At 69.5% G+C, this 57,671-nt stretch carries 50 protein-coding genes (2 of these 50 running past the window's edge); 22 read left to right on the top strand and 28 right to left on the bottom strand.

Annotation, left to right across the window (positions count from 1 at the left end; all coding sequences use genetic code 11):
* Positions 1–911, top strand: the 3' end of a protein-coding gene (locus E0H92_RS38580; RefSeq protein WP_238173786.1) for a heparinase II/III domain-containing protein. Its footprint begins 1,069 nt before the window's first position; only the last 911 of its 1,980 coding nucleotides appear in the window; the start codon falls outside the window, past its left edge; the stop codon is at positions 909–911.
* Between the two features lie 7 nt (positions 912–918).
* On the opposite strand, the gene E0H92_RS38585 is transcribed toward E0H92_RS38580, so the two are convergent.
* From E0H92_RS38585 to E0H92_RS38600, 4 genes are all read right to left on the bottom strand, one after another.
* Positions 919–2,250 (bottom strand): NAD(P)/FAD-dependent oxidoreductase, encoded by a 1,332-nt coding sequence (locus E0H92_RS38585; RefSeq protein WP_131461090.1) that lies wholly within the window; start codon positions 2,248–2,250, stop codon positions 919–921.
* A 62-nt stretch (positions 2,251–2,312) separates the two neighbouring features.
* Positions 2,313–5,042 carry an ATP-binding protein gene (locus E0H92_RS38590; RefSeq protein WP_131499770.1) on the bottom strand — a complete coding sequence of 910 codons (2,730 nt, stop codon included), beginning with the start codon at positions 5,040–5,042 and terminating at the stop codon, positions 2,313–2,315.
* Positions 5,043–5,117: 75 nt separating this feature from the next.
* Entirely contained in the window at positions 5,118–5,606 is a 489-nt protein-coding gene (locus E0H92_RS38595) for a sigma-70 family RNA polymerase sigma factor (protein ID WP_202874041.1), read from the bottom strand.
* Between the two features lie 102 nt (positions 5,607–5,708).
* On the bottom strand, positions 5,709–6,419 hold the full coding sequence (locus E0H92_RS38600; protein WP_131499772.1) for an alpha/beta fold hydrolase: 711 nt from the start codon (positions 6,417–6,419) through the stop codon (positions 5,709–5,711).
* A 133-nt stretch (positions 6,420–6,552) separates the two neighbouring features.
* On the opposite strand from E0H92_RS38600, the gene E0H92_RS38605 reads away from it, so the two are divergent.
* From E0H92_RS38605 to E0H92_RS38645, 9 genes are all read left to right on the top strand, one after another.
* Positions 6,553–8,283 carry an L-aspartate oxidase gene (locus E0H92_RS38605; protein WP_131461086.1) on the top strand — a complete coding sequence of 577 codons (1,731 nt, stop codon included), beginning with the start codon at positions 6,553–6,555 and terminating at the stop codon, positions 8,281–8,283.
* Between the two features lie 153 nt (positions 8,284–8,436).
* The gene (locus E0H92_RS38610) at positions 8,437–9,705 is read left to right on the top strand and encodes a hypothetical protein (protein ID WP_131499773.1); all 1,269 of its coding nucleotides are present in this window, start codon (positions 8,437–8,439) and stop codon (positions 9,703–9,705) included.
* Positions 9,706–9,749: 44 nt separating this feature from the next.
* Positions 9,750–10,574 carry a hypothetical protein gene (locus E0H92_RS38615; RefSeq protein ID WP_131499774.1) on the top strand — a complete coding sequence of 275 codons (825 nt, stop codon included), beginning with the start codon at positions 9,750–9,752 and terminating at the stop codon, positions 10,572–10,574.
* Between the two features lie 29 nt (positions 10,575–10,603).
* Positions 10,604–12,547 carry an N-acetylmuramoyl-L-alanine amidase gene (locus tag E0H92_RS38620; protein ID WP_131499775.1) on the top strand — a complete coding sequence of 648 codons (1,944 nt, stop codon included), beginning with the start codon at positions 10,604–10,606 and terminating at the stop codon, positions 12,545–12,547.
* A 5-nt stretch (positions 12,548–12,552) separates the two neighbouring features.
* Positions 12,553–13,026 (top strand): hypothetical protein, encoded by a 474-nt coding sequence (locus tag E0H92_RS38625; protein ID WP_131461082.1) that lies wholly within the window; start codon positions 12,553–12,555, stop codon positions 13,024–13,026.
* On the top strand, positions 13,023–15,164 hold the full coding sequence (locus tag E0H92_RS38630; RefSeq protein WP_131499776.1) for a hypothetical protein: 2,142 nt from the start codon (positions 13,023–13,025) through the stop codon (positions 15,162–15,164). Before E0H92_RS38625 ends, E0H92_RS38630 begins: the two co-directional genes overlap by 4 nt.
* Before the next feature lies 1 nt (position 15,165).
* A complete protein-coding gene (locus E0H92_RS38635) occupies positions 15,166–16,398 on the top strand; it encodes a hypothetical protein (RefSeq protein WP_131461080.1) in 1,233 nt (410 codons plus the stop codon).
* A 7-nt stretch (positions 16,399–16,405) separates the two neighbouring features.
* Positions 16,406–17,806 (top strand): M20/M25/M40 family metallo-hydrolase, encoded by a 1,401-nt coding sequence (locus tag E0H92_RS38640; protein ID WP_131499777.1) that lies wholly within the window; start codon positions 16,406–16,408, stop codon positions 17,804–17,806.
* Entirely contained in the window at positions 17,803–18,243 is a 441-nt protein-coding gene (locus E0H92_RS38645) for a response regulator transcription factor (RefSeq protein WP_202874042.1), read from the top strand. Before E0H92_RS38640 ends, E0H92_RS38645 begins: the two co-directional genes overlap by 4 nt.
* A gap of 2 nt (positions 18,244–18,245) precedes the next feature.
* Here E0H92_RS38645 and E0H92_RS38650 read toward each other — a convergent pair whose 3' ends face one another.
* Positions 18,246–19,124, bottom strand: coding sequence for a LysR family transcriptional regulator (locus E0H92_RS38650; RefSeq protein WP_131499778.1), 879 nt, complete (start codon positions 19,122–19,124; stop codon positions 18,246–18,248).
* A gap of 72 nt (positions 19,125–19,196) precedes the next feature.
* On the opposite strand from E0H92_RS38650, the gene E0H92_RS38655 reads away from it, so the two are divergent.
* The gene (locus tag E0H92_RS38655; RefSeq protein WP_202874043.1) at positions 19,197–20,057 is read left to right on the top strand and encodes an EamA family transporter; all 861 of its coding nucleotides are present in this window, start codon (positions 19,197–19,199) and stop codon (positions 20,055–20,057) included.
* Here the strand turns inward: E0H92_RS38655 and E0H92_RS38660 are convergent.
* The 7 genes from E0H92_RS38660 to E0H92_RS38690 all read right to left on the bottom strand — a co-directional run bounded on the left by E0H92_RS38660 (position 20,054) and on the right by E0H92_RS38690 (position 24,677).
* A complete protein-coding gene (locus tag E0H92_RS38660; RefSeq protein ID WP_131499855.1) occupies positions 20,054–20,725 on the bottom strand; it encodes an NADPH-dependent F420 reductase in 672 nt (223 codons plus the stop codon). The two genes, E0H92_RS38655 and E0H92_RS38660, sit on opposite strands and share 4 nt — an antisense overlap.
* Positions 20,725–21,756, bottom strand: a complete 1,032-nt coding sequence (locus E0H92_RS38665; RefSeq protein ID WP_131499779.1) for an LLM class flavin-dependent oxidoreductase — start codon at positions 21,754–21,756, stop codon at positions 20,725–20,727. Before E0H92_RS38665 ends, E0H92_RS38660 begins: the two co-directional genes overlap by 1 nt.
* A gap of 70 nt (positions 21,757–21,826) precedes the next feature.
* Positions 21,827–22,192 carry a sigma-70 family RNA polymerase sigma factor family protein gene (locus E0H92_RS38670; protein WP_131461073.1) on the bottom strand — a complete coding sequence of 122 codons (366 nt, stop codon included), beginning with the start codon at positions 22,190–22,192 and terminating at the stop codon, positions 21,827–21,829.
* A gap of 13 nt (positions 22,193–22,205) precedes the next feature.
* On the bottom strand, positions 22,206–23,075 hold the full coding sequence (locus E0H92_RS38675) for an RNA polymerase sigma-70 factor (protein ID WP_131461072.1): 870 nt from the start codon (positions 23,073–23,075) through the stop codon (positions 22,206–22,208).
* 10 nt (positions 23,076–23,085) lie between these two features.
* Positions 23,086–23,286 (bottom strand): hypothetical protein, encoded by a 201-nt coding sequence (locus E0H92_RS38680; protein ID WP_238173787.1) that lies wholly within the window; start codon positions 23,284–23,286, stop codon positions 23,086–23,088.
* A 2-nt stretch (positions 23,287–23,288) separates the two neighbouring features.
* Positions 23,289–24,044 carry an SDR family oxidoreductase gene (locus E0H92_RS38685; protein ID WP_131499781.1) on the bottom strand — a complete coding sequence of 252 codons (756 nt, stop codon included), beginning with the start codon at positions 24,042–24,044 and terminating at the stop codon, positions 23,289–23,291.
* A gap of 69 nt (positions 24,045–24,113) precedes the next feature.
* Positions 24,114–24,677 carry a TetR/AcrR family transcriptional regulator gene (locus E0H92_RS38690; RefSeq protein WP_131499782.1) on the bottom strand — a complete coding sequence of 188 codons (564 nt, stop codon included), beginning with the start codon at positions 24,675–24,677 and terminating at the stop codon, positions 24,114–24,116.
* An 88-nt stretch (positions 24,678–24,765) separates the two neighbouring features.
* Here E0H92_RS38690 and E0H92_RS38695 point away from each other — a divergent pair, with 88 nt between their 5' ends.
* Complete coding sequence (locus E0H92_RS38695; RefSeq protein ID WP_131499783.1) at positions 24,766–25,668, top strand: SDR family oxidoreductase; 903 nt, start codon at positions 24,766–24,768, stop codon at positions 25,666–25,668.
* 59 nt (positions 25,669–25,727) lie between these two features.
* On the opposite strand, the gene E0H92_RS38700 is transcribed toward E0H92_RS38695, so the two are convergent.
* Complete coding sequence (locus E0H92_RS38700; protein ID WP_131499784.1) at positions 25,728–26,720, bottom strand: Gfo/Idh/MocA family protein; 993 nt, start codon at positions 26,718–26,720, stop codon at positions 25,728–25,730.
* Positions 26,721–26,732: 12 nt separating this feature from the next.
* Positions 26,733–27,713 (bottom strand): Gfo/Idh/MocA family protein, encoded by a 981-nt coding sequence (locus E0H92_RS38705; protein ID WP_131499785.1) that lies wholly within the window; start codon positions 27,711–27,713, stop codon positions 26,733–26,735.
* A 179-nt stretch (positions 27,714–27,892) separates the two neighbouring features.
* Between E0H92_RS38705 and E0H92_RS38710 the strand changes: the two genes are divergently transcribed.
* The 3 genes from E0H92_RS38710 (at position 27,893) to E0H92_RS38720 (ending at position 32,226) form a co-directional block, all read left to right on the top strand.
* On the top strand, positions 27,893–29,020 hold the full coding sequence (locus tag E0H92_RS38710; RefSeq protein WP_131499786.1) for an ROK family transcriptional regulator: 1,128 nt from the start codon (positions 27,893–27,895) through the stop codon (positions 29,018–29,020).
* 62 nt (positions 29,021–29,082) lie between these two features.
* Positions 29,083–30,813 carry a DUF4832 domain-containing protein gene (locus tag E0H92_RS38715; RefSeq protein ID WP_131499787.1) on the top strand — a complete coding sequence of 577 codons (1,731 nt, stop codon included), beginning with the start codon at positions 29,083–29,085 and terminating at the stop codon, positions 30,811–30,813.
* A gap of 9 nt (positions 30,814–30,822) precedes the next feature.
* Complete coding sequence (locus E0H92_RS38720) at positions 30,823–32,226, top strand: DUF4832 domain-containing protein (protein ID WP_131499788.1); 1,404 nt, start codon at positions 30,823–30,825, stop codon at positions 32,224–32,226.
* Here E0H92_RS38720 and E0H92_RS38725 read toward each other — a convergent pair.
* From E0H92_RS38725 to ftsH, 4 genes are all read right to left on the bottom strand, one after another.
* Entirely contained in the window at positions 32,216–37,000 is a 4,785-nt protein-coding gene (locus tag E0H92_RS38725) for an Ig-like domain repeat protein (protein ID WP_131499789.1), read from the bottom strand. The genes E0H92_RS38720 and E0H92_RS38725 overlap by 11 nt on opposite strands.
* Before the next feature lie 27 nt (positions 37,001–37,027).
* Positions 37,028–37,774: a cobalt transporter gene (locus tag E0H92_RS38730; RefSeq protein ID WP_131499790.1), complete on the bottom strand. Its 747-nt coding sequence runs from the start codon at positions 37,772–37,774 to the stop codon at positions 37,028–37,030.
* Complete coding sequence (locus E0H92_RS38735; protein WP_131499791.1) at positions 37,771–38,415, bottom strand: hypothetical protein; 645 nt, start codon at positions 38,413–38,415, stop codon at positions 37,771–37,773. Before E0H92_RS38735 ends, E0H92_RS38730 begins: the two co-directional genes overlap by 4 nt.
* A gap of 179 nt (positions 38,416–38,594) precedes the next feature.
* Positions 38,595–40,628 carry an ATP-dependent zinc metalloprotease FtsH gene (ftsH, locus tag E0H92_RS38740; protein ID WP_131499792.1) on the bottom strand — a complete coding sequence of 678 codons (2,034 nt, stop codon included), beginning with the start codon at positions 40,626–40,628 and terminating at the stop codon, positions 38,595–38,597.
* Between the two features lie 65 nt (positions 40,629–40,693).
* Here ftsH and E0H92_RS38745 point away from each other — a divergent pair, with 65 nt between their 5' ends.
* Both E0H92_RS38745 and E0H92_RS38750 read left to right on the top strand, forming a co-directional pair.
* Complete coding sequence (locus tag E0H92_RS38745; RefSeq protein ID WP_131499793.1) at positions 40,694–41,629, top strand: nucleoside hydrolase; 936 nt, start codon at positions 40,694–40,696, stop codon at positions 41,627–41,629.
* Between the two features lie 146 nt (positions 41,630–41,775).
* Entirely contained in the window at positions 41,776–42,372 is a 597-nt protein-coding gene (locus E0H92_RS38750; RefSeq protein ID WP_165550231.1) for a ClpP family protease, read from the top strand.
* Between the two features lie 4 nt (positions 42,373–42,376).
* Here the strand turns inward: E0H92_RS38750 and E0H92_RS38755 are convergent, their stop codons facing one another.
* The 5 genes from E0H92_RS38755 to E0H92_RS38775 are packed head-to-tail and all read right to left on the bottom strand — an operon-like array spanning position 42,377 to position 46,483.
* Complete coding sequence (locus E0H92_RS38755) at positions 42,377–43,342, bottom strand: quinone oxidoreductase family protein (protein WP_131499794.1); 966 nt, start codon at positions 43,340–43,342, stop codon at positions 42,377–42,379.
* Positions 43,343–43,351: 9 nt separating this feature from the next.
* On the bottom strand, positions 43,352–43,711 hold the full coding sequence (locus tag E0H92_RS38760) for a hypothetical protein (RefSeq protein WP_131499795.1): 360 nt from the start codon (positions 43,709–43,711) through the stop codon (positions 43,352–43,354).
* Complete coding sequence (locus tag E0H92_RS38765; RefSeq protein WP_131461058.1) at positions 43,708–44,571, bottom strand: DODA-type extradiol aromatic ring-opening family dioxygenase; 864 nt, start codon at positions 44,569–44,571, stop codon at positions 43,708–43,710. Before E0H92_RS38765 ends, E0H92_RS38760 begins: the two co-directional genes overlap by 4 nt.
* A gap of 11 nt (positions 44,572–44,582) precedes the next feature.
* Positions 44,583–45,359, bottom strand: a complete 777-nt coding sequence (locus E0H92_RS38770; protein ID WP_131499796.1) for a citryl-CoA lyase — start codon at positions 45,357–45,359, stop codon at positions 44,583–44,585.
* On the bottom strand, positions 45,356–46,483 hold the full coding sequence (locus E0H92_RS38775; protein ID WP_202874044.1) for a CaiB/BaiF CoA transferase family protein: 1,128 nt from the start codon (positions 46,481–46,483) through the stop codon (positions 45,356–45,358). The genes E0H92_RS38770 and E0H92_RS38775 overlap by 4 nt, the downstream gene beginning before the upstream one ends.
* A gap of 162 nt (positions 46,484–46,645) precedes the next feature.
* Between E0H92_RS38775 and E0H92_RS38780 the strand changes: the two genes are divergently transcribed.
* The 3 genes from E0H92_RS38780 to E0H92_RS38790 are packed head-to-tail and all read left to right on the top strand — an operon-like array spanning position 46,646 to position 49,377.
* A complete protein-coding gene (locus tag E0H92_RS38780) occupies positions 46,646–48,094 on the top strand; it encodes an amidohydrolase family protein (protein WP_131499798.1) in 1,449 nt (482 codons plus the stop codon).
* 21 nt (positions 48,095–48,115) lie between these two features.
* Entirely contained in the window at positions 48,116–48,937 is an 822-nt protein-coding gene (locus tag E0H92_RS38785) for an IclR family transcriptional regulator domain-containing protein (RefSeq protein ID WP_131461054.1), read from the top strand.
* An 8-nt stretch (positions 48,938–48,945) separates the two neighbouring features.
* Positions 48,946–49,377 (top strand): VOC family protein, encoded by a 432-nt coding sequence (locus E0H92_RS38790; protein WP_131461053.1) that lies wholly within the window; start codon positions 48,946–48,948, stop codon positions 49,375–49,377.
* On the opposite strand, the gene E0H92_RS38795 is transcribed toward E0H92_RS38790, so the two are convergent.
* The 3 genes from E0H92_RS38795 to E0H92_RS38805 all read right to left on the bottom strand — a co-directional run bounded on the left by E0H92_RS38795 (position 49,374) and on the right by E0H92_RS38805 (position 53,106).
* Complete coding sequence (locus tag E0H92_RS38795; protein WP_131461052.1) at positions 49,374–49,835, bottom strand: hypothetical protein; 462 nt, start codon at positions 49,833–49,835, stop codon at positions 49,374–49,376. The genes E0H92_RS38790 and E0H92_RS38795 overlap by 4 nt on opposite strands.
* Positions 49,836–49,842: 7 nt before the next feature.
* Positions 49,843–50,427, bottom strand: a complete 585-nt coding sequence (locus tag E0H92_RS38800) for an RNA polymerase sigma factor (RefSeq protein WP_202874045.1) — start codon at positions 50,425–50,427, stop codon at positions 49,843–49,845.
* A 72-nt stretch (positions 50,428–50,499) separates the two neighbouring features.
* Positions 50,500–53,106, bottom strand: coding sequence for a CHAT domain-containing protein (locus tag E0H92_RS38805; RefSeq protein WP_131499800.1), 2,607 nt, complete (start codon positions 53,104–53,106; stop codon positions 50,500–50,502).
* A 48-nt stretch (positions 53,107–53,154) separates the two neighbouring features.
* Here E0H92_RS38805 and E0H92_RS38810 point away from each other — a divergent pair, with 48 nt between their 5' ends.
* On the top strand, positions 53,155–54,429 hold the full coding sequence (locus E0H92_RS38810; protein ID WP_131461049.1) for a S8 family peptidase: 1,275 nt from the start codon (positions 53,155–53,157) through the stop codon (positions 54,427–54,429).
* A gap of 193 nt (positions 54,430–54,622) precedes the next feature.
* Here E0H92_RS38810 and E0H92_RS38815 read toward each other — a convergent pair whose 3' ends face one another.
* Entirely contained in the window at positions 54,623–54,931 is a 309-nt protein-coding gene (locus tag E0H92_RS38815; protein ID WP_131461048.1) for a hypothetical protein, read from the bottom strand.
* Positions 54,932–55,154: 223 nt separating this feature from the next.
* On the opposite strand from E0H92_RS38815, the gene E0H92_RS38820 reads away from it, so the two are divergent.
* Positions 55,155–56,600, top strand: a complete 1,446-nt coding sequence (locus E0H92_RS38820; protein WP_131461047.1) for an alkaline phosphatase PhoX — start codon at positions 55,155–55,157, stop codon at positions 56,598–56,600.
* Here E0H92_RS38820 and E0H92_RS38825 read toward each other — a convergent pair.
* Positions 56,588–57,671, bottom strand: the 3' portion of a protein-coding gene (locus tag E0H92_RS38825) for a serine hydrolase domain-containing protein (protein ID WP_131461046.1). Its footprint extends 11 nt past the window's final position; only the last 1,084 of its 1,095 coding nucleotides appear in the window; its start codon lies off the right edge, out of view; it ends in the stop codon at positions 56,588–56,590. The genes E0H92_RS38820 and E0H92_RS38825 overlap by 13 nt on opposite strands.

Raw genomic sequence — 57,671 nt, forward strand, 5'->3', positions numbered from 1 at the left:
TCGGTGCGGCTGGGACCGCGCTCGACTACGTCGCGTCGCTCGGGAAGAAGGGGACGAGGCCGTCCAAGCGGGTCGCGGTCTTCGACGCCGGCTACGTCTTCGGCCGGACCGGGTGGGGCGAGACGCGGCCGTTCACGCAGGAGTCGACGTACAGCATCCGGTACGGCGCCGCGCGGACGCTGCACGGTCATGACGACCACATGTCGATCACCTACGCGTCGCACGGACGGGACGTGCTGATCGACCCCGGGCACTCCGGGTACCAGCTCGACAAATGGCAGGCATGGTCGAAGAGTCAGGCCGCGCACAACGTGATGACCATCCCGTCGGCGGACACCGCGAGCGTGGCGACGCAGCTGGTCCGCGCGTCGATCACACCGACCTGGGAGTCGTACTCGCTCGCTGATTCCCCGGCGCCGGGCGTGACCCGGAAACGCGACGTACTCGTGCTCAAAGACCCCGACCTGATCATCACGCTCGACCGCGGCCAGGCGACCGACACGCAGCGGTACGAGACGCTGTGGCACCTCGCACCCGATCAGAAGGTGACGGTCCAGTCGCCGACGACCGCCGTCGCCAGCGGCACCAAGTCCAAGACGTACCTGCTGCAGATCCCATACCAGCAGCAGCCGGCCGCCGACGGCCTCACCGTCGTCCAGGGGCAGCAGGACCCGGTCCAGGGCTGGTACTACCCCGACATCTTCCACCGCCAGCCGGCGCCCGTGGTCAAGTTCAACCGCAACGGGACGACCGCGACCATCCTGTCCGCGATCGTCCCGGCCGGCTCGACCGAGGCCGTCACCTACAAGACCCGAACCGTCAGCGGCATGTTCTTCGTCGACCTGACCGTCGGCACCCGCAAGACGACGATCCGGGTCCAGCAGGACGGTCGCCTGGCCCGCATCAGCTGACCCTGCATCAGCTGACCCGCACGGCCGCCTCGGTCTTCTTGGCTTCGCTCGCGAACGCCTCGCGCGGGCTCTGCACGGACGCCAGCGACACGATGTCGCGGCCGTAGAAGAACGCCACCAGCCAGATCGACAGCACCCGCATCTTCCGGTCCCACGTCGGGACCGCGAGCACGTGGTAGCCGCGGTGCATCAGCCAGGCCAGCAGACCCTTGATCACGAGCCGCTTGTACTGGAAGATCCCGCTCCCGAGACCGAGCGTCGCGATCACGCCGAGGCTGTGGTGCACGTAGTTCTTCGGTGCCCGCCCACGCAGCGAACGCAGCAGGTTCTTCGCCAGCACCTTGCCCTGCCGTACGGCGTTCTGCGCGTTGGGGACGGTGTAGCCCTTGCCTGAGGCGAGATCCGGGACCGCTGCGTCGTCGCCTGCGGCCCACGCGTCCGGGATCACCTCGGTCTCGGTGCCGATCCGCAGATCCGCCCGCACCTGGACCAGCCCGCGCTCGTTGTGCGGCAGATCGGTGTGGTTGCGCAGCAGCCGGGTCGCGGCGTTGCCCGCGGTCCACACGATCAGCTCCGAGTCGAACTCCGTCCCGTCCGACAGCACCACGTGCCCGTCGTCGGCCGACTGCATAAAGGTGTTCAGGTGCACGGCCGCGCCGCGCTTCTCGAGCATCTTCACCACCCACTCGCCGGGCTTGTCCGTCACCTCGGGCAGGATCCGCCCGGTCGCCTCGACCAGGTGGAACGCGAGATCGTCCTCGGACAGCTCCGGGTACTTCTTCAGCAGCGACCGGGCCAGCGACAGCAGCTCGGCGAACCCTTCGACGCCGGAGAATCCGCCGCCCACGAACGTGACGGTCAGCAGCTTGCGCCGCCGCGGCCCCGGTTCCAGCCCGGCCGCCTCGTCGAAGGCGGTGAACAACCGGTCGCGGATCGCCACGGCTTCCTCGACGTGCTTCATCCCGATCGCCCGCTCGGCCACGCCAGGTACGTCGAACGTCCGCGTCACCGCACCGGCGGTCACCGCGATCACGTCGTACGTCAACTGGTAGTCGGGCCCGTCGGCCGGGTGGATCGTCACCGTCTTGTCCGCGTGCGAGATACCGGTGACCATGCCGGCCACGAGCTTCGTGTGCTTCAGGTTCCGGCGCAGCGACACCGCCGCGTGCCGGGCCTCCACGGAGCCGGCGACCACCTCGGGCAGGAACGGCTGGTACGTCATGTACGGCCGCGGGTCGACGACGATCACCTCGGCCTCACCGCGCCGCAGCTTCTTCTCCAGCCTCCACGCCGTGTAGAACCCGGCATACCCGCCGCCCACCACCAAGATCCTGCGCACTGCACTCTCCGTCCGTCGACTCTCGAAAGTAAGACACCTCGGCCCGGACGGATGTGACATCGCTAGCGGCGAAGCTGTTTCCGGGACGTGATGCCCAGCTTGGCGAAGACCTTCCGCAGATGCCACTCGACAGTGTGCTGACTGAGGAACATCTGCGCACCGATCTCGGCGTTGGTCAGCCCCGCGCCGGCCAGCTCGGCGATGTGCGCCTCCTGCGCGGTCAACGAGTCCCGGCCCGAACTGTCCGCGGTACGACGCTCGTCCACCACCTCGCCCGTGGCCGCGAGCTCCCGGGCCGCGCGCTCCCCGAAGGCGCCCGCGCCCGCCGCCGAGAACAACTTGTACCCCATCCGCAGCTGCCCGCGCGCGTCCTGACGACGCCCTTCGCGGCGCAGCCACTCGCCGTACACCAGATGCGTCCGGGCCAGATCCATCCGCACCCGCGTCCGGCTGAGTCGCTGGATCCCCTCCTGGTACGCCGTCTCCGCCGCACTGCCCGTCGACCGCAAACCGGTCGCCCGGGCCAGGATCCCGAGACCCCAATCGGTCCCGTTCGGCTCCGCGGAGTCGCGGAGCCGTTCGTGCGCCTCGGCCGCCGCGTAGGGCCGGCCGGCACGGGCCGCCGCCTCGATCACCTCGGCCAGCGCCAGGACCGACACGCCACGCTCCTCCGGGTACGCCGTGGCGGCCAGCGCGGACTCCAACGCCGTCGGGTACTGCGCGAGCCCGTTGAGCAGGATCGCCTTGGTCAGGTGCGCGTTCGATACCGCACCGCCTTCGCCTCGGCTCAGGGATTCCTCGAGGCTGGTGGCGATCAACGGCTGCGCGTGGTCGTGCCGGCCACGGAACGCGGCCAGGAAGATGTCGCCGTACGGTCCCAGGCCGACACCGGTCGCGTCACCGATCGTCTTGATCTCGGCGAGCATCGCGGCGACGGTCGAGAACTCGCCGATCAGGGTGTACAGCACGGCGCGGTGGTGCAGGACCAGCGGCAGCTCGTTGAGGTTTCCGGCGTCCCTGGCGATCCGCTCCAGCCGGGCGGTGAGGCGGTCCCAGTTCTCTTCGTCCCACAGGTTGACGGCCAGCGACGCCGCCTGCCAGAGCCACGGAAGGTCCGCATCCGGCCCGGTGCTGAAGGCATGCATCGCCCTGCGCGCCGGTGGCACCGCGGGCGCGGCGCCGTCGGCGAACAGGGTGGTGACCGCGTCGTAGAGCACGTCGTGCTTGCGTGGTTCCTCGAGTCGCGGCACGGTCTGCGCGGCGCGGGCGATGTACGCGATCCCGGTGTCCTGGCCGAATCGCCCGGCGAACTGGGCGGCAGCGAGGGCGCTCAGATAGGTGTCACGCGCGAGGCCGAGGTCGAGCGGTTCGAGCCGCCGGGCCGCTTCGAGGAGCAGCGGTGGAGCTTCGACGCTGTGGCCGGAGGCGAACGTCAGCTGCGCGCGCATCAGGTTCACGTGCGCCTGGTGCAGACCGTTCACGGGTCCTTCGCCGGCCGTGTTGAGCAGCCGCACCGCGGTATCGAAGGCGCCCGCCGCGAGGCTCGCCTGCGCAGCGGCGAGCGCGCGGATCGAGCGCGTGGCCGGGTCCGGCGTCAGCTCCGTCGCGCGCTGCAGGAAGGCGGCGGAGGCCGCCATACCGCCCCGGCGTTGCGCCCGGCCGGCCGAACTCACCAGCTCGGCGGCAACGGCTTCGTCCGGACCGTCGGCGCCCTGGGCCCGGTGCCAGGCGCGGCGATCGGGATCGAGCTGTGGGTCGATCGCCGCGGCCAGCGCCTGGTGGACGGCGCGCCGATCGGCCGGATCCGCGGCCCGGTACGTCGCCGACCGGACGAGCGGGTGCCGGAACCGAACGCGAGCAGCGATATCGATCAACCCGGCTGCTTCCGCCGGGGCCGCCGTACTCATCGGCACGTCGAGAACGGTCAAGGCACGAACCAGCAGCGGTACGTCGCCGACGGGCTCGGCGGCCGCGGTCAGCAGCAGTCGCTGTGTGTCCGGCGGCAGGGCCGTCACCCGGCGCGCGAAGTTCTGCTCGATCTGGCTGGCCAGCGGCCGGGCGTCCGGCCGCTCGAATCCGCCGGCCAGTTGCACTGCGGTCAGTCCGCGCGGCAACTCGATCAACGCGAGCGGGTTGCCACGGGTCTCGGCCACGATCCGGTCGCGGACGTGACCGTCCAGCCGTCCCGGTACGACGGAGTCCAGCAGCGAACCGGCGTACTCGTCGGCGAGACCGCCGATCGGTAGCTCCGGGAACCCGCGCCAGTCCGGCCCCGTCACCGGCTCGCGCAGCGAGAACACCACGCCGATGCGGTCGGCGAACAGCCGGCGCCCGACGAAGGTCAGCGTCTGGATCGACGCCTGGTCCAGCCATTGTGCGTCGTCGACGACGCACAGCAGCGGCTCCAGATCCGCAGCCGCCGACAGCAGACTCAGCGTCGCCGCACCGATCAGGAACCGATCCGGCGGACCACCGCCACTCACACCGAACGCGACCTCCAGCGCCGCGCGTTGCGGACCCGGCAACCGGTCGCGGAGGTCCAGCAACGGGAGGCACAACTGGTGCAAGCCGGCGAACGGGAGTTCCATCTCCGACTCGACACCGGACGCGCGCGCGACGCGACAGCCCTCGGCCCGTCCGACGAGGTACTCGAGCAGCGCCGACTTCCCGATTCCGGCCTCGCCGCGGACGATCAGCACCTGCCCCGTGCCGGAGCGCACACCAGCCACGACATGGTCCAGGCGTCCGCATTCCGCCCGTCGCCCCCGCAGCTCCGGCGCTGTGCCGCGCATCGCTCCCACCCCCTCGACAGAGGCTACGTGGGAACAGTGATACGGGTACAGGACCGTTCGGTAACGGAACTGCGATCAGACCGCCTGGGCCAGCCGGTTGCGTGCCCGCTTGACGAGTTGCCGTGCGTTCGGCGTACCGATCCGGAGCGTCTCCGCGATCTGGCGGTAGGGGTAGCCGAAGCCTTCCCGCAGTACGTACGTCGCCCGCTCGGCCGGCGAGAGACGATCGGTCAGCAGCTGTACGGCGCGCGCATACGCCTCCTGGTTCTCGGCGTTCACCTGCGGATCAGGCCCGGCCGCGGCCCGCTCGTCCGGCAGCCACGGACCGACTGCCGTCTCGTGCCGCCGGTGCGCCGACTGCACGAGATTGATCGCGAGCCGCGACGCCACCGTCGCGAGAAACGCCTGCGGATCCGCGACCGCCGACCGGTCCGTCCGCTGCCAGCGCACCCAGACATCTTGGACCAGTTCCTCCGCGTCGTGCCGATCGCCGGCGATCCGGAACGCGATCCGGAACAACCGCGGCCGTGCCTGCAGGAACTCGTCCAACCCCGCCGTACTCACGATCCGGCCTCCTGACGCTGGGGAACACCTTCAGCGTCGGCCGCCGACCACGGGGTTCGCGCCCTGGAAACCCCGTGGTCGGGTGCGTGGTCTGGTGCGTGGTCAGGCGCCCATGGCCTCCAGGATCGTGGTGGTGACCGCTTCCGGCTGCGAGACGCTGAGGGCGTGCGAGGCGCCGGCGATCTCGCGTGTGTCCTTCGCGCCCGCCCGCTCGGCGAAGAACCGGTGCAGCGCCACCGGGATGTTCAGGTCCTGGTCGCTGAACACGAACCAGGACGGGATCGTCTTCCACGCCGGTGTCGAGGTGGGCAGAACGCCGGTCAGTGCGGCCTCGGTGGCCGGACGCTGGGTCGCGGCCATCAGCGCGGCCTGATCGGCGGGTACGTCGGCGCAGAACTGCTGACGGAACACGTCCTTGCGGATCGCCAGCTCGTTGCCGCCGGTGCTGACCGGGTACGCGTTCAGCGCGTCGCCGAGCGTGCTGCCCGGGAACTGCAGTGACAACTGGAACGCGTTCTCGCCGTGGTCCGGTGCGAAGGCGCAGACGTAGACGAGCGCAGTGACCGCGTCGTTCTCGGCCGCGGCCTGCGTGATCACCATGCCGCCGTACGAATGCGCGACCAGGACCACAGGCTTCCCGATACCGGCGATGACGTCGCGGACGTACTGCGCGTCACCTTCGAGGCTGCGCAGCGGGTTGGCCACCGCGACCGTTTCGATCGACCGTGCCTGCAGCCGTTCGACGACGCCGTTCCAGCTGGCCGACTCGGCGAACGCGCCGTGCACCAGGACGACGACCGGATTCTCACTCATGAGGGTCTCCTTTCCTCAGGTCTACCGAGTGAGACCGGACAGACAGCGAGGTTGTGACCGGCGAGACAGTCACACCTCGGGACGCTGCGGTGTCCTAGTAGGTGAGACGTTCACAGCCAGCGAAGGAGAACAGATGAGTATCGCCGAGCAGCAGATCGCCACGTCGGTCCTGGTGATCGGGACCGGGGGCGCCGGGCTCCGGGCGGCGATCGAGCTGGCCGAACAGGGGGTGGACGTCCTTGCTCTCGGCAAACGCCCGCGCTCCGACGCGCACACCTCGCTGGCCGCCGGCGGTATCAACGCGGCGCTCGCCACCATGGACGACCAGGACACCTGGCAGCAGCACGCGGCCGACACGCTCCAGGAGAGCTACCTGCTCGCGAACCCGGTCACCGTGCAGATCGTCGCCCAGGGCGCCGCGCGCGGGATCGAGGACCTCGAGCGGTGGGGTATGCCGTTCGCGCGCGAGGCCGACGGCCGCATCTCGCAGCGGTTCTTCGGCGCGCACACGTACCGCCGGACCGCGTTCGCCGGCGACTACACCGGGCTGGAGATCCAGCGCACGTTGATCAACCGGGCGGTCCAGCTCGGCGTACCGATCCTGGACACGGTGTACGTGACCCGGATCCTGGTGAAGGACAACGCGGTCTTCGGCGCCTACGGTTTCGACCTGACGACCGGCCGGCGCTACGTGATCCACGCCGACGCGGTGATCCTGGCCGCGGGCGGTCACACCCGGATCTGGCGCCGTACGTCATCCCGTCGCGACGAGAACACCGGCGACGCGTTCCGGCTCGCTGTCCTCGCGGGCGGGAAGCTGCGCGACCCCGAGCTCGTCCAGTTCCACCCGTCCGGGCTGATCGAACCCGAGAACGCGGCGGGCACGCTCGTCTCCGAGGCGGCGCGTGGTGAGGGCGGCCAGCTGCGCAACGCGCTCGGCGAGCGGTTCATGGCCCGGTACGACGCCGAGCGGATGGAGCTGTCCACCCGGGACCGGGTCGCGCTCGCGGAGTACACCGAGATCGCCCAGGGTCGCGGTACGCCGAACGGCGGTGTCTGGCTGGACGTGTCACACCTCCCCCGCGAGACGATCATGCGGCGGCTGCCGCGGGTGTACCAGACGCTGCTCGAACTGCAGATGCTCGACATCACCAAGCAGCCGATCGAGATCGCGCCGACCGCGCACTACTCGATGGGCGGCGTCTGGGTGCGTCCCGAGGACCACGGCACCGGCGTCGACGGTCTGTGGGCGATCGGCGAGGCCGCGAGCGGGCTGCACGGCGCGAACCGGCTCGGCGGCAACTCGCTGATCGAGCTGCTGGTCTTCGGCCGGATCGTCGCCGAGGAAGCCGCGAAGTACTCGATCGGCCGCGAGGCCCAGCGGCGTTCGGCCGACGTGGTCGGCGAGGCGCGCGCGGAGATCGACCAGCTGCTGACGAACGACGGTCCGGAGAACGTCCGCGCCCTGCAGCGCGCGCTCCGCGACACGATGACGGCGCGGGCCGGTGTCGTTCGCGACGAGGACGGGCTGCGAGCCGGGATCGCGGAACTGACCGAGGTCGAGGAACGGATCACGCAGGTCGGCGTCCATCCGGACATCGCCGGCTTCCAGGACCTCGCCCACGCGTTCGACCTGAAGGCGTCGGCGCTGGCAGCCCGGGCAACCCTCGACGCGGCCCTGGTACGGCGGGAGACGCGCGGCTGCCACAACCGCTCGGACTTCCCGGAACTCGACGAATCCCTCCAGGTCAACCTCGTCTGGTCCGGTCCGGACGCAATCGAGAAGGAGCCGATCCCAGCGATCCCCGACGAGCTCCGGCCACTGATGCGCCACGTCGAAACCGACGGCAAGCTGGTCGAGTGAGGAGCGCCGCGTCACGCGGATGAGGTACTTCGGTTCGGGTCGCACGGGTGGTGGAACACCGTTGTGCGTCACCCCGAGAGGTGACTGACCCGCCGGCCCGATCCGGGCTGCCATGGAACGGCAAGCTGTCCCGGCCGAGCGAGGAGGGCCACCATGGCGCGTCGGGCCACGGATTTCGAGGACGAGGTCGAGTACGAGTCCGAGTGGGAGTCGGAGTACGAGACCGAGGACGAAGCCGAGTGGGAAGACGAGATCGAGGGCGAGTCCGAGTTCGAGGAGGAGTGGGAGGACGAGGACTTCCTCCCCGGTCTCGGCGGAGTGGTCAACGCGATCGGCGGACTGCTCGGCGAGGAGGAGTGGGAGGACGAAGGCGAGGACGAGTACGAGGACGAGGCGTTCCTCGGTCTGCTCGGCCCGATCGCCAAGGTCGCCGGCGGCCTGCTCGGCGGCGGTGGTGACGGGGAGTACGAGTGGGAGGACGAGGGCGAGGAGGAGTTCGAGGCCGAAGAGTTCTTGGGGCGGCTGAAAGGCGCCTTCAAGAAGGCCGCGCCGTTCCTCCGCACGCTCGCCAAGACCGCCGGCCCGTTGGTCGCGACCGCGATCGGCGGCCCGGCCGCCGGGGCCGTCGCCCGGGCCGTCACCTCACAGCTCGAGGGTGAGTTCGAGGAGGAGGTCGAGGCCGAGTTCGAGGAGATGGCGTCGACGCCGCTCGCGCCCTCGCAGGCGTTCGGCGAGTACCTCGCGGCGCAGGCAGCAGCCACCGAGTCCGAGGCCGAGGCGGAGGCCCTCGGCGGCGCGGCGGCGTACGCCGGAATCAACGCGGACGACCGGCGTGAGCTGGAGCGGTTGCTGCCGTACCTGCTGCGCGGCGCGTCCACGATCACCCGGATGCTGCACGGCAACCGGAACACCCGGCCCGCGGTGCGGCTGGTACCGGGGATCGCCGACGGCGCGGCCCGGACCGTCGCGCGGCGGATCGCCAACGGTGAGCCGGTCGGCCCGGTCGAGCTCGGTCAGGTGATGGGCGCCGCGACCACCCAGGCGCTGACGCCGGGTCGCGTGCGGCAGGCAGTACTGCGGAGGCACGCGCGCGGACTCAGCCGGAGCCGTCGGCGTTACCGCGGGCGCCGTGGGCAGCGCGGGTACGGCCGGGCACGTGCGAACGGTCGGCCGCGCCGTACCGGTTCAGGACGAGCGCGCGGGCTGACCGTACGCCGTCAGCCGCTTCGTAACCGGACCGTCGGCACCGGACGAGTGCCACGGCCGCGTCCGGGACTTGTGCGGATCACGACCCCAGTGCGGATCCCGCCGAAGGGCGGCCGGCCCGCCCGGGTGGTCCGCGTGGTCAGCGACGTGAAGGTGCCGCGCGGCGCCGTACCCGCAGGACGTCCGACCAGCGCCGGCGGCCGCTCCCGCCGTTGAGCACGAGCCAGCACGTAGCAACCCGAGTGGGAGGGACAACGACCATGGCATCCGCGCTGAATCGCAGCTACCCCGACATCCAGGGCGAGTTCGAGATGGAGGACGAGTTCGAGGACGAACTCGAGCTCGAGACCGAACTGGAGGACGAGCTCGAATTCGAGGCCGAAGACGAGGACGAGGACTTCCTCGGCGCGATCGGCGGTCTCGGCGGCATCGGCAAGGCCCTGGGCGGGCTGCTCGGCGGCGACGGCGAGTACGAAGCCGAGTTCGAGTTCGAGGCCGAAGCGGAAACCGAGGACGAGGCCGAGGAGGAGTACGAGGACGAGGCGTTCGTCAACCCGGTCCGGCGGATCTACCCGGACGCCGAGCTGATGGCGCACCTGTCCTCGAAGGCGGCGTCGACGTCCAGCGAGGCCGAGGCCGAGGCGTTCCTCGGCGCGCTCGTTCCGCTTGCGTCCAAGCTGATCCCGCGCGCCGCGGGAGTCTTGGCCCGCAACGCGCCGGCATTGATCCGCGGTACGTCGGCACTCGGCCGGCGGCTGCGGCGGAACCCGGCGACCCGCAAGTACGTGACGGCGATGCCCGTCATCCTGCAGCGCACCGCGCAGAGCCTCGCGGACCAGGCCTCGTCCGGACGCCCGGTCTCCCCCGAGACGGCGATCTCGACGATGACCCGGATCGCGGGCCGGATGTTCCGCCGCGCGCCCGAACGCAACCGCGCGATGCGTGCGGTGAACACGTTCGACCGCCGCTACCGCCGTCGCCGGACATCGGCTGGAACAGCGGCCGGAACACCTGCCGGCGCCCGCCGGGTCCGCGGCGCGAACGGGACTGCGCGGCCCGTGCGGCGACGCCGGGCCCGCCGCTGACCGGTCCAAGGCCTTGGTGGGGAGGGACGATGCCGTATCTGACGGATCTCGCGGGCGTCGCCCGTAAGACCAGCCTCGAGGTCATCGAGGTACCCGGCTGGCAGACCCGCGGGCGGGGCGAGATGAGCGATGTCCGCGCGGTGGTCTGCCACCACACGGCGACGCTGAACCGGACCGCGGACATGCCGTCGCTGGACACCCTGATCAACGGGCGGCCGGACCTGAGCGGGCCGTTGTCGCACTTCGGCCTGTCGAGGTCGGGCAAGGTGTACGTGATCGCGGCCGGCCGGTGCAACCACGCCGGCACCGTCCGGGATCCGTCGTGGGGCAACAGCCACTCGATCGGGATCGAGGCCGAGGCGACCGGTACCGACGCGACCTGGCCCGAGGTGCAGGTGGAGGCATTCGCCCAGCTGTGCCGGGTGCTCATCGACCACTTCGGGCTCAGCACGAACGTCGTACTCGGCCACAAGGAAGTCGCCGATCCGCCAGGCCGCAAGATCGACCCGAACTTCGACATGGCCGCGTTCCGCACCCGGATCGCGGCGCTCGGGGGCACCACTCCCCCGCCACCCGCCCCGACCACACCACCGACTACACCCGCGCCATCAGCTCCGGCGCCGACGTCCTCCTGGCTGTCATGGCTGCCGTCGCTGCCCTGGTTCGAAGGTGAGGCGACCGCGACGCCCATCGCCCGCCCCGCTGCGGCGCGTGGCCGGCGTGACGTGCTCCCGGCGTACCTCTCGGGCCAGGCACTGAACGTACGGCGGCACGTGACAGCGCTCCGCGATTTCCGGCGCGACGAGTTCGGCGGGCAACCCGCGCGGCCGAGCGAAGGACACGTACAGGCCGTGAACGCCTTGCTGGCAACGCTTCGCGGCCCGCTCACCACCATCGTCGAGCGGCTCGACCGCGCCGCCGACGCCGCCCAGACCCAGCCGTCGCCGCACCGGGTCGGACTCGCGCTCGACCTGAAGACGCAGGCGCACGACCTGGTCCGCGCGACGGAACGGGTGTGGGACTTCTACTTCGAGCTGTTCGGGCAACGGCAGAGCGCGTTCGGCGAATGGCTGGACGCCTGCGACCGGATCACCCTCGACTGCTACCAGCACGTGTTCATGCACCTCGGCAACGAGCGCTCCATTCCCGCGCCGCCGCCGTTCTGCTACATGCGCACCGGGTTCTCGCCGGCGACGTTCCGGCGCGGCATCCCGCTGCGCCGGCTCGGGCGGCAACTGAACCCGTTCCCGCTGGTGCAGTTGCCGTACCACCGGCTCGTGAACCCGTGGACCATCGGCGCGATCCTGCACGAGGTGTCGCACAACCTGCAGAACGAGCTGCAACTCGAGCAGGCCGTCCCCGCGTCGATCGAGCGCCGGCTGCGCGCGGCCGGCGTACCAGCACCGATCGTTGCGATCTGGGTCCGGTGGAACCGGGAGATCTTCGGCGACATGGTCGGCTGCTTGCTGGGCGGCGAGGCGTTCGTTGCGTCGTTGATGGACGTGATCGGGCGGGCACCGGCGCAGAGCTTCGGGTACACGCCACGGTCGGTGCACCCGACGCCGTACCTGCGGACGTTCCTGTCCTGCGAGCTGTTGCGCCGGATGGGATTCCCGGAACGGGCCGCGGAGTTCAGCCGCGCCTGGACGCAGCTCTACCCGGCGCCGCGCGAGTCGACGATGCCGCCCAAGCTGCTGGCCACCGCCCGGACCGCGATCCCCGCGGTCGTCGACGCCGTCTGCGAAACCCGCTTCAAAGGCCTTGGCAACAAGTCGCTGCGCGAGGTGATCTTCTTCGAGCCGCGGCACCAGGCGATGATCGACGAGGCCGGCGCCCGGCTCGCCAAGGGCGTCGACCCCGGTGTCGTCCCCGAACGCTTCCTGATCGGCGCGGTCCGCTCCGCCCTCGACCAGCACCGCGCAGCCCCGGACCTGTTGATGCGCAACTTCTACATCCAACTGGCCAGGCGGTGACGGCCATGACCATCGCAGACCGCCGTACGGCGATGCACGAGGCACTGCACGCACTGTGGCTCGCGGTCGCCGAACTCGTCCTGACTGCCAACGACGACCAGCCACTCGAAAGCGACCTAGCCGCCGCCGAACACATCGCCCAACTCACCGTCGAACTCCAAGCCCGCCTGGCCGAAGCAACCGGCGCCGGGGACACCTCGGCGGAAGTCGAACTGCCGGCCGTCGACCGGCTGCTGCGGGAAGCAAGCCTCATCTACTGGCGCGACCTACGCGCCCACGACGCAGTCTCACGACTGCGCGGCTCCACCAGACGCCGGGGTGGCCTCTGGCCGTCCTGGTGGTCGTGCGTCGAACAAAGCCTAGAACGCTGTGAAGAACCGCTCGCCGCCGCCGATCACGCGATCGCCGACGCGTGGCATGAGCTCGTCACCGGGCTGTCCCTGACGGGAGCCGGGACGAATACCAGGAGGTCGTCGTGACCACAGACAACTTGCAGCCAGGACTCCCGGTCGTCGAGGTCGACCAGGCCTTCCCGCTGATGACCACGGACTCGGTCGGCCGCCCAGCGACCAGCTCCGGCACCGGCGACCAGGCCCCGACGGTGAGCGCCGCCATCCGCGACGTCCTGGGCTGGCGCCCCCGCGTCCAGGACCCCCAGGCCTTCACTGCCGCCCTCTCGGCCTCCTTCGAACTGTCGACCTTCGAGGACCACGTGGTCGCGAAGTACGTCCCCCGCGGCGTCGCCGTCCAAGCCGACCTCGGCGGCGTAACCGGCGGCCAAGCCTCCCTGTACCTACGCGCGAAGGCCGCCCACGCCCAGATCACCACGATGCTCGAGAGCCTCAAACCCCTCCGCACCGACGCCGACCCCCAGGACTGCGAGGCCTACCGAACCCTGGTCCGCGACTCGGTCCGCCGAATCGTCACCGAGTTCGGCCGCGAAGGCGGCCCGCGGGTAGCGCTGGTCGACTCCACCTTCAGCGTGCTGACCGGTTTCGACCCGTCGGCGGAGCCCTCCGCCGGCGTCCCGCTCGGTGTGCTCAGGGACGACGACGCCAACCGCGTTGCCTGGCGGAATGGATCGCGGGGTGTCGCGAACGGCCAGGTGCCGACCGTGCCGGCGGTGTCGCCGGGGACCGACCCGGACACCATTCCCGGCCAGCTCGGTGCACTCCGGGACCGCTTCGGTCTCGACGACAACCACGTCAACACAGTCGACGAGGAGAAGCAGCGGACCAGCTTCTGGACCCTCGTCGATCTGGTCGTCGACCTGCAGAACTCGTGGACGAACCGCCGGATCGGCTTCACGCTCGGCAACGGCGCGGGATTCCTCGGCACCGACCTGGTCCAGATCAGCCGCCTGCTCGCCGCGACCGCCGAGCAGGTCGACGAGTTCGAAGCCGTCCTCGACTCGGTCCTGGTGTCCGGTGCGGAGCGGCAGACGGTGGTGCTCGACCGCACGAACGGCCTGACCCTCGACGACCTCGTGCAGTGGCTGCGCGTCTTCGTCACCCAGGACGGCCCGAACATCATCCGCGACACCGGTCGCGACGGGCTCGTGTCGACGTTCACGCCGACTGTGAAGGAGCTCATGCTCACACTCCGGAGCGAGCTCGTGCAGCGCCTCGTCCCGTGCGCCGGGCCGGGTTGTGCGAACGGCTGCCACTGCGGCTCGCGCAACCGGACCAGCTGCATTCCACTCGGCTGCTACACGCCGCTCCCCCCTGGCATGTACTCCGGACGCGTCAAGATCGCTGCCTCCGCGCTCTGCGGCCTGGTGGAGAACCTGACCGCGAAGGCCCTGCGCATCGGCCGGTACGCCGGCGCGGTCCTGCTGGATCTGTCGGTGGCCCGGTTCCAAGCCCGGCCGGAGTTCGTGCGGGTCGAAGTACGAGGCCTGAACCTGCAGCCGACCTATGTCCCGGCTCTGGTCGTCGGGGACGGCACATCGCTGGACGATTTCCTGCTCCCGCTGCAGGGCAGTGCGAGCGCGGACGACGACCACCTGTCAGCCATCTTCCAGATCAACGAACTGCCGGAGGATGTGCAACGGCTCGTCAACGGCAACCCCGGCGGCCTGCTGATCGCGGCGAGTGCGGTCCCGATCGCGGTGCTGGACGGTGAGCTCGGCCGCGTCGTCGCAGGGCCCGCTGTCACCACTTGGCCGAAGCTGCGGCGGGCGGACGACCTCGACGGCACGATCGTCGACGACGTACCGGACGCCTGGGGCAGCATCCCGTCGAACCAGCGGTTCGCCCCGCAGTCGCCGGCCGCCCCGATCCCGCCGCAGGTCGACGACGCCGACGAGTTCGAGTTCCCACGGGACTGGATCGAGGACGAGGACGACGCGGACCTGTCACCCAACGGCCATGGCACGGAGGCTGCGACGTCTGCGAACGCACCCGATGGGCAGAGCGGCACCGGACGCCGGGTTCGTCTGTCGCCCGAGGCCGAAGCGCGTCTGGAGGCGGTGCGCCGGCTCACCGCGCGGCAGATGGGCGACCTCGAAACCCGCGTCCATCAGATCAGAAACGAACCTGAGGTCCAGGGGCTGCTGATCACGCTCCTGGCCTCGCGGAACGACGGCCCATCCGGCACGCACGGAGAGGAGCGCTGACATGCTGTCCGAGCGGGATTATCAGAACTTGCTGGATCGGATGCAGGCTCTGCGGAGTCAGGTGGCTGAGCGGTTGTCGGGGAGTTTGGTTTCCAATCCGGCGTTGGCGGAGGAGATCAATCGGCAGCTTGACGAGCTGGTGACGGCTGCGCGGGAGGCGGATGCCGCGGGGCCGCAGCCGCCGGATCGGGGGCTGGCCCAGCTGGTCGGTGTCGGGCCTGATGCGGCGCAGAAGTTCGGCGACGTCAAGGTTTCGCAGGGTGTCGCGGAGTACGACGAGAACGTCAACTCCGAGCGGGTCGTCGCGGTCGGCGATCTGTACTACATCTACCAGCACGAGCGGATCGGCGTCTTCAAGGTCGTGCAGCGGCTCAAGCAGCTGTTCGAGGGTGGCGCGATCCGGCTGTCGGGTGGCGAGGGCGCGTACCGGCTCTACCAGTTCGACCGTCGCGATGTGCTGCGCTACACCGCCAAGGACCGGACAGCGGCGTACCGCCGGGTGCTCGGCTACGGGCGCGGTCTCGGCGCCGGGCAGAGCCGGCCGAACACGGACTTCCACATGCTGTTCTCGCATTTCGTCAACCAGGTCACGCTGTTCTGGAGAGACAAACGTATAAGTGACGTCATCAGAGAACGTGCGCTCGATCCGAGCTTCGGCTCGATCGCGGTCGTGCGCCGGGCCGGCCTCGATCTGCGGAACAACCTGAAGTTCACCTCGTACGGTCACCTGAACGTTCTCCGGGTCGAGGTCATGAACCTGCTCGAGGAGTGTTTCGCGATCCTCGGCTCCGAGGACGTCAAGGATCTGTTCGGCGCCGCGAACGCGTGGGACGTCGTGGACGAGGTCCTGATCAGGTACTTCGACGTACGCCTGCAGAGCAGTCCGCGGCAGCGGATGGCCGTGAACGGCCGCGAGGTACTGCGCTGGCTGTCCGGCAATCACGTGATGGAGACCGGGCGCGGTCAGTTCGAGACGCTGCTGATGGAGATCGCCGAACCGGCCGAGGAGTGGCTGACGTCGGCGCAGGCGATGAGCCTCGCCCGGCGTACCGGAACCGATCGCGTCATGCCGTGGGAGCAGCTGGGGCAGGCCGGTATCGCCGCGCGGTACAGCGAACGCTCACCGTCCCAGATGCCGGCCGCCCGGCCCGGCGGACCGATCTACCCGCAACGCGGCGGCCTCGGTACGTATCGCGGCGGCCAGGGCGGTGTGCCGGCCCGGACGCGTTCGTGATTGAGCGATGATCCTGCCGAAGGTGCTTGCCGCTGCCGAGCAGCGGCAGGCACGACGCCTGACCGATCTCCTGGACTGGCTCGCCATCCCCTCGGTCAGCGCGGATCCACGCCGTACGGCGGACGTTCGCCGGGCGGCACGCTGGCTCGCGTCCTGGCAGCGTGCGCGTGGCGCGATGGTGGATCTGCGGCCGACGCCCCAAGGACGAGATGTCGTCGTCGCGCGCTGGCCCGCCGCACCGGGTGCCCGGCAGGTGGTGATCTACGGGCACTACGACGTACAGCCGGCTGGACCTGGATGGTCGTCGCACCCGTTCCGTCCGGTGATTCGTGACGGGGTTATCTACGCGCGCGGCGCCAACGACGACAAGGGTCAGCTGTTCGCGCACCTGTGTGCGTTGGACGCCTGGCCGGGTTTGCTTCCGGCCGAGGTGATCGTGATCGCCGAGGGCGCCGAGGAGGTCGGCAGCACCGGGTTCGCCGGTGTCATCGACGAGATCGCGCGGCAGCTCCGGCCGATGGCGGTGATCGTCTCCGACACCGAGCGGTACGACGACGGCACGCCGACCGTGACGATCAGCCAGCGTGGTCGGCTCGCGGCCACGCTGACGGTCGACACCGGCGGTACGGCGGTACACGCCGGCCGACTCGGCGGCGCGGTGGTCGACCCCAGCCTCGTCCTCGCCGACGCGCTGCGGACACTGCGCGACCAACTCTTCGTCACGTCCGTACCGATCTCATCCACTGCTGTCGTGCGGACCGACACCGCCGTCAGACGATCCGCCCGCGGTCGCGCGACACTCGGCGCGGACCTGGACGAACGGATCACCCTGCACGGATCGATCGGCGTCACCCGACTCGTCGCCGGCACCGGCGGCGCATCGCTGCCGTCGCAAGCGTCCGCCGTACTCGACCTGCGGCTGCCACCACACTCCGATCCAGCCGACGTCGTACGTCGTGCGCGCGGTCTGCTCCTGCGATGTGGTCCGCGAGGTGCGCGCGTACAACTGCACTTCACCCGTGGAACACCGGCGCTCGACCTGACGCCGGATCGCCTCGTACGTCAAGCGGTTGATGCAGCCTGCGTCGCGGTACACGGCCGCCCACCGGTCTATGTCCGGTCCGGCGGCACGATCCCGGCGGTCGGCGTACTGGCCCGCGCGTTGCGGATTCGCCCGCTGTTACTGGGATTCGGGCCTCCGGGAGGGAACGCGCACGGGCCCGACGAGACGCTCGACATCGCCGGATGGGCGGCCGCAGTGCGGATGTCCGCGACATTGCTGTGGACATTGACCCGGCCGATTCGAGGCGACCCGGTACCGGTATCGCGGCGAAGGGATCACCATGGAGAGATCCGGCGGTTTCCTTGCGGCGAACGGCCGGTGCAGCTCGAGGGGGAGGAACGATGACCGCTACCGTCACACCTGCGTCGATCCGGGACTCCGGAACCTACGCGCATTCGCCGCCGGCGCGCGACACGGGTCCGGGGGACGCGACCGACGACGGAGCTCTGCGGGCCTGCATCGTGGCCGCCTTGCAGGCGATGCTCGATCACGTCGAGCTGTACGCCGTCGAGACGACGACCACCGACAGCGGTGTGTCGGTGATGCTCGAACACGACAACGTCCGGTGCGTCCTGGTGGTCTCGTCCCAGGTCCCCCGGCACACGCTCAGCCCCCGCGAACTCCAGATCGCCCGCCTGGTCGCGGACGGCTCCACAAACCGCGCGATCGCCAGCTCCCTGGAAATCAGCCCATGGACCGTCTCGACCCACATGCGCCGAATCTTCGCCAAACTAGACGTCACCAGCCGCGCCGAAATGGTCGCCCAGTTCTTCGGCGCGTGAGCTCACTGACTATGGGCCAACAGGAGGCCCTGGAGAAGGGACAGCGGCGGCCAGTTGGTGCGGCCGCGGCGGGTGAGGGCGTAGGCGCGCATGCGCGGCTCGGGGTCGCGGAGGCGGCGCAGCGAGATGCCTGTGGTTTTCGGGTAGGTGGCGGGCATCAGGGCGATGCCTAGGCCGGCGGTGATCATTTCCTGGACGAGTTGGAGGCTGTCGGCGCGTTGGGTGATTCGGGGGTGGAAACCGGCCAGGGCGGCGAGGGTGCGGACTACCTTCTCGTCGGCGGTGTGGCGGGAGTTCACGATCCAGTCGGTGTCGGCGAAGGGGGCGATGACGTCGACCGCCGTACCTCGGACGCGCCGGGAGCGGGACGGCACGGCCAGGCTCCAGCTCGATTCCCAGAGTGGGGTCGCTTCGAGGGACGCGTCGAGGGTCGCGGGTGCGAGGTTGTAGTCGTACGTCAGCGCCACGTCGACCTGGTCGCGCTCCAGCATCGCGACGGCGTCGGGTGGTTCCTGTTCCTGGATTTCCAGGCGGACCGCGGGCGGTAGTTGGTGGACGACGGGTAGCAGGGTGTCGCTGATGGCGGTGTGGAAGGCGGCGACGCGGACGGTTCCGGCTGGTTCGGCCGAGGGGTCGAGGTCGGCGCGGGCGGCCTCGTGGGCGGCAAGGATCTGTACGGCGTGATTGGCGAGCCGCCGTCCTGCCGGGGTGAGTCGGACGCGGCGGCCGTCGGGCTCGAGCAGCGGCGTACCCACTTCCTTGGCGAGTGCCGCGATCTGCTGCGAGACGGTGGACGTGGTGACGCCGAGGACCTCCGAGACGGCGTGCATCGAGCCGAGCCGGGACAGGGTGAGCAGGAGTTCGAGACGGCGTACGTCCATTCATCAATCATGAACGATATGTCCAGGATTCTCACGTGGACGCGAACGGAACGGCGAGCTTCACTGGAGGGCATGCGCACACGGGAGACCGGGATCGCCTTCGCGGTCCTGTCGATGACGATGGTCCAGCTGGGACTGGCCGCTTCGGTCGGGCTGTTCGACCGGGTCGGGCCGGAGGGCGCTGCCTGGCTGCGGCTGGTGTGTGCGGGCCTGATCGTGCTGGTGCTGTTCCGTCCGCGGCCGAGTTCGTTCGATCGCAACGCGTTCCTGGCCGCGGTCGGTCTCGGTGTCGCGACCGCGGGCGTGACCTTGCTGTTCATGGCCGCCGCGGCGCGCCTGCCACTCGGTACGGCGAGTGCGCTCGAGTTCCTCGGTCCGCTGTCGGTCGCCGTACTGCGCAGCCGCGGGCGACTGATCTGGCCGGCGTTGGCGTTCGCCGGCGTACTGCTCCTGACGCAGCCGTGGCACGGGGCAGTCGACGGTCCCGGCGTACTGTTCGCGCTCGGTGCCGCTGCGTGCTGGGCGGCGTACATCGTCCTCACGCAGCATGTGGGCAGCAACGTCACCGGGCTTCAGGGGATGGGTGTCTCACTTCCGGTCGCCGCGGTGGTGGCGACTGCCGTCGCGGGCCCTGCCACGATCCCGGTCATGACCTGGGAGCTGGTGGCGATCGGCTTCGGCCTGGCGCTTCTGCTGCCGGTCGTCCCGTTCAGCCTGGAGTACCTGGCACTGCGGCGGCTGGATGCAGGCGTCTTCGGCACGTTGATGAGCCTGGAGCCGGCGCTGGCCCTGCTGATCGGCTGGCTGCTGCTCCACCAGTCCCCCACGGCGCTCCAGGCGTTCGGCATCGCGGCCGTGATCGCCGCCGGCATCGGCGCCGAGCGAGCCGCGAGCCGACGCAACCAGGAGGATTCCCTCCAGCTGGTGAGCTAGGAGGCCCGAGCCTGCTGGATCTCCTGCCCGCGCAGGGTATCCGGGAACCGTGCGAGCATCGCCCGCAGCTCATCAGCGTCCACGTTGGCACCGAAAGGCTCCGTCCCCGGTTCGAGACGCTTGCCCTCGGCAAGCGGTCCGGCGAGGACGGGGTCGAACCCGAGCGCGTCGACGATCCGGGACACCTGCCCTGCGTCGGAAGGGTCCCCCGCGACGGCGATCGCCTTACGGCCGGGCGCTCCGGCGGGACGCGCACCCTCGTCGAGGTCGTGGTAACCCATGTGGTTGAAGGCCTTCACGACGCGGGACTCCGGAAGGAACTCCTGAACGATCTCCGACGACGACGTCCGCGGGTCGGTGAGGTCGTCGCGGATGCCGTCGACCTCCCACCAGTAGTTCATCGCGTCGATGACCAGCTTGCCGCGGAGCGCGTCGACCGGAACGGTCGGGTGCTTGCCCAGCGGCAGCGCAAGGATCACCACATCCGCATCGGCAGCAGCTTCCGCGGCAGTGGTGGCCACGGCTCCGGGTGTGAGGACCTCGACGGTCAGGGCGATCTTCGAGACGTCACCCGAACCGGCAATCAGCACGCGGTACCCCGCTGCGACGGCCAGCCGCGCCAGTACGGTCCCGACCTTCCCTGCACCAAGAATTCCGATCGTCCTCATCACGACGCCAGGATCTCGCGGACCAGCGGGATGACCTTCGTGCCGTACAGCTCGACCGCCTTCAGCCGCGCGCTGGTCGGCAGCGGACCACCCGAGTAGATCAGGTCGAACCGCTCCACCCCGAGCGCCTGTACCGCGTCCGCGATCCGGCGCGCCACGGTCTCCGGCGAACCGACGTACATGGACCCGTGCAGCACCTCGGACTCGAACTCCTCGCGCTTCAGCGGCGGCCAGCCGCGCAACGCCCCGATCCGGTCGCGCATCACCTTGTACGGCGCGTAGTAGATCTCCTTCGCCTGCTCGTCGGTCTCCGCGACGAACCCCGGTGAGTGCATCCCGACCGGATGCGCGACGGTCCCGAACTGCTGCGCCGCCCGCTTGTACAGATCGATGTACGGCGCGAACCGCTCCGGCGACCCGCCGATGATCGCGAGCATCAGCGGCAACCCGTAGTACGCCGTACGCACGACGGACTGCGGCGATCCCCCGACGCCGACCCACGTGTTCAGCCGGCCGGACTCGGTCTTCGGGTAGACCTCGATGTCGTCGAGCGCGGCCCGCACGGTGCCTTCCCAGGTCACCGGCTTCTCGTCGAGCAACTGCACGAACAGCTGCAGCTTCTCCTCGAACAGTACGTCGTAGTCGGCCAGGTCGTACCCGAACAGCGGGAACGACTCGGTGAACGATCCGCGCCCGAGGATCACCTCGGCGCGCCCGTTCGACAACGCGTCGACCGTCGAGAACCGCTGGAACACCCGCACCGGGTCGTCCGAACTCAGCACCGTCACGCCGGACCCGAGCTTGATGTTCGAGGTCCGGGTCGCGATACCGGCCAGCACCGTCTCCGGGGACGAGATCGAGAACTCCGGCCGGTGGTGCTCGCCGAGCGCGATCGCGTCCACCCCGATCTGGTCGGCCAGGACGGCCTCGTCCACGACCTGCCGGATCGCCGCCGCGGCCGTCACCGGCGCGCCGCTGTCGTCCACCGGGATGTCCCCGAACGTGTCCAATCCAAAGGCCAACTCGGCCATCTCCGCACTCTCCTGTCCGCTCAGCTGCACCAAGTCTAGGTTGACACGTCAACACCAGACCGACCGGGGTTCATTCCCGAGCGCGCCAGTGCCGGAGCTTGTCCGGGTTCAGGACGATCCAGACGGCGGCGACCTTCGCGCTGGTCACCCGTACGCTGACCACTGCGACCACCTGCCCGGTGTCGCGCAGTACGACGCCCGGCTCGCCGTTCACCGCCTCGACCGTCAGCGCCAGCTCCGGCCGCAGCAGGTCGGTCAGGCACCGCGCGACCTGAGCCGGCCCGCGGACCGGCTCCAGCCGGGCCGGTACCTGCCCGCCGCCGTCGGTGATCGCAACGACCTCCGCAGCCAGCAGGCTCCGGAGAGCGCCACCACTGCCGGCCCGGCAGGCCGTCGCGAACCGGTGCACGACGGCGTGATCGCCTCGCTCGAACACAGGCACCTCCCGCTCAAGCGATCGCGGTCAGCTTGGCCGGGTTCATCTGCCATAGCACTTCGTCGATCCCCTCGTCCGACGCTGTCACGGTGCAGACCGCGAACACGTCGCCGCCGTCGCGGCGCAGCATCGCGACGGCGCGGCCGTTCGCCGTACCGAACTCGACCTCGACGCCGATCCAGAAGTGCTCGTGGAAGGCCCGGTAGTACTTCGCCACGCGCTCGTACCCGACCACCGGGAACTTCGACACCTGCCGCGCGCCGTTGCCGTCGGAGTAGCTGATCGCGTCCTTCGCCAGCAACTCCTCGAGAACGGCGACGTCACCCGACCGGGCCGCCGCGATGAAGGCCGACAGCAACGTCTTCTGCTCGCTCCCGCTGACCTCGGTACGGCGTTCCGCCCGGATCCGTTTGCGCGCCCGGCTGACGAGCTGACGCACCGCCGCCTCGGTCGACTGCAGCATCGCGGCCAACTCGTCGTACGGGTAGTCGAACGCCTCCCGCAGGATGTACGCCGCGCGCTCGGTGGGCGACAGCCGTTCGAGCACGAGGAGCACCGCGAAGCTCAGCGCCTCCCCGCGCTCGGCGCCGAGGTACGGGTCGGCGCTGGTGTCGACCGGCTCGGGCAGCCACGGCCCGATGTACGTCTCCCGGCGGGCACGCGCCGACTGGCTCGCATTGATCGCGAGCCTGGTCACCGCCGTCGAGAGGTACGCAACCGGGCTCTGGACCGCACTGCGGTCCGCGGCCTGCCAGCGCAGCCACACCTCCTGGACGAGATCCTCGGCCTCGGTGTGGCTGCCCAGCATCCGGTACGCGATCCCCATCAGCCGCGGCCGCACCGCGTCGAAGACCGCGACCGCTTCCTCGAGCTCATCAGTCATCAGCTGGATGTTACGACTCCGAGTCCGTCTCCAGCGCCTCGATCGCGCTGTGCAAGCTGTTCAGATCGGCGGCCTCCGCCTGAACCTCGTACGGATCGAGCAGCCACTCGCTCGGCGGCTCGTCCGCGGGCGGCGTACCGGCCGCGTTCAGCTGGATGTCCGCCTCGACCTCGGCGTCAAGTGCGCGCAGGAACGGATCGTCCATACCCATCGTCATCGCCTGGCCTGTGCGGCGTACCACTCGTCGTAGTGCACCTCGCCGAGGGTGGCCTCGCCGACGGGGACCAGGCTGCGCTCGCTGAGCTCGGAGCCGAAGTACCGGGCGTGCACGTCGGACACCACCTCGCGGGTGTCACCGCGCTCCGCGAGCGCCTTCCGGAAGAACTCGTCCATCCGGACCTCGTCCGGCCCGGCGATGTCGATCCGCGCGTTCAGCGGCTCGCCGACCGCGGTCCGGCCGAGGATCTTCGCGACGTCGTCACTGGCGATCGGCTGCCACGCGACCGGGGCGATGTGCACCTTGCCGTCGTCCCAGGTGCCCTCGTCGGCGGTCGGCGCGACGAACTCGAAGAACTGGGTCGAGTGCACCAGCGAGTACGGGATCCCGGAGGCCTTGATCAGCTCCTCCTGGGCGATCTTCGCCGCGAAGTAGTGGTTGTCCGGCATCCGCTCGGTGCCGACGATCGAGATCCCGACGTGGTGCCGGACGCCGGCCTTGTCCTCGGCCTGGAGCACGTTCCGGGTCGAGGTCGTGAAGAACTCCATCACCGGTCCGGCCTCGAACGACGGCGAGTTCGCCACGTCGACGACCACGTCGGCGCCCTTCAGCACGTCAGCCAGCCCTTCACCGGTGATCGTGTTGACGCCGGTGCTCGGTGCGGCCGGGACCACCTCGTGCCCGTGCCCGCTGAGCAGCGCCGCCAGCTTCGTACCGATCAGTCCGGTGCCGCCGATCACGACGATCTTCATCGCAGAACCCCTTTGCTTGTCTTGAGCTGTCACCAGATAAGACAGAGCACCCACCCGTCTTGTGACGGGTCAGGCGGTCAGGGTTGCGAGATTCTTCAGAGTCGCCTGGATCACGTCGGCGATCGGTACGTCGTCCGGCGCGGCGATCCAGCGCTCGAACGAGACCCGGAACACCGCGACGCCGGTCTCGGCCGCCAGCGCGGCGACATCCGGGGCGACGCCGCGGGCGAGCAGGCCGTCGGTGAGAGCTGTCGTCAGCGTGGCCATCTTGATCAGCTCACGCTCGCGCAGCTCCGGCGTCGACGTGATGACGGCAGCGCGCCGGCGGGAGTAGTCCCGGCGGATGTCGTCGAAGAACTCGGCCGTGGCGAGGACCGCCGCGGTCACCGCCTCCATCGGGGACGCATCCGGCGGCGCTGCGGCCAGCGCCTCGACCATGTGCCGCTCGAGCTGCTCGGATCCGGCGAACAGCACCTCACGCTTGTCCGCGAAGTGCCGGAAGAAGGTCCGCGCGGTGACCCCGGCCCGGTCGGCGATCTCGGCGACGGTCGTGCCGTCGTACCCGCGCTCGGCGTACAGCGCCATCGCCGCCTCCCGCAGCCGCCCGGCCGCGTCCGGCTCCCACCGTCCCATAGGGTCGATCCTAACCGATGTCATCGAGTGACATCAGAGGTGTAGCATCGGTGATGTCAGTCAATGACATCACTCGAAAGGTACCTTCATGCGCGTCTTCATCACCGGAGCGTCCGGACACGTCGGCTCGGCCCTCGTCCCGGAGCTCCTGCACAACGGTCACCAGGTCCTCGGGCTGGCCCGCTCCGACGAGTCGGCGCAACGGCTGACCGCGTGGGGCGCTGAGGCCGTCCGCGGCGACCTGGACGATCTCAATCGGCTCCGTGCGGCAGCGGCCGCCGCGGACGGCGTCGTGCACCTCGCCTTCCGGCACGACGCCATGCAGGCGGGCGATCTGGCCGGTGCGGCAGAGTCCGATCTCGCCGCGCTGCACACCATCGGCGACGCTCTCGCCGGCACCGGCAAACCACTCGTCAGTACGTCGGGCACGGGCATGCTCGCCGGCGTGGTCCAGGGCCGCGTGGCGACCGAGGACGATTACGACCCGAACGGCGGCTACCGCATCGACGCCGAGAACTACGTCGTCGACCTGGCCGCCAAGGGCGTGCGCACCTCAGTACTGCGGCTCCCGCCGATCACCCACAGCCGGCTCGACCACCAGGGATTCGCGCCGTCGCTGATCGCCTTCGCGCGCCAGAACGGATTCGCGGCGTACATCGGCGACGGGACGAACCGCTGGTCGGCGGTGCACACACTCGACGCGGCCCGGCTCTATCGCCTGGCGCTCGAGTCGGCCCCGGCGGGCAGCCGCCTGCACGCGATCCAGGACGAGGGCATCGAGTTCCGCACGATCGCCGAGGTGATCGGTCGCAAGCTCGACGTTCCGGCGCGCTCGGTCACGGTCGAGGAGGCGCCGCAGTACCTGGGCTTCCTCGCGCGGTTCGCGGCCATGGACATCCCGACGTCCGCGGCCCGGACGAGCGAGCTGCTCAACTGGCAGCCCACCCACCCGGACCTCCTGTCCGACCTCGCCGCGGGCTTCTACTTCTAGAGCTAACGTCCGAAGAAGTGTGGCCTATGGACCCCACTTCTTCGGACGCAAGCGATGGATCAGACCTTCAGGACGGAGGCGATGGTTTTCGAGCGGGAGCCTTCGTACGCGGCGAGGAGGATGCCTAGGACGGCGATGCCTTCCTCCTCGGTGTGCAGCGGGCGCGTCTTGCCGGCGAGCGAGTCGGCGAAGTGGCCGATCTCGGCGACGAACGTGTCGACCGGTTCGAACTCGAAGGTCTCGGTCTCACCCGACCGGAGGCTGTACGACAGCGTCGTACCGTCGCTGGTCAGCGAGCCGAGCTCACCGACGGCCGAGAACCGCTCGGTGCCGACGGCCGGCTGGTAGGCCCAACTGGTCACCAGCTGGCCGACGACGCCGTTGTCGAACCTGATCAGGACCTGTGCGGAGTCCTCGCCCTCCATGAACTTCAACCGGTGCGTGGACAGCATCGCGGTCGCCTCCACCGGCAGCCCGCCGGCGAGGTGCAGCATCAGATAGGTGGGGTGGTACCCGGTGTCGATGAGCTCGCCACCGCCACTGGTCTTGCTGCTCGCCCGCCAGCCCATCGAGCTCGGGTCGAAGTCGTTGTAGAAGCTGTCCGTCGTCCGGACCTCGTACACCGTGCCGATCGTCCCGGCCTGCAGCAGCTCCCGGGCCTTCGCGACCGCCGGCATGAACAACTGGTTGTGCGCGCACATCAGCGTCACGCCGTTCTCGGTCACCGCCTTGCGGACATCCGCTGCCTCCTCGGCGGACAGGCACAGCGGCTTCTCGCACAGGATGTGCTTACCCGCCTCGGCGGCCGCGACGATCGCGTCCCGGTGCAGGTGGTGCGGCAGACAGATGTCGACCGCGTCCAGCTCCTCGTTCGCGAGCATCTCGCGATAGTTCGTGTACGCCGCGGCGCCCAGCTCCGCGCCCCGCTTCTTCGCCGTCTCCTCCACCGCGTCCGCGACCGCGGTGACACCGATCCGGTCCGCGTGCTGCGTGTACCCCTTGATGTGCGCCGAAGCGATTCCCCCGGCGCCGATCAGACCGACCTTGATCATCGGGACGTCCTCTCAGCTGTAGGAAATCACTCGGTTGGACTCGGCCGCCGCGTTCGCCGCGACCACCAGACGGGTCAACTCGACCGCGCGTTCGATGTTCTCGTCGGCCCGGGTCCCGTTGGTGATGTGATCGACCCACTGCGCGAACGGATCCGGCGAGTGCTCGGGCACCGGCAACTGCTCGCCGTTCACGGTCAGCAGGTTGCCGGCGTCGGTGTACGTGAGCGTGCCCTCGGTCCCGAACAGCTCGATCGTGAACGGGTTGCTGCTCGCGAACCCCGCCTCGATCACCCCGATCTTCTGGTCGCCGTACCCCGCCACCACGACAGCGTTGTCTTCCAGACCGCGATCCGCGACCGAGCGGTACGTCGCGCTCACGGTCTCCGGCGTCGCGCCGAGGAAGAGCTGGATCAGGTACACCGGGTGGCAGCCCAGGTCGGTGAGCGCCCCGCCGATCGCGGCCTTCGGCTCGAAGAACCGCTGCGGGAGCCAGCCGTCCTTGCCGTCGCGCGCGATCGCGCCGTCGTGCGACAGGCGGACCCGGCCGTAGGTCAGCCGCCCGAGCGTGCCCTTGTCCAGCACCTCCTGGATGGCGGTCGTGTACCCGTGCGCGAGCCGCGGCAGCGAGACCGTCAGCTTCACGCCGGCCGCGTCGGTGGCGGCCACGATCTCCTCGGCCTCGGCGACCGTCGGGGCGAGCACTTTCTCTGTGTAGATGTGCTTTCCGGCCTGCGCGGCCTTGACCATGATGTCGCGGTGGACGTCGGTCGGCGTCGTGATCACCACACCGTCCAGGTCGTCCCGCGCGAGCAGGGCGTCAAGGTCGCCGGTGAACTCCACGCCGAACTGGTCGGCACCGGCCTGGCCCCGCTCGGCGTCATCGTCCCAGACGGCCACCAGGTCCGTCCCCGGATGCGCCTGGGCCTGCCTGGAGTAGTCGCCGGCATGGACGTGCCAGAAGCTGAGCGTCGCGATCTTCAGCGGGTTGGACACGCTGGTCCTCCTCAGTGGAAACCTTCGGAAACGTTTCGGATCGACCGTCGGCAGATCACGGTACAACGTTGTCAGGAGAGTGCAACAGACTTCCGGCGCGCCCGTTCACACGGTGAGACTCGCGTGCAAACGGGATGCTTATAGTTATCCAGGAGTCCAGGGATACGTGGAGGGTCGCGATGAGTGAACAGCCCGCCGGCGGGGACCTCTCGCGGTTGCGGCAGCTCAACGCGTCCGCCGTACTGCGGGAGTTGCGCGGTGATCAGCCGCTGACGCTCACCGAACTGTCGAAGCGAACACGGCTGTCGCGCGCTTCGACCGAGGACGTGGCGCGGGACCTGCTCGGGCGCGGCTGGCTGACCGAGGTGGCACCCGCGTCCGGGTCGGTCGGGCGGCCCGCTCGGCGGTACCGGTTCAACGCCGGGGCCGGGCGGTTGCTCGGGATCGACATCGGCGGGCACAAGGCACTCGCCCTGGTCACCGACCTGGACGGCGAGGTCCTGAACCAGAGCCGCATCGAAATCCCCGCCGACGCCGGCCGCCGGGAACGCCTCGCAGCCCTCGACCGCTGCGTGGCGAGGGCGCTGGCCGGGACCTCGGGTGGGCAGATTTGGGCGACGGGGGTTGCTACGACCGGGCTGGTGGACGGGACCGGGAAGGTGATGCTGTCCGATTCGCTGCCGGAGTGGACCGGGGTCGACCTGGGGGCCCATGTACGGCGGCTTGTGCCGGGGCCGGTGCGGGTGGAGAACGACTGCAAGCTCGCGGCGCTCGCGGAGACCTGGCGTGGGGTCGCGCGCTACGCGAAGGACGTGGTGTTCCTGCTCGCCGGTGTGCGTACAGGCGCCGGCTTGATCATCGACGGCAAACTCCACCGCGGCTTCGCCAACTGGTCCGGCGAGATCGGCGCCCTCCCAGCCGCCGGCTGGCAACAAGCCCCCGAGCACCTCATCACCTGGCTCCAGGACACAGCGAGTGCGATGGACGGGTTCGAGCGGGTGTTTGTGGCGGCTCGGGCGGGTGATCAGGGGGCGTTGGGAGCAGTTGAGGGCTATGTGCGGGATCTGGCGGTGGGGGCGTCGGCGTTGGTGCTGACGTTGGATCCGCAGTTGGTGGTGATCGGGGGCGGGTTTTCGCGGTCCGCGGACGTGATGGTGGAGCCGTTGCGGCGGGAGCTGGACCGCTGGTGCCTGCGGACGCCGGAGATCCGGGTGTCGGCGTTCGCCGACGAAGGGGTGGCGCTCGGCGCCGTCCGGCTGGCGCTCGACGAGGTCGAGTCGACGATCACCACCGGCCTCAGACCTTGACATAATTTTCCTGGACTCCATGATTATCCCCATCGCCCCGCCCAGCGAGAGGAAGCATCGTGATGCGTCCGTACCGTCTGTTCACCGCCATCGCCGCCGCCGGCGCACTGCTCGCCGCGGTCCTGTCCTCCCCTGCCCACGCGACGATCAGCGGCGCCACCGCGACCAACACCGCCACGACCGTCACCTACCGCTTCTCCTACACCGGCACCCCGCAGTTCCTCCGCGTGTACGTCGACACGGACCGCAACCCCGCGACCGGTTTCGCCCAGGCGGGCACCGGCGCCGACTACCTCCTCGAGAACGGCAGCCTCTACCAGCACACCGGCACCGGCTGGAGCTGGACGCTCGTCCGCGCGGCCACCTTCACCAACACCGGCGGCGTAGCCCAGTGGACGGTCGACCGCGCCGACCTCGGCGAGACCGCCACACCGAACGACGCCGACCTGATCTTCCAGGCGGAGGCACCGCTCGAGACGTCCACGAAGTACACACAGACCTACACCGGCGGCAGCGGCGGCGTGACCTACACCCCGTCGACGGAGAACTTCGCCAACCCGGAGCGCGGCTTCTACCACCACACGGGTGACTGCGACAAAGCCGACTTCTCCCAGGCCACCCTGGAGAGCTACCGCACCAGCCAGGGCATCTCCCTGGTGATGTGCGTCTTCTACCTCGCCGAGTACAAGAACGGCCCGATCGCCCAAGCGGCTCTCGACCAGTTGCAGCAGCAACTCGCAACGGTCCGCGCGGCCGGTCTCAAGATGATCCTCCGCCTCGCGTACACCACCTCCACCACAGGCGACGACGCCACGAAGGACCGTGTCCTGGCACATCTCGACCAGTTGGCGCCGTACCTGAATGCAGGCAAGGACGTGATCGCCGTCGTCCAGACCGGTCTGATCGGCGCCTGGGGTGAGTGGTACTACACGCAGAACTTCGGCAACGCCGGCGTCGTGTCCGCCACGGACTGGGCGAACCGCAAGGCCGTCACCGACAAGCTCCTGAGCGTCGTGCCGTCCACGCGGATGATTCAGCTCCGTACGCCGAAGTTCAAGCGGACCATGTACTCGACCACCCCGGTCCAGCCCGGTGACGCCTACAACGGATCGAGCCTGTCCCGGATCGGTCACCACAACGACTGCTTCCTCGCCAGCGCCGACGACTTCGGCACGTACGAGAACCCCTCCGTCGAGTACCCGTACCTGCAGGCGGAGACGACGTACGTCGCGATGGGCGGCGAGACCTGTGGTGTGAACGCACCACGCTCGAACTGCCCGACCGCGACCGCTGAACTCGCGCAGTTCCACTGGTCGTACCTCAACACCGACTACGAGCCCAACGTCCTCACCTCGTGGAACAGCGGCGGCTGCCTGACCACGGTCACCAAGAACCTCGGCTACCGCTTCCGCCTGGAGTCCGGCACCTACCCGAGCACCGCCTCGCCCGGCGGCAGCCTGCCGATCAGTTTCACCGTCCACAACGACGGCTACGCCACGCCGTTCAACCCGCGCAACCTCGAGCTGGTGCTGCGGAACACCTCCACCGGCATCACCTACAAGCTCCCGATCTCCTCCGACGCACGCCGCTGGACCGCGGGTACGTCGACCACGGTGTCGCAGACCCTCACCGTGCCCAGCAGTCTTCCGGCCGGCTCGTACGCCCTGTTGCTGAACCTGCCGGATCCGCTCCTGTCCACTCGCCCCGAGTACTCGATCCGTCTAGCGAACCAAGGCACGTGGGACGCGGCGACCGGGATGAACTCGCTCCTGCACACACTCACTGTCAGCTAGGAGATTCAGATGAGACGGCTTCTCACAGCCCTCGCAGCGATCGGTTTGTTGCTGCCGACCCAGGCAGCCATGGCGCACGAAGCCCCGGCGACGACCCGCACCTACACGACCAGCGACGAGGTGTTCGCCAACCCTGAGCGCGGCTTCTATCACCACACCGAGACGCACTACAAGGCCGACGACACCGGCTACGTCCCACTCGACGTCACCACCTTGCGGAACTTCAGGACCCAGGAGCACATCACGCAGATCCTCCGCGTGTTCTACCTGGAGAAGTTCGCGAGCCGGGACGTGATCGACAAGCAGTACCTCGACCTGGTGCGCGCCGACTTCCGGACCGCCCGCGCGGCCGGCGTCAAGGTGATCGTCCGGTTCGCGTACGCGCTGCCCGGAGCCGGCTGGCCACCGCCGACGCCGTACGGCGACGCGCCGGTCGCCCGGGTCGTGAAGCACATCCAGCAACTCACACCGGTACTGCGGCAGAACGCCGACGTGATCGAGCTCGTCCAGTCCGGCTTCGTCGGCCTCTGGGGCGAGGGCTACTACACCGACCACTTCAGCAACCCGCAGGACCCGAGCCAGGTCTCGGACCAGAACTGGGCCGACCGCAAGGCGGTCACCGATGCCCTGCTCAGGGCCCTCCCGAAGGACCGGATGATCCAGGTGCGGACGCCGTACATGAAGCAACGGATGTACGACGTACCGACCGGGACCGAGGGTGCGCTGACCGCGGAGCAGGCGTACGACGGTTCGCCGCTGGCCCGGATCGGGCATCACAACGACTGCTTCCTGGCCAGCCCCGACGACTTCGGGACGTATCTCAGCGACCCGGTCGAGCTGGACAAGGATTTCGTTGCCCAGGACACCAACTATGTGCCGGAGGGTGGCGAGACCTGCGCGGTGAACCCGCCGCGCTCGGAGTGGGAGTCGGCCTCGGCGGAGATGGCCCGGCTGCATTTCTCGTACCTGAACACCGACTACAACAAGGACGTGCTCGGCAGCTGGGGCACCAACATCGAGGTCGCGAAGCAGAAGCTCGGCTACCGGTTCGCGCTCACCGAGAGCACGGTCACGAGCCGGCGCGGCAAGGTCGAGGTCGCTCTGCAGGTACGCAACGACGGCTGGGCCGCGCCGTACAACCCGCACCAGGTCCAGCTGATCTTCCAGAACGCCAAGCACACGTTCAAGATCAATGTCCCGGCCGACCCGCGTCGTTGGGGAAGCGGTACGACGACCAACCTCAACTGGAAGGTCGCCGCACCGCCCGTCCCCGGCAAGTACCGCGTACTGCTGAACCTGCCGGACCCGCTCCTGTCCTCTCGCCCCGAGTACTCGATCCGCCTGGCCAACGTCGGCACCTGGCAGTCGAGCACCGGTTACAACGATCTGCAGCAGACCGTGACTATCGGATAAGCGTCCACGGCCCGTACGGTGCGCCCGGAGCCTGGTTCCGGGTCCACCACTTGGCCTGATACCGCTTGTCCTTGTAGAGCACCACGTCACCCTTCTCGAAGATCCGGGACGCGGTCCACACCGTCGTACCGTCTTCGGTCATCGCGAGCTCCTGCCAGGCGCCGTACGGATCACCCGGCGCCTGGCGGATGCTCGCCCACGCGGCCAGGTAGGGCTTGCCCTGGTACGAGACCTTGGCGCCGCCCTTGTACAGCGTCTTCGAGTTCCACGCCGGCGGCAGAACGACGGAGACACTCACCGATCCCTGCACCGGCTCGAACGTGTCGCTGCCCGAGTACGACGCCGTCAGCGTGTGCGCCCCCGCGGCCAGGCCGACCGGGAGAGTGAACGTCGCCTTCCCGCCGGACACCGGTGCGGTGCCGCGAACCTTCGTGCCCTCACGCAGTTCGACAGTGCCGTCGACCGGCAGGGTTCCGGCGGTGACGTTGACGGTCACCTTCGCCGCCGTACCCCACGGCGTCGACACGGCCGGTGCCGTCACCGTCGGCTGCCCCTTGCGGGTCCGGAACACGGCCGGCTGCGCGACCGCCGTACCGTCGTCCGCGCTGCGAGCGGTGACGATCCAGCCGTACGACGTCGCCGGCGTCAGCCCGTTCCACGTCGCGGTCGCCGTGCTGTTGGCGGTCACGGTGTCCGTGCCGACCACACCGCCCGGCACATAGGCCGCCAGCGAGTCCGTGCTGAACGACGTCTTCCGCGTGCTCAGGTCGACCGGCAGCGTGAGGTTGTCCTCGGCGCCGTTGTACCGCGGCTTCGTCTGGCTGCCGTCCTGGCGGATGTCGTACTCGGTCGCGCCGAAGTTGTTCAGGAACGGCGAGTACGTGTCGATGTGCAACTCGGCCCGGTCGACGTCGAACTGCAGCAGGCGCAGGAAGCTCGCACCGAACTGCAGCCGGTCGGTCGCCTTGTGGTCCGGCGTACCGTCGCCGTTGACGTCGATGTTGCCCGCGGCATCGACCTGACCGGGCCACAGCTCGCCCGCGGGGACCGTGTAGAACTGGTAGTCCGCGAGCAGCTCGACCACGTCGTGCGCGACGGTGACGCCGATCTTCGACTTCAGGTTGGTGCCGACGCCGTGCTCGTGTCCGGCCAGCACCAGGAACACGTTCGGGTTCGCCTCGACGACCTGCTTGTACAGGGGTGAACCGTCCGGTGACGAGAACGCGGCGCCGCGGCCGTCCGGGTTGGTGGACGGACGCAGGTAGTCGTGCGACAGCAGGATCCCGTTGCGGTCCTTGTACCGCTTGAAGATCGAGTCCGCCCAGTTGGCTTCGGCAGGCGTCACGCCGTACGACAGACCGACCGCGACGAAGTCCAGGCCGCCGGCCGAGAACAGCACGTAGTTGTTCTGGTTGTCCTTGCCCGGCGTGATCGAACCGTCCGGGTTCACCTTTTCGTCCCAGGCGTGGTACTCGGAACCGGCCGGCCAGCCCTTCGCGACCTCCTGGTACCGCTCCGCGCTGAAGGTCTTGCTGAACCGCGACTCCGGGCCGGTCTCCGCACCCAGCTGGTTGTCGTGGTTACCGGCGATGACCTGGTTGACGACGCCCTTCTTGTCCAGGATCGCCTGGTAGCTCGACGCGAGCGCGAGCTCCTTCTCGACCTCCTCGTTCAGCCCCGGCTTCTGCAGCGTGCCGTCCGGGTTCTTCGCGAGCGGGTCGTAGTAGTCGTTCTCGATGATGTCGCCGGTGTGCGCGGCGTACTGGATCTTGCGGCCCGCGCTGTTGTCGGCGATCCACTGCACCTCGTTGCGGTACGCCGCAGCCCAGATCGCCTGCTCCTCGGCGGTCATCACGTCGCTGGGTTCCTTGACGCCGTCCCAGTCGTCGTACGTCCCGCCGGCCGCGCCCTCGGTGAGGTACTGCGTGTCGGTGAAGTGCGCGATCGAGAAGTCGTACGACGCGGGGTCCTCGAAGTGATCCTTGTCGTTCTGCGCGGACGCGTCCCGCGGCGACAGATCATCCGCGAACGGGTCCTCCCCCGTCACCAGCACGTGGACGACGCCTGCGTCGACGTACTGCGCTCCGACCTGTGCGGTGAGCACCGCGGTCTCCCCCGCAACGCCACGCCCACTGGTCAGCACGACCCATTTCTGACCGGCCGGATCCCAGACCCGCAACGCTGCTACCCGCTTCGGGTCGATCGTGCCTTCCCAGCGCAGCGTGCTGCCCGCGCCGGCCTTCAGGTCGTACCGCTGGAACACCACGTCCCGGCTGGAGGCCGTGTCGATCGTCTTCCCGTCCAACGGCTTGAGCGAATTGACGTCGACGGTTTTGTCGTGCGCGACGTCCAGCGAATCCGGTACCGCTGCAGCCTCGCCCTGATAGCCCAGGACCGGGGTGACCACAGACGCCTTCGTGAACGTGGCCGTCAGGGGTACCCCATCCTCGCCGGGGATCTTGGCGGACAGTGTCGCCGTCTGCTCGTTGACGCCCGTCACTGTCGCGGCGAGATCGCTCGGTACGTCGGGGATGCTCGCGCTGGTGAAGTGGATCTCGCGGGTGGCCGTGTTACCGAGGGTGTCGGAGGCCGTGACCGCGATGGTATGGGCACCGGCGGGCAGACCGTGACCGATCTGGTCGCCCTGCTGCACCGGCTTGCTGTCGATGGTGATCAGCGGCGCACCGGCAAGACCGGTCGCGTCCTCGACGTCGACCATCAGGGCGACCGTCGAGGTGATGCGCTGGCCCTCGGCCGGGACGCTGCTGCCGACGGTCGGCGCCGAGTTGTCGACGGTGAAGCGGCGGGTCGCGGTCTTGTCGCCGGCGACCGCCTCGATCGAGTGCGCGCCGTCCGCGATCGTGGTGGTGTCGACATCGGCCCGGCGCCCGAGCCCCGTGAGCGGCGACCCGTCCTGGGCGGTGACGTCGAACAGGATCGTCTTGCGCAGTTCGGCGTTGTGGCTGCTGCGGCAGCTGCCGTCGCCGATGTAGACGGTCACCGGGGTGCCGGCCGGGTACGTCGCACCGCCGATCGTCACGTTGCTCTCGGCAACCTCACGCGACAGCAACGTCGCCTTGGCGGCGTTCGGCACGAGCTCGAAGTCGCGCAACGTGAAGTCGTCGTAGTTGTCGCAACCGCCCGGCTTCGCGCTGCCGTGGTCGCTGCCGGCCACGAACTCGAGCACGTTCGTCCCCGGCACCAGCCACTCGTTCGGGAACGTCAGGTCGGCGGTCTCCTTCTCCCAGACGCCGAGGTCCAGCGGGATCCCGTTGATCAGCACCTTGTTGTCGAACCCGTTGTCGGCCCCGTTGCCGCCGACGAACACCTTCAGGTGCGCGTCAACGCCGGAGCCGAGCGTGTCGACCGTCCGGGTCGTCGGCGCGTCCGCGATCGTGAAGTGGAACTCGGCCTCCTTGTTCGGGCCGCAGGTCCCGTCGCCGAGCGCGATGATCGCGTCGCTGGTCTCGGTCTTCGTGGTCGTCGACCCCGTCGTCGTCAGCAGGTACGTCGTACCGCGGGTGATGGTGCCCGCGGCGGTGAGGGTCGGAGCGCTGATCTTGAAGTCGTCGTGGTTCGCGCAGGTCGCGCCGTTCAGCGTGCCGTTGTAGTCACCGGTCCCGACCTGGACCACGTTGTCGCCGGCCTTCAGGAACCGCTGCGGGAGCTTGACCGTGGCGGCCTCCGCAGCGGTCACGCCGTAGTCGCCACCGAGATCTACACGGTTGCCGTTGACCAGCAAGTAGTTGTGGTACTTCGCCTCCGCGGAGTTCCCCGCCTCGACGGTCACGCCGAACGTCGCCGTACCCGCGGCCAGCGTCTCGTCGTTCTGCGCCGGGCTGCCGTCGATCGCCAGCGCCGTCACACCGGAGCCTGACGGTACGGCGGCGATCACCGGCTGCTCGCCCTTGATCACGGTGCCGTCGGCGGGCGTGACCTTCGGGGCACCGGCCGGAGCGTTGTTGACCTGGATCGTCGCGGTCGCCGTCGCACCGGACGCGGTCGTCGCGGCGATCGTGTGCTCGCCGTTGCTCAGCTGGGTGGTGTCGAGATCCTTGCGGAGTCCCGCCGTACTGCCTGGCTCGCCGGTGACGATGAAGGTCAGGTCCTGGGTCAGCAGGTGCTTCGAGCTGCCGCAGGTGCCGTCACCGAAGCTGTAGCTGAACTCGTTCTGCTCGCCGTCGATCGCGCTGCCCAGCAGGCTCAGGCTGATGCTGCTGAGCGGGAAGTCGTCGTAGTTCGGGCAGCGGCCGCCCTCGCCGTACGGGAGAACCTCGTAGCCGACCGCGGCGGTGTTGGTCGTGTCGACCCAGGCCGCCCCGGCGTGCACCGTGACCGTGTTGGCGCCGGTGTGCAGCCACTCGCCCGGGAGATCCAGTCGACCGGCCTGGCCGCCGGGGATGTCCGGGAAGAAGACCTTCTCGGTGCGGCCGTTGACGGTGAGGTAGTTGTGGTAGCGCGCTTCCGTGCCGTTCCCGCCCATGTCGAATGCGAAGTGCGCCGTACCGGCGGTGGTGGCGGCGTCGACCTGCTGACCGTCGACCTTGAGCGCGACGACCGAGTCGTTCTCGGCGGACGGCTCGGCGACGACGGTCGTCGTACCTTCGAGGGTCTGGCCGTCGCGGAGGTTGAGAGTCGGGGAGCCGGTCGACTCGGCCGCGGCCGCGGCCTCCGCACCTGACGTGGTGGAGACGATCGCGGCGCCGGAACCGGCGACGAGGGCGGCCGCGAGCATCACCGAGGCCGCTCTCAACCGTCTGAAGTGGTGGGGCATGGCAGGGGGACTCCTTTGGTGGCGGATTTACCGACGGGTCGCTAGGTGGGTGGCGGCGTACGCGGTCATGGCGACGCCGGCCAGGGTGATGCCGGTCGCGGCGACCAGGGGTGCGAAGCGCGCGACGGTGTGCAAGAGATGGTGGGAGCGGCCGCCGCGGACCACGACGTTGCTTCCGGCAACGGCCAGCAGGCCGACGCCGAACAGGACGACGGCCATGCCGATCCCGAACGTGATCACGAGGAGGAGCGCGAAGCCGGCCCGCCCGAGGAACAGCCCGGCCACCAGCACGAGAAACGCCGACGGCGAAGGCGTCAGCCCACCGGAGATCCCCAGCAACACCAACCCCGGCCGAGAGTGCCCATGCCCATGCCCGTGGCCATGCCCGTGGCCGTGCCCGTGCCCGTGGCCGTGGCCGCGTTGGTTTCTGTGGCGTCTGAGGAGCCAGAGGCCGGTGGCGATCACCAGCAACCCGCCGACCAACTGCAGACCGGTGGTCAACTGCTCCAGCCGCAGCACATCCGACAGCGAAAGGAACGTCCACGCCACACCGATCACCAGCACCGACAACGTGTGCATGACAGCGACCGAACCACCCAGCCAAGCAGCGTCCCGGACCCGACCGCGTTCCCCCACCAGGTACGCCGCCGCAAGACTCTTCCCGTGCCCAGGCATGACCGCATGCCCCGCCCCCGCCGCGAACGCCAGCACGAACGCGACCGGCGGCACCCCCGGCGAATGCACGAACCCTTCCAGCTGCCCCGCAAGGCTCATGACCGCCGCCACCGCCGTACGCCGAACACGCCGGCCACCGCCAGCAGCACAGCACCGCCGATCGCCCCGACCTGGATCGCGGCGCTCCGGCCGAGGTGCTGCTCCTCGACGGCGCCCAGCGTCCAGTCGTGCCGGTCGCTCCCGTCGCCGTACACCGCCCGCGCCCCGTTGGGACCGGTCGCCAGCGTTTTGTACGCCGGGTTGAGATCGGTGAGCGTCTTCACCGTCACCGAGACTTCGCCGACCGCCGCGGGACAGGTGTAGTCGATGGATACACCAACCTTCGCGAGGTCCGCGGTGGGCTGTACTGCGCCCTGGCAGTTCCTCCCGTGGTTGGCGACCGTGATCTGACGCAGCAGGTAGTCGGCGAGCTTCGGGGACGGACCCATCGCGACCGCGTCGGCGGGCTGATAGATCACAGCGCCGTCCAGCATCACCCGGTCCTGCGGCAGCACCCCGAGCGCGACCCCGAGCACCGTCAGATCGTCGAGCCCGCCGACCTTCCAGCGGACATGCACGACCGCGCCGTCAGCGGTAATCGCGACCGTCTGCGGATCGCCGAACGGATGCGCCACCGCGGGAAGTACCCCGACCACCGACAGGACCAAGGCCACCGGCCCCAGCGCCCAGAACCTGCCCAAGCGTCAACGCTCCGAATGCTCACGGTCCCCCAAGACACGCACACACGCAACCGCGCCGGACTCTTCCAACGCCCAGGTAACACACACCCCGCACCCGGTAGTCACCAAGCAACCCCCAGGTGAACGATTGACTGCACCGTCAACCACCCGGGCAACAACCACCCGCCAGAGGCAGAGGGCTAGGCGCCGTCGCGCGGGGTGGGTTGGGGTTCGGGGGTGCGGTTGGGGCGGGTTGTGTGGGTGATGCCGGCTGCGGCGTAGGCGTCGGCTTCGTCGAGGGTTTCGTGTTCGAGGAGCTGGTCGGCGATCGAGTCGAGTTTGGGGCGGTTCTCGCGGAGCAGGCGGCGGGCCTCGGCGTAGCACTGCTCGATCAGGCGGCGTACCTCCTCGTCGACAGTGTTGAGCAGTTCGTCCGACACTCCCGCCGTACGGGCGTCACCCTCGGCCGGAAGGATCGACACCGGACCGATGGCGTCCGACATCCCCCACCGCCCGACCATCGACCGGGCGATCCGGGTCGCCGTCTCCAGGTCGCTCTCGGCGCCCGTGGTCACGACCCCGAGGACCTCCTGCTCGGCCGCCATCCCGCCGAGCGCCCCGATGATCCGCCCGCGGAGATAGTCCACGTCGTACCCGTACCGGTCGGACTCCGGCGTCGACAGCGTCACCCCGAGCGCCCGCCCGCGCGGAATGATCGACACCTTCCGCACCGGGTCCGCGCCCTTCTGGATCATCCCGAGCAACGCGTGCCCGCCTTCGTGGTACGCCGTGCGCCGGCGCTCCTCCTCCGGCATGACCACGTTCCGCGCGGTCCCGAGCTGGACCTTCTCCAGCGCGTCGGTCAGGTCGCGGTGGCTGATCTGCGACTCGCCCTGCCGGGCCGCGGCGAGCGCCGCCTCGTTCAGCAGGTTGGCGAGATCGGCGCCGGTCATCCCGGGCGTGGACCGGGACAGCGCGGCCAGATCGGCGTCCGGCGCGAGCGGCTTGCCGCGCGCGTGCACCTTCAGGATCGCCTCCCGCCCAGGCTGGTCCGGCGCGTGCACCGTGATCGTCCGGTCGAACCGGCCGGGCCGCAGCAGCGCCGGATCGAGGACGTCGGCACGGTTCGTGGCCGCGAGTACCACGACGCCCTCGGTCCCGGAGAACCCGTCCATCTCGGTGAGGATCTGGTTCAGCGTCTGCTCGCCCTCGTCGTGCCCGCCGACCGACCGGGCGCCGCCGCGGGCGCGCCCGATGGTGTCGATCTCGTCGATGAAGATGATCGCCGGCGCCACCTTCCGCGCCTCGCCGAACAGCTCCCGCACCCGGCTCGCGCCGACGCCCACGATCATCTCGATGAACTCCGAGGCGCTCGCGGAGAAGAACGGCACTCCGGCCTCCCCCGCGGTCGCCCGTGCGAGCAGCGTCTTCCCGGTCCCGGGCGCGCCGGCCAGCAGCACGCCCTTCGGCGCCCGCGCCCCGAGCCGCCGGTACTTCTCCGGGTCCTTCAGGTAGTCGACGACCTCCTCGATCTCGGACTCGACCTCGTCGATCCCCGCGACATCGGCAAAGGTCACCCGCACCGTGCTCGGGTCGACCGGCTTCTTCTGCCGGCCGGCGCCGCCGCCGAGCAGCCCGCCAAGACCACCGCCCGCCCGGCTCCGCCGGAACAGCCAGAAGTAGAACGCGGCGATCAGGATGAACGGGCCGAGCGAGATCAGCAGGTTGACGAGCACGCCACGCTGCGCGACCACCGGGGTGGCCCGGACCGTGGCGCCGCCCTTCTGCAGGTCGCCGTACAAGTTGTCGTTGGCGAACGTCGGCCGCTCGGTGGTGAACTTCGTGTACGTCGACCCGCTCTTGCCCGGCACCTCCGCGGCCTGCTTCAACCGGCCCTCGATGGTGTCGCCCCGGGCGAAGATCTCGGCGACGTTCTGCTTCTGCACCTGCACGGTGAAGTCGGTGTAGGCGATGGTCTGCTCGCCTCCGGACATCTGGTCCTGCATCGTGGTGAGCAGGAACAGCACCAGGTACCCGCCGACGATCCACGCGGCCCACTTCCACCACCGCGGCCGGCGAGGCTTGTCGTCGTCACCGTGCCCGGCCGGCAGCCCCTCGGTCCGCCACGGCTTGTGCGGCCGCTGCGATCCGTCGTTCTTCCGGTCCCCCTGGTCCCCACCCTGACCCCGGTCGGCGCTGGACTCGTCCTTCGCCGGCGGCTCCTTCTCGCTCATGAAGCCAACATAGGACCTGTTCCCCCACGGACCCAGCAACAACTCCGTGCTGCATATCCTGGCGCATGGCCACGCCTCTCCTCCTCGACTGCGATCCGGGCCACGACGACGCGCTGGCGATCCTGCTCGCGGTCGCCGATCCGGCCGTCGACCTGCTCGCCGTGACGACCGTCGCGGGCAACCAAACCGTCGACAAGTGCACCGTGAACGCGCGCCGCGTCCTCTCACTCGCGGGCGCGCCAGACATCCCCGTAGCGCGGGGCGCCGACAGGCCGTTGGTACGCCGGTTGCGCATCGCCGACGACGTCCACGGCAGTACTGGACTCGACGGCCCGCACTTCACGGGCGAGCCGTCGGTCCCGGAGTCTGCTTCGTCGGCTCATGAGCTGCTGGTCGACGTACTGCGAACTCGGCAAGCCACCGTCGTCGCGACCGGGGCGTTGACGAATATCGCACGTCTGCTCACAGAGGAGCCCGGTCTGGCCGCGAACATCACCGAGATCGTCTGGATGGGCGGATCCACCGAGCGCGGCAACATCGCACCGCTCGCGGAGGCGAACGCGTACGTCGATCCGGAAGCGGCGGACGTGGTGGTCCGGTCCGGGGCGCCGTTCACGATGTGCGGGCTGAACGTGACGCATCAGGCGCTGGTGACCGACGACGTCCTCGCGCGGCTCGACCGGATCGGGACGCCGCTGGCGCGGATCTGCGGCGAGTGGATGACGTTCTTCGCGTCGACGTACCGGGAGCTGTTCGGGTTCGCCGCGCCGCCGCTGCACGATCCGGTCGCGGTGGCGCGGGTGATCGATCCCGCGATCGTCCGGTGCGTCGAGGCCAATCTGGTGATCGAAACAGCCGGCGAGTGGACCGCCGGTGCGACGGTCGTGGACCTGGACGGTTACACCGGTCGCCCGCCGAACGCTCGGATCGCCGTCGGCCTCGACCAGGACGCCTTCTGGGACCGGCTGCTCACCGCGATCGCCAAGCTCCCCGTCTGCTGACAGCGGAACGGCCTTCTCCCCAGTCCCCCACTGCCTCAGGGTGGAGGTGTCGAAGGAGGACACACATGTACGTCGAACAACACCCGACCGCCTCAACTCAGCCCGGGCCTGGGATTCCGGGGCGGCCCTGGCCTGAGATTCCCGGGGTGCCGCGGCCGGGGGTGCCTGAGCGGCCGGCGCCGCAGCCGATTCTGCCGTCCTGGTACGAGCCGACGTCGATCACGCTCGAACGCGAGCTGGCCGACCGGCTGCTGGCGGAGCGGGTGATCCTGATCGGCGGACGCCTCGACGACTCCCTCGCGAACCACATCGCGTCGCAGCTCCTCCTGCTGAATGCCCAGGGCAACGACCCGGTCAAGTTGCACCTGTCGTCGACCGACTCCGAGCTGGAGGCTGCCCTGTCCGTCGCCGCCGCGATCGACCTGATCAGCGCCCCCGTCCACGCCATCGCCCGCGGCACGGTCCGCGGCCCCGCGATCGCCGTACTCGCCGCCGCCGAGCGACGTGAGGCCCACCACCACACGACGTTCGTCCTGTCCGCACCCCGCTTCACCGCCGAGGGCACCGTCAACGAGCTGGCCGCGCTCTCCGAAGCACACGACCAGCAGTCCGCCCGGCTCCGCGACCTCATCGCTCAGGCAACCAGCCGCCCAGCCGACGAGGTCACCGCCGACCTGGAAACAGGCCGGGTGCTCACCGCCGAAGATGCGCGGGCCTACGGCCTGATCACCACCATCCTCTGACGTTTCAGGACAAGGTCAGGACCAGACGGCCGGGCGTGTTGCCGGTCGTCTGGCGGTTCCAAGCGCTCGCCACTTCGGCGAGGGTCACCGTTTCGTAGGCGACGGTGATCTCGCCGGTGGCTGCGTGCTGGAGTACGGCGGTCAGCGCGTCGCGGCGTTGATCCGCGGTGAGGGCGTTGTTCGTGTACCCGAGGATGCTCGCCGACTTGCTCCGCAGCACCGCCGACGAGAACACCGCCTCATCGTTCGACGATCCACCGAGGTTTACCAGCCGGCCGCCCGGAGCGAGCACCCGCGAGGCTGCCGTCGCGGCGACCCCGAAGACCGAGTCGACCACCACGTCGTACGTCGGCGCACCCAGCCGGCCCGTCAACTCGTCAACATCGGTGCTCAGAGCAACCACCTCGTCGGCACCGGCCGACAGCGCCCGCTCGCGCGACGCATCCGACCGTACGACGGCGACAACCTGCGATGCGCCGAGCACCCGCGCCGCCCCGATCGCCACCTGCCCGACCGCGCCGCCACCTCCCAGCACGAGCACCCGCTCGCCCACCTGCATCCGCGCCCGCCACGTCAGCATCATCCACCCGGCCACCCCGGACAGTCCGATCGCGGCGACCGCGGCGTCTCGCACCGGCGCCTCCAGCACGATCAGATCGGCGTCGGGTACGGCGGCCCGCTCCGCGAAACTCCCGTCGCCCGCCGCCATTCCGGCCGAGGTCGCGAAGAACACTCGCGTGCCGGGGGCAACGGTCGCGGACTCCTCCACCACGCCGACGCCTTGCACACCTGGTACGTACGGGAGCGCCGGCGGGCCGAAGTACGACGTACCGGAAGCGCACAGCAGGTCGAGCGGCACGATCGGGGCTGCGGTAACGCGGACGACCGAGACTCCGTCGCCGACCACGGGATCGGGGTGTTCGGCGTGGGACGGCGGCTCGCCGTGAGTGTGCAGGACAGCGGCTCGCACGCGGTCTCCTCAGGTAGCGATGTCCGGATACGGTAGCGCGTGGTGCTGCAGCGCCCGCCCGTACGCCTTCTGGTACTCGAGCGGCCCGTGGTCGCGCTCGAACATCGCGATGAACAACGTCAGCGTCAGGAACGGATGCGCACCCAGCCCGAACAACGCCACATGATCGTGCTCCCGCAACGCGCGCCGCTCCTCCTCGGTGAACTCCAGCCAGGTGGACTTCTCCGCCACCGCGCAGTTCAACACCTGGTTCGCCATCTCCTGCTCCCACCAGCTGACCGTCCCGGCCGCGTCCGAGCGGTACCGCTCGACAAGCGAAGGATCCCGGTCGACGGTGTAGAGGAACTTGTTCAACAGGTACTTGCTCATGCCGGCACTCCGTTCGGGTACCAGGTGAAATACGCCTCCATCGTGTGGAACAGGTCGAGCGAGTCCACGTGATCGGCCTTCGCTCCGGCGCCGGCGACGCCCATCATCAGCATGAAGTCCATGAAGCCGTGCGTCGCGTTGCCGGGCAGATGCAGGCTGTCGAGCGTCACCTCCGCCAGGCAGCCCTCGAGGTCGCCGCTCGCGATCCAGTCCACCGCCTTACGGTCGAACTCCGGGTCCGGGCCGTGCGCGCCGAACTGCCGCGGCCCGCCGAGTTCCAGCGACAGATGCCCGGTGCCGATGATCGCGACCCGCTTGTCGATCGGCCACGACTCGACCAGTTGCCGGATCGTCCGGCCGAGTTCGACGAACCGTCCGGGGCGCGGCAACGGCGGCGCGAAGATGTTGGTGTAGATCGGCACGATCGGCAGGTCCGCCTCTGGGCGGAGCGTGATGATCGGGCAGGTGATGCTGTGGTCGATCCGCAGTTCGTTGCTGAAGGCAAGGTCGAAGCCGGCGTCCAGCCCGTTCCGCAGGATGTGCCCGGCGAGCTGCTCGTCGCCGGCCAGCCGCATCCGCGGCAACCCGAACTCGCGTTCCTCGTTGTACCAGTTCGCGTCGAAGTACGGCGCCTTGCCGACCAGGAACTGCGGCATGTTGTCCAGCCACAGCTGGTGGAAGTGGTCGCTGCCGACCATCACCAGGATGTCCGGCCGCGCCTTCGTCAGGGTCTCCCGGAAGGCCTCGATCTTCGCCACCCACGCGTCGGCGAACGGCGGGCGGTCGGCGCCTGTCGCGGTACTGGCCCGGTAGTAGAACGGATGATGTGTGGAGGCGATCACCGCGGCGACTGTGGCCATGCGCTGCTCCTTCAGGTTTCCGGATCGACGTACACGGCGTTGCGATCGACGGTCAGGTAGGCGTCCATGCCGATCGGCCGGCGGTGTTCCTCGGCGATCTGGCCGAGCAGCCCGGCGGCCCTGGCCAGCAAGGCGAATCCACGCAACAGCTCGACCGGCAGCCCGAGATCGGCCAGCGCGGCACCGCAGACACCGGCCCCGTTCAGCGGCAGCTTCCGCCCGAGAACCTGCTCGTGCACCCGGCCGATCGCCTGGAACAGCTTCAGATGCGGTCCTTCCAGCCCTTCCTCGCGAGCAATCCCGATCAGCACCGGCGTCCGCGGATCCTGCACCTTGTGCACCGGATGACCGAGCCCCGGGATGTACCTGCCTTGAACCCCGCGTACGACGTCGAGCGCGAACTCGTCCCACCCGGCGTCATCAGTCGGCAGCTCCCGTCCGTCAAGAGCCTCGTGCAGGAACATTCCACAGTCTTCGGTGACGCCGAGGAAGCGCGAGCCACCGCCCAGGAGGCCGGCGGCGAGGGCGCCCTGGAGTGAGTCCGGGGCTGACAGGTACGTGAGCCGGGCGGCGATCGCGGTCGGCGTGAACCCGTGATCGGCCAGGGCGACCAGGACCGCCTCGAACACCCGGGTCTCCGACAGCGTCGGCCGGCGCAGCGCGACCAGCCAGAACGCGAGTTCGCCGAAGCCCACCTTGCCCATCAGGTCCGCGGTCAGATCCTGCCCGAGCAGGCGGATCTCGTCGGCGGTCGACGTACCGAGCGAGGTGGGAAATTGCGTGCTCATTCCGTCAGCCACTTCCTCAGTTCGTCGCCGTGTTCGTCCAGCGCGGGCGGCGGCAGCCGGTACGACGCCGCGCTGCCGGAGAACGTGATCGGGTTGCGGACCGTCGGGATGCCGCCGACCGTCACCACCGGGTCCAGCCCGATGTCCTCGGCGAACGCCACGCCGCCGTCGACGGTGTTGATCGGCCCGCACGGCACCCCGGCCGCGATGATGTCCCGGAACCACTCCAGCTTCGTCCGCGTCGTCAACCGCGCCACGAGCAACGGCCGCAGCTCGTCACGATGAGCGGTCCGCTTCTCGTTCCGATCGAACCGCGGATCGTCGGCCAGCTCCGGTACGCCGAGGACCTCGACCAGCTTGCGGAACTGCCCGTTGTTCCCGGCCGTGATGATCAGCTCCCCGTCCGCGCACGGCAGCGGCTCGTACGGGAACAGGCTCGGGTGGCTGTTCCCCATCCGCAGCGGTACGACGCCGCCCGCGACGTACGCGCTCGACTGGTTCACCAGACCGGACAGCGCCGACGACAGCAGGTTCACCTCGACGTGCTGGCCGCGCCCGGTCTCGTGGCGCAGATTGAGGGCGGACAGCACCCCGATCGTCGCGTGCAGTCCGGCCATCACGTCGAACACCGAGATCCCCGCCCGATACGGCTCACCGGAAGGATCGCCGGTCAGGCTCATCAGCCCGGAGATCGCCTGCACGATCAGGTCGTACCCGGGCAGCTCGGCGCCGCCCGGCCCGGACCCGAAGCCGCTGATCGACGCGTAGATCAGTCTGGGGTTGCCCTCGGCAACGGTTGCGTAGTCGAGCCCGAAGCGCGCCAGCCCGCCCGGCCGGAAGTTCTCCAGCAGCACGTCGGCGCGACGCGCCAGTTCCTGCGCCGCCGCGAGGTCCGAGGGGTCCTTCAGATCGAGCGCGATCGACCGCTTGTTCCGGTTCACCGCGAGGTAGTACGTCGAGACGCCGTCGCGGACCGGCGGCTGCCAGGACCGGGTGTCGTCACCGCCGGGAGACTCGACCTTGACCACGTCGGCCCCGAGGTCGGCGAGCAGCATGGTCGCGTACGGACCGGCCAGGATCCGCGAGAAGTCGGCCACCAGCAGCCCGGACAGCGGACCCTTCACACGACCTCCCAGATCTACGGACAGCTGTCCGCATCAGTTTCAATCTCCTCGTACGACCTGTCAACAGCCTCTTGACAGCGCTCACCGGCGCTCAGAGTATGAGCCTGACCGCCCCGTTGACCGTCATACGGACGTATGTCCGGGCACTTCTTGGAGGCATCGATGACCACAGTGCTGTTGCGGGGCGGGACCGTGCTGACGATGGACGACCAGCACACGGTGGTACAGGACGGCGACGTCCTGGTCGACGGCGACCGGATCGCGGCCGTCGGGCAATCAGGCCAACGGCTCGACGTCCCCGAGGGCGCCCAGGTCGTCGACGCGTCCGGCGGGATCGTGATGCCGGGCATGATCGACACGCACCGGCACATGTGGCAGACCGCGATGCGCGCGTACGGCGCCGACTGGACGCTCACGCAGTACTTCGTCTGGTACTACCTGGAGCACGGCAAGATCTTCCGGCCGGAGGACATCCACGCGGGCAACCTGACGTCCGCGTGGGAGTCGCTCGAGGCCGGCGTCACCACCACGGTCGACTGGTCACACGGGCTGCAGAGCGTCGAGCACGCCGAGGCGGCCGCGGACGCGTTGCGCGCCGTACCCGGGCGGTTTGTCCTTGCCTACGGCAACATCCAGGCCGGGCCCTGGGAGTGGTCCGCGGATCCGTCGGTGCGCGCGTTCCTGGAGCGGTTGCGGGACGACGGGCAGCTCGGTCTGCAGCTGGCGTTCGACGTGACCGGTGACCCGGCCTTCCCGGAGCGGGCCGCGTTCGAGGTCGCGCGCGAACTGGGGCTCGGCGTCACCACCCACGCCGGCGTCTGGGGTGCGACCAACGACAACGGCATCAAGCTGATGCACGAGAACGGCTTCATGACGCCGCAGAACATCTACGTCCACGCCGCCACGCTGACCACGGACTCGTACCAGCGGATCGCCGCGACCGGCGGCTCGATCTCGGTCTCCACCGAGTCCGAGCAGAGCGCCGGGCAGGGCTACCCGCCCACCTGGCAGGTACGCCGGCACAACATTCCGGTGTCGCTGTCGATGGACACCAGCGTGTGGTGGAGCGGTGACCTGTTCAGCGCGATGCGGACCACCCTCGGCGCGGACCGGGCGCGTGAGCACCTCGAGGCGCACATGAAGGGCGAGACCGTGACGCACAGCCATCTGCGGGCCGAGCATGTCGTCGACTGGGCCACCCGCGGCGGCGCCCGCGCACTCGGCCGCGACGACCTCGGCAGCCTCGAACCGGGTAAGAAGGCCGATGTGATCCTGATCAAGAACGACGCGTCGCCGGTGTCGTTCCCGCTGATCAACCCGTACGGCCAGGTGGCGTTCCAAGCGCAGCGCGGCGACGTCCACACCGTGATCGTCGACGGCCGCGTCGTGAAACAGGACCACCAGTTGGTGGGTTGCGACCTGCCCGCCGTACGGCGTGAGGTCGAGGCGACCGTCGACCACCTGCGGTCGGCGCTCGGCGAGGATGCCTGGCGGAGCGGGATGAACCCGGAACTGCCGGAGGGCGAGGTGTTCGACAACCCGTACCAGTACACGGCCTACAAGTCCGACTCGACCCGAGAGGCGCGTGGCACCATCTTCGGTGAGTCGTAACCCGATCGGGAGGATCAGCAGATGGCAGGCCGTGGCGCGGGTCCGGATTTCGTCGAGGCGCTGGCGCGTGGGCTGGACGTGCTCGCCTGCTTCGACGTGGACCACCGCACGATGTCGCTCACCGAGGTCGCGGCCGCCGCCGGCCTGGCCCGGCCGACCGCGCGCCGGCTGCTGCTGACGCTGGAGGAACTCGGCTTCGTCCGCACCACCGGCGGCTCGTTCCAGCTGACGCCCAAGGTGCTGACGCTCGGCATGGCGTACGTCGGTTCGCTCGGCCTGTGGGACATCGCGAAACCACACCTCGAGACCCTGGTCGCCCGCACCGGCGAGTCGTCGTCGATGGCGCAGCTCGACGGCTCCGACATCGTGTACGTCGCCCGCGTGTCGGTGCCGAAGCTGATCGCCTTGCGCGTCGACATCGGCACCAGGTTCCCGGCCGCGCAGACCTCGCAGGGCAAGGTCCTGCTCTCGGCGCTCTCCCCCGATGCGCTGGCCGACGTACTCGCGCAGCCGAGCCGCGCCGGACTTCCGCCGTACATCGGCCGCACTCCGGACCAGCTGCGTGACGAGCTGACCGAGATCCGGGCGCGCGGCTGGGCGCTGGCCGACGAAGAGCTCGCGCCGGGCGTCCGCTCGGTCGCCGCGCCGGTACGCGACGGCACCGGGACGGTCCGGGCCGCGATGAACGTCACCGTGCACGCCGCCGAGACATCCGTCGACACGCTCCTGCACGACCACCTCCCGTTGCTGCTACGGACCGCCGGAGATGTCAGCGCGGAGTGGGCGCTCTGGCAGTCTCGCCCGCACGTCGAGGTCGAGCAGCGGGACGAAACGACTGCTTGAATGGAACTATGACTGTTCTCGACTCGCCCATCCCCCGGTTCCATCTCGCGATGCCGGTCGACGACCTGGACGCGGCCCGGCACTTCTACGGCGAGGTGCTCGGCCTCGAACAGGGCCGCAGCTCCGACACGTGGATCGACTGGAATCTGCGCGGCCACCAGTTCGTCACCCACGTCGCGCCGGAGAAGACGAAGCGCATCCACAACCCGGTCGACGGGCACGACGTACCGGTGCCGCACTTCGGGCTGATCCTGACCGTCGACGAGTTCCAGGCCTTCGCCGCGCGGTTGCAGGCGGCCGGCACCGAGTTCGTGATCGAGCCGTACGTACGGTTCCAGGGCCAGACCGGTGAGCAGTGGACGATGTTCTTCCTCGACCCGGCCGGAAACGCCCTGGAATTCAAGGCGTTCGCGGACGACTCCCAGGTGTTCGCGGCCTAGGGCGTGACCCAGCCGGTGAGGATCGTCGTACCGGATTGCGTCGTGCACACCAAGCGGTAGGGAATGTTCGGCGGCGGGCCGAGCACGAAGAACCCGAGTTCGTCGATCTCTGTCTCGGCCAGCTTGCCGCCGTCGCCGCGGGCCGTGACCGTGCCGACCTCAGGCGGGTCGAGCTGGCCCAGGACCGCGGTCGGTGTCAGCTCGAGCTCGACCGTCCAGCCGTCCGACGCGAACGTGAGCGACCGCAAGATCGCGCTCTCCGACCGGATCGCCAGCGCGTCGATCGGATCCTGCGCGGAGTCGTAGGTGAGCGCCGCCAGTTCGGCGTCGATGGTCCGCCATGCGAACGCCGCCTTGCCGGCTTCGACGAAGGCGGACGGAACTTCGTCCGCGGACGCCAGCGCGTCCCGCAGGGCTTCGATCAACTTCTCGTCGTCGTGCCAGTCCGGATCCATCACGGTTCTCTCACCCCCTCGTCCTGTCATCGGGTCCGTCCGCCGCCAGCCGTGCCAGCGCGGGAGTTTGTCGTAGCCGGGTCAGGCACCGGGCCCGGTTCGGGCCGATGCTGCCGACCGGCACCTGCAGCCGCCGGCTGATCTCGTCGTACGGCGCCGGCGGGTCCTGCATCAGCAGTGCGAGCAGGACCTGGCAGCGCCGCGAGAGTTCCGCGAAGGCGGTGCGCAGGATGGTCTTGCGTTCGTGCCGAAGTACTTCTTCCTCGGCGATCGCCTGCTCGGGGACATCGGGTGCCTGCACGAAGTCCACCGGCTCGACCCGGCTGCTCGCGCGGATCAGCCGAAAGCACTCGCGCTGGGTCGTGGTCGCGATCCAGCCCGGTAACGCGGCCGGCTCCCGCAGACCGGGCAGGTGCTCGACCAGCCGCAGCCACACGCTCTGCCCGACGTCGTCGATATCCGGCTGCGCCAGGCGGCACCGCCGGCACACCGAATAGACGAGCGGCGCGTACCGCTCCACCAACTCGTCCCATGCACCCTTGTCGCCGTCCCTGGCCCTGGTGACCAGGTCGACGACTGTCGGATCATCCCGCACGCCGTCCCCCTTCCTCACCGGACCGCCGTACCTCTCTACTGGTACAGAGCGATCCGGACGACCGCTGATACATCAAGCCCCGAGTGCGACGAACGAACGACCCGCCGCATCGGCCACCGGATCACCTCGCGTCCCCACACGAGCCGCGGCGAACGCCGCCGCAAGCGACTGGCCAGCCTGCAGGTTCTCGTGCGTCGCGAGCATCAAGGGCGCGGTTGCCGGGTCGTTCACCGGTACGACGCTCGCCAGGATGCCCGCCGCGCCCAACGGGATCAGGCTGCTGCTCAACCCGAGCAGCTCGTCCGCGCCGACCGGCTTCGCCAGTCCGGAGTCGCAGCTCGACAACACCATTCGGTACGGCGCTCTGCGCAGCCGCTCGAAGTCGTACACGGTCAGCGGTCCGTCGTCGAGCCGCAACGACGAGAACAGCGGACTGTCCGCGCGGAACGTGCCGTGCGCCGCGATATGCGCGATCCAGGCGCCGTCGAGTGCCCGCAGTACCTTCTCCGCGGTCGCGTCGCCGTCCGCGAGCACGGTCGCGTCCGGGTACTGCTTCGCCAGCTGCATGACCTCGGCGCGACCCGCGGACAGACCCGGCCCGAGCACCAGCACGACACGACGATCTGCTGGTGGCCGCACCCGCCGCGCCCGCAACCAGACCGCCGCCGACGGCACCACGTTCACCGGCCGATCGACCAACTCCGGCACCAGCCCCCACGGCAACGCCTGCAACCTCCCCGGCGGCACCATCACAACGGGCCGATCCCCGAGCAGGTCCTGTGCAGACCCAAGAATCGCGTCCCCCAACCGCGCCCCCAACACATCCAGCGACGGCCCCAAATGCCCCGAGGGGGTGTGCGGGCGAGCGTGGGCGAGACGGCGGAGGCGGAAGCGGGATCGCTCGATCTCAAGTGCTGCAGCAGCCAGCGGACCCACCTCGTGCTTCGTGATCCGTCCGTCCCGCACCACCACCGCATACAACACACCACCCACCCCGACCAGCTCCACGAGCACGGTCTCCCCCAACGCCTCCACCAGCTCGTCCACGTCGAAGCGCCAAGCACCAGCGGTGCCGCCCCCTGGGCCGGCCGCGGCGCGGAGGGCGCGGTCGCGGACTGTCTTCTCCAGGCGTCGGCGTTCCTTCTCCAGGGACGGGTCGGGGGACGCGTCGAGCCGTCGTACGACGTCGCGCAGCGCCGCGAGTTCGCCGGCGAGTTGCTCGTCGTCCGGTGGTCGCACTGGCGGCACCCCGAGTGCCGTCGCCCGCCACCGCTCACCCCAGCTCAGCAACCGCCGCGGATCGTCCCGCCGCAGAGCGTCCCGCAACGCCAACTCAGCCAGCTCAGCCCCGTGCCCCGTCGCCAACGCCCGCAGCTCGGTCGCACCCATCGCCAGCCGATGCTCGTCCAACGCATCCAGCCCACGACCGCACGCCGACAACATCCCCCGAACGTCGCCCCGCGCATCAGCCCGCAAAGCCTTCCCCAACCACGCCGCACTCCGGGCGATCGGCGGCGCGTCCTTACTGTGCCGCCCGGCCAACTCCAACTGCCGATCAGCCGCCCGAGCCCGCCCAACGTCCAACGCCAACCGCCCCGCCAGCAAATGCGCAGCCGACGCCTCAGAAGCACCCAGAGCATCCAACCGCCCCGCCACCGCACTCACGCGCCGAAGCAACCGCTCCCCACGTTCCCCCGACTGATACCGCGCCTCCAGCAGCACCATCGACGAACGCACCGACCACCACTCCCGCCGCTGCGCCGAGAACAACCGTCGCGCCCGCTCGGCCCGCTCCCGCGCCGCCGCCGGATCTCCTGCCGCCAACGCAGCGGTAGCCGCCGCGAACAACAGTTCCCCGCGTTTGGTCGCCGTACCGCCCTCGGCCGCGACCGCCTGATCCATCTCGGCCAGCGCCTCCGTACTGAGACCGGCAGCAAGCAGTACGCCGCACCGATCGATCGCCAGATCCGGCCACACCACACCGACCGCGGCGAACCGCCGGCCCGCCTCGTCCAGACAGCGCAACGCCGTCGGCAGATCGCCGCGCGCATACGCGACCAGACCCCGATTCTGCCGCGCCTCGGCGTACTCGAACTCCTGCCCGGTCGCCGCATACAACTTCTCGGCCACCGCGAAATCCGCGTCCGCCCGCTTCGTACCGCCCAAAGCCAGCTGGATGAATCCGCGATAGTTCCGCGACCGCGCTTCCCAGACCTGATCACCCGACCGCCGCAACCGCGTGATCGCCGACCGCAGATCGTCGAGTGCCTCGCGATGCCGCCCGAGCACCAGCAGTACGTCGGCGCGCCGCAGCAGCACCCGCCCGGTCAGCGCTCCGCGACTGAGGTCGACCGCACGATCGAGCCGCGCCAGACCCTCGCGGCTCCGCCCTGCCCGGCCGAGCGTTGCGCCCAACGTGGCAAGGACATCCGCCTCTCGCTCCGACCGCCCGGACCGTTCCGCCAATCGCAGCGCGGTCCGCAACTGGCGGACCGCGGTGGTGACGTCGCCGAGCTGCCGCAGACCGATGCCCCAGGCCTGGTGCGCGATCGACGCCTCGACCGCCGGCGGCGCACCGGCCAGCAGAGAGCGCGCCGACGCGATCGCGTCGTGCGGACGTGACAACGCGAGGGGCAGTAGATTTTCTACCGCCCCGGCACTCCCCCCTGCCGTCGGCATTCTGGAATAGTATCGGGCATTTCGACTGTCCAGGGGGGATGTAGGGAAATGGAAAATCAAACGACCGAACCGAAGTACATTGCTCAGATCGAGCTGATTCTCCGCGGATTCGAGGGTCAGGTCGAGGTGTTCCCGGAGGACTGGAAAAAGCGGCCCGAGGGAGCCGACTACCTGTACCGCACCGGCGTCGTCCTGGTCCGCGACGAGGACGTCCCGCGGGTGATCGAGCTCTTCCAGGGCGGCCGTCCGGACGAGGGCGGGATCGGCGGTGTCACCCGGCTGCTGCTGCCGGACCGCGTGCCGCCCGAGGCACCGGAGGATCGTTCACTCACCCAACGATTCCTGAAGTACGCCGACCTGCGGCTCGGACGCGGTGTCGTCACCCCGGAGCACCTGTTCTACGTCACGCCGAGCGTCAGCCCGTGCCCCGCGACCGAGCCCGAGGAGGTCACCCCGGGCACGCCGCCGGATCCGGTGCTGCCCACGCCGTTCCTGTCCGCGGGCGCCGCGGACGGTCGCGGGGTGAAGGTCGTCGTACTCGATGTGGGCTGGTCCGACGCGCCGGCGGCGTACTGGCTGACCGGGGTCACCGGCGACCCGGAGAACGCGTTCGACGGCGCCGGGCACATCCGGCCGTACGCCGGTCACGGGACCTTCATCGCCGGGGTGATGCGGGCGATCGCGCGCAACGTGGAGATCGTCGTCAAGAGCTACTTCACCACGGCCGGTGCGATGTGGGAGTTCGACCTCGCGCAGGCACTGGACGAGATCCTCGATCTGGCACCCGACATCATCAGTCTCTCGGCAGGTACCAGGACGCGGTTCGACCTGGCACCGCTCGCACTGGATGTCTTCGTCCAGACCCGGCTGAACCGTGTCAACGGCCTCACGCTGGTCGCGGCGGCGGGCAACGAGTCGTCCAGGGACTACTTCTGGCCGGCCGCGTTCCCTGAGGCCGTCGGCGTCGGGGCGCTCGCGGACAACGGGCGGGACCGGGCGTCGTTCAGCAACTTCGGCGGCTGGGTCGACGTCTACGCGCCGGGCGAGCACCTCGTGAACGCGTTCCTGACCGGCGACTACATCTGCACCGAACCGCCGAACACCGGCGAGCTGCGTTCGTTCCAGGGCATGGCGCGATGGAGCGGTACGTCGTTCGCGACGCCGCTCGTGGCCGGTCTGATCGCCGGGCGGATGTCCGTCACCGGTGAGAGCGGCAAGCAGGCGGCTGACGCGCTGCTGGCGTTCGCGCTCACGCAGCCCGAGCCGGGCACCGGGCCCGTTCTGCGCGCCGGCGACGCACTCGCGTCACTCGGCCAGAGCTGATCTGACCCGCCAGAACGTACGCGCTGACGCGGTGCGGATGTCCGGCCTGACCGCCCGGACCTCACGCACCGCGTCAGCTCCCCCTCTTGCGTGCCCCGCGCCGCCCTCCCCCCTGCAACGGCCCGAAGGCTCCCCCCACTTCTGCGGAGTCACCCTCGGTGCGGGTTGATACACCCAGTTATCGGGAAAGTTTTCAACGGCTGGGCGGCTGCGGCTGCTCACAAAGGAACGGCGCCCGGTGACCGCCGGAGTGGTAGCTGTACTGCTTCCCGCCGGCCTCGAGGACCGTCCGGTTCCCCGGCACCAGCGCCTGGGTATAGCGCATCCCCGGCTCCGGGCAGCCGAGGCTGCCGTCCGGCCAGGTGACCTCCTCGGAACTGACGACGGCCACCTCGGCCGCGTCCACCCCCAGCCGCTTGGTGAGGTCAGCCTTGGCTTGGTCGACCACACTCCCGGCCGGCTCGGAAGCGCTGCTGCTACTGCTAGTACTGCTCGGCGTCATCGACGGTTGTCCTCCAGTCACGGATTCATTGCCACACGCAACCAAAAGCACGGCTGCCGCCAGCACGGTCGTCACACTGCGCATCATGATCACCTCCCACAGTAGACGTCCGCACCAGAGGATTCGTTGCAGATCTTTTGTTCAAGTTCTGTTTCCCCTCCGTCAGCCGTCGGCGTGAAGGATCGCGACAACGTCCCGTCCACGTAGTCAGCAGGAGTAAGCCATGTCTGTCGATCGTCGTTCCGTCCTCCGAGGTGCCGCCGTCGGCGCCGCCGGGGTCGGCTTCACCACCGTCGGCGCCGTGCCGACGCTCGCCGAGGCCGCGCCGGCCTCGCACGGCGACCGTTCCCCGTTCCCGCAGCACAAGCCGTTCCCGCCGCTGCTGGACGACCCGAAGGGCCTCCTCGCCCTGCCGGCCGGGTTCAAGTACAAGATCGTCACCCAGGCCGGTGAGACCAAGCTGAAGACCGGTCAGCCGACCCCGAACGCCCACGACGGTATGGCGGTCTTCGCCGGCAGCCACGGCGGCTACCGCCTGATCCAGAACCACGAGATCAGCAGCAACGGACCGCTCGGCGTGGCGCCGATCGAGGGCACCGTCTACGACAGCGGCGTCGGCGCGGCCGGCGGCTGCACGGTCATCGAGGTGGGCCGCGACGGCAGCAATCGCGGCGAGTGGGTCGGCATCTCCGGCACCCTGACGAACTGCGCCGGCGGCCACACCCCGTGGGGCACCTGGATGACCTGCGAGGAGACCGAGAACAAGGCCAACGGCACCACCCGGCTCAAGGACCACGGGTACGTCTTCGAGGTCTGGGGCGACGGCAAGACCGCGCACCCGGTGCCGCTGAAGGCGCTCGGCCGGTACGCCCACGAGGCGCTCGCGATCGACGAGGACCGGACCCACATCTACCTGTCCGAGGACGCCTCCGGCCCGAACGGCACCTTCTACCGCTGGTCGGCGCCGCGCGGCTACCGGCTCAGCTCGCGCAGCTGGCAGGACCTGCAGAACAAGGACTTCGGCACGCTCGAGGCGCTGGCGATCCTCGGTGACGACGGCAAGCCGATCCCGGACGTCGCGTACCTGACGTCGGCCCAGCTGCTGCGCCCGTTCCGGGTCAAGTGGGTGCCGGTGCCGGACCGCGACGGCGCCACCACGTCGGTGCGCAAGCAGTTCACCGACGGCCAGATCACCCGCGGCAAGAAGTTCGAGGGCGTCTTCGGCACGAAGCAGGGCGTGTACGTCGTCAACTCGTACGCCGAGTCCGGTACCGCGGACCTGCCCGCCGACGCGGTCCCGCACGACGGCATGGTCTGGTTCTACGACTACGACGCCGAGACGATCCAGCTCGTCACCTACTTCCCCGAGAGCGCCATCGCGGACAGCGGCGACCCGGCGAAGTACGACGACTACAACTTCGACGGCCCGGACAACGTCACCGTGACCCCGTGGGGCTCGCTGATCCTGGCCGAGGACGGCAGCGCGAGCAGCCACGTGCTGAGCGCGACGCCGGGCGGCCCGACGTACGCGATCGTCCGGAACATGCTGAACGACTCGGAGTTCTGCGGCCCGGCGTTCTCGGACGACGGCAAGGTCCTGTTCGTCAACATGCAGACCCCGGGCATCACGTTCGCCATCACCGGCCCGTGGCGCGACTACCTCGGCTGAACGCTTCGAGCGCTGAGTGCTTCCAGCAGGGTGAGCGAGCGCGCGTCGGGTCCGACGCGCACCTCGTTCATCAGGTAGGAGAAGGCGGTCTCGCGACCCGGCCAGGCGCCGTGTCGCGAGCCGCCGGCTCCGGCGTGACCGAAGGCGTCGGCCTCATCGCCCATCCGCCCGTCGCCGGTCTGCAGCTCGTAGCCGGCGCCGTACCTGATCTCACTCCCCCACGTCGGCTCGGTTCCCCGCCGAATCTCACGGCGGCCCAGCGCGACAGTCTCCGGCGCCAGCACTCCGTCCGCATCAAGCAGTGACGCGTAGAACCGTGCCATCCCGCGCGCCGTCGCGTAACCACCGACCGCGGCCAGCCCAGCGGTGCGGTACTCGGCACTGTTCCAGATCTTCTCCGACCCCGGGATCCACAACGGATTCGGCCGGTTCAACTCGGTCCACGGCCCGTCGACGAGGACTCCGTCCGGCGCGACCATCGTCGCCACCCGCCAGTGCAGGTCCTCCGGTACGCCGATCCACACCTCGAGCCCCAGCGGTGCGGCAAACTCGTCCGCGAAGAACTGTCCCACGGTGCGCCCGTCCACCCGTCGTACCAACTCGTCCAGCAGCCAGCCCCAGGTCACCGCGTGATACATGAACCCGGTGCGCGGGTCGGACGCCGGCGCCTGCGCTGCCAGCTGCGCCGCCATCGCGTCGTGGTCGAGCAGGTCGGCGTACCCGGCCTCGACCCACGCCAGCCGCGCCTGATGGGACAGCACCTCCGCGATCGTCGTACGTTCCTTGCCCTCGGCACCGAACTCGGGCCAGTAGCGGCTGACCGGATCGTCCAACCGCACCTGGCCGCGCTGCACCAGCAGCAGGACGCACGCGCTCGTGAGGCCCTTGGTCCCGGAGAACATCAGATGCACAGTGTCGCGATCCCACGCCCGTCCGGTGTCCGGGTCCGCCGTACCGCCCCACAGGTCGACCACGAGCTCGCCCCGGTGGTACGCCGCGAACGCCGCGCCCAGCTCGCCGCGCTCGGTGAAGTTGCGCTCGAATGCCTCGCCGACGTCCTCGTATCCCGCT

The sequence above is a fragment of the Kribbella speibonae genome, assembly GCF_004331375.1.
In the GTDB taxonomy this organism is placed as follows: domain Bacteria; phylum Actinomycetota; class Actinomycetes; order Propionibacteriales; family Kribbellaceae; genus Kribbella; species Kribbella sindirgiensis.

Bases quoted from the DNA above. Each gene is read 5' to 3' on its own strand.
- E0H92_RS38765 (WP_131461058.1), bottom strand. From the start codon at position 44,571: ATGGCCACAGTCGCCGCGGTGATCGCCTCCACACATCATCCGTTCTAC.
- E0H92_RS38635 (WP_131461080.1), top strand. From the start codon at position 15,166: ATGCTGTCCGAGCGGGATTATCAGAACTTGCTGGATCGGATGCAGGCT.
- E0H92_RS38650 (WP_131499778.1), bottom strand. From the start codon at position 19,124: ATGGACGTACGCCGTCTCGAACTCCTGCTCACCCTGTCCCGGCTCGGC.
- E0H92_RS38605 (WP_131461086.1), top strand. From the start codon at position 6,553: ATGAGTATCGCCGAGCAGCAGATCGCCACGTCGGTCCTGGTGATCGGG.
- E0H92_RS38690 (WP_131499782.1), bottom strand. From the start codon at position 24,677: ATGGGACGGTGGGAGCCGGACGCGGCCGGGCGGCTGCGGGAGGCGGCG.
- E0H92_RS38720 (WP_131499788.1), top strand. From the start codon at position 30,823: ATGAGACGGCTTCTCACAGCCCTCGCAGCGATCGGTTTGTTGCTGCCG.
- E0H92_RS38665 (WP_131499779.1), bottom strand. From the start codon at position 21,756: ATGGCCGAGTTGGCCTTTGGATTGGACACGTTCGGGGACATCCCGGTG.
- E0H92_RS38620 (WP_131499775.1), top strand. From the start codon at position 10,604: ATGCCGTATCTGACGGATCTCGCGGGCGTCGCCCGTAAGACCAGCCTC.
- E0H92_RS38780 (WP_131499798.1), top strand. From the start codon at position 46,646: ATGACCACAGTGCTGTTGCGGGGCGGGACCGTGCTGACGATGGACGAC.
- E0H92_RS38680 (WP_238173787.1), bottom strand. From the start codon at position 23,286: ATGGGTATGGACGATCCGTTCCTGCGCGCACTTGACGCCGAGGTCGAG.
- E0H92_RS38760 (WP_131499795.1), bottom strand. From the start codon at position 43,711: ATGAGCAAGTACCTGTTGAACAAGTTCCTCTACACCGTCGACCGGGAT.
- E0H92_RS38820 (WP_131461047.1), top strand. From the start codon at position 55,155: ATGTCTGTCGATCGTCGTTCCGTCCTCCGAGGTGCCGCCGTCGGCGCC.
- E0H92_RS38785 (WP_131461054.1), top strand. From the start codon at position 48,116: ATGGCAGGCCGTGGCGCGGGTCCGGATTTCGTCGAGGCGCTGGCGCGT.
- E0H92_RS38730 (WP_131499790.1), bottom strand. From the start codon at position 37,774: ATGAGCCTTGCGGGGCAGCTGGAAGGGTTCGTGCATTCGCCGGGGGTG.
- E0H92_RS38810 (WP_131461049.1), top strand. From the start codon at position 53,155: ATGGAAAATCAAACGACCGAACCGAAGTACATTGCTCAGATCGAGCTG.
- E0H92_RS38725 (WP_131499789.1), bottom strand. From the start codon at position 37,000: ATGCCCCACCACTTCAGACGGTTGAGAGCGGCCTCGGTGATGCTCGCG.
- E0H92_RS38700 (WP_131499784.1), bottom strand. From the start codon at position 26,720: ATGATCAAGGTCGGTCTGATCGGCGCCGGGGGAATCGCTTCGGCGCAC.
- E0H92_RS38805 (WP_131499800.1), bottom strand. From the start codon at position 53,106: ATGCCGACGGCAGGGGGGAGTGCCGGGGCGGTAGAAAATCTACTGCCC.
- E0H92_RS38640 (WP_131499777.1), top strand. From the start codon at position 16,406: ATGATCCTGCCGAAGGTGCTTGCCGCTGCCGAGCAGCGGCAGGCACGA.
- E0H92_RS38625 (WP_131461082.1), top strand. From the start codon at position 12,553: ATGACCATCGCAGACCGCCGTACGGCGATGCACGAGGCACTGCACGCA.
- ftsH (WP_131499792.1), bottom strand. From the start codon at position 40,628: ATGAGCGAGAAGGAGCCGCCGGCGAAGGACGAGTCCAGCGCCGACCGG.
- E0H92_RS38685 (WP_131499781.1), bottom strand. From the start codon at position 24,044: ATGAAGATCGTCGTGATCGGCGGCACCGGACTGATCGGTACGAAGCTG.
- E0H92_RS38790 (WP_131461053.1), top strand. From the start codon at position 48,946: ATGACTGTTCTCGACTCGCCCATCCCCCGGTTCCATCTCGCGATGCCG.
- E0H92_RS38655 (WP_202874043.1), top strand. From the start codon at position 19,197: ATGCGCACACGGGAGACCGGGATCGCCTTCGCGGTCCTGTCGATGACG.
- E0H92_RS38710 (WP_131499786.1), top strand. From the start codon at position 27,893: ATGAGTGAACAGCCCGCCGGCGGGGACCTCTCGCGGTTGCGGCAGCTC.
- E0H92_RS38675 (WP_131461072.1), bottom strand. From the start codon at position 23,075: ATGACTGATGAGCTCGAGGAAGCGGTCGCGGTCTTCGACGCGGTGCGG.
- E0H92_RS38645 (WP_202874042.1), top strand. From the start codon at position 17,803: ATGACCGCTACCGTCACACCTGCGTCGATCCGGGACTCCGGAACCTAC.
- E0H92_RS38815 (WP_131461048.1), bottom strand. From the start codon at position 54,931: ATGACGCCGAGCAGTACTAGCAGTAGCAGCAGCGCTTCCGAGCCGGCC.
- E0H92_RS38660 (WP_131499855.1), bottom strand. From the start codon at position 20,725: ATGAGGACGATCGGAATTCTTGGTGCAGGGAAGGTCGGGACCGTACTG.
- E0H92_RS38745 (WP_131499793.1), top strand. From the start codon at position 40,694: ATGGCCACGCCTCTCCTCCTCGACTGCGATCCGGGCCACGACGACGCG.
- E0H92_RS38610 (WP_131499773.1), top strand. From the start codon at position 8,437: ATGGCGCGTCGGGCCACGGATTTCGAGGACGAGGTCGAGTACGAGTCC.
- E0H92_RS38615 (WP_131499774.1), top strand. From the start codon at position 9,750: ATGGCATCCGCGCTGAATCGCAGCTACCCCGACATCCAGGGCGAGTTC.
- E0H92_RS38590 (WP_131499770.1), bottom strand. From the start codon at position 5,042: ATGCGCGGCACAGCGCCGGAGCTGCGGGGGCGACGGGCGGAATGCGGA.
- E0H92_RS38715 (WP_131499787.1), top strand. From the start codon at position 29,083: ATGCGTCCGTACCGTCTGTTCACCGCCATCGCCGCCGCCGGCGCACTG.
- E0H92_RS38770 (WP_131499796.1), bottom strand. From the start codon at position 45,359: ATGAGCACGCAATTTCCCACCTCGCTCGGTACGTCGACCGCCGACGAG.
- E0H92_RS38695 (WP_131499783.1), top strand. From the start codon at position 24,766: ATGCGCGTCTTCATCACCGGAGCGTCCGGACACGTCGGCTCGGCCCTC.
- E0H92_RS38600 (WP_131499772.1), bottom strand. From the start codon at position 6,419: ATGAGTGAGAATCCGGTCGTCGTCCTGGTGCACGGCGCGTTCGCCGAG.